This window comes from Candidatus Rokuibacteriota bacterium (genome assembly GCA_016209385.1).
Classification (GTDB): domain Bacteria; phylum Methylomirabilota; class Methylomirabilia; order Rokubacteriales; family CSP1-6; genus JACQWB01.
Genome location: JACQWB010000215.1, coordinates 1 through 48,617, shown reverse-complemented (window position 1 = coordinate 48,617; position 48,617 = coordinate 1). Strand labels below are relative to the sequence as shown.

Genomic DNA, 48,617 nt, shown 5'->3' with positions numbered 1-48,617 from the left:
GAGGCCGAGCAGACGTTGGTGTGGCTGTTGTGCCCGTCGATCCCCCAGGCGTGGAAGACCCGCTGGAGGTAGATCAGCTCGTGGCCCGGCCGGCCCAGGTGGTACATGACCTCTCGCTGTCTCCCCTCGACCAGGGCCTTCCGGATCCGGCCGCCGATGTCGTCGAGGACCTGATCCCAGGTCACCAGCTCCCACTTGCCCTCGCCGCGCTTCCCCACGCGTCTCAGCGGGTAGAGGATCCGCTCCGGATCCTTCACCTGGTTCAGCGTGGCCGGGCCCTTGGCGCAGTTTCGGCCGCGGCTTCCGGGATGCGCGGGGTTCCCCTCGAACTTCTGGATCCTGAGGGTCTGCTTGTCCACATAGGAGAGGAGGCCGCAGGCCGCCTCGCAGTTGAAGCAGATGGTCGGGATGATCCAGTAGTTCCGCTTGACCTTTCGGGGCCAGGCGACGGGATCGTACTCCTCCCAATCGTCCCAGCGCTCAGCGGGCGGGAACGAGGCGAGGCCTCGGGACGGCGGCGGAAGCTCCTTCGCCACGGGATGAAGCGGTTCGTGAAGGACTGCCATCGAAGTTCGCCTCAACTTAACGGAATCGACTGACCCGCCCTGACCCAGAGGAGCTCGTAGAGCCAGTGCCCTGCCAGGGCAAGGAGTGAGGCGACCACAAGGCTCGGCGTGCCGCCAAGGAGCAGGAGCATGGGGAGGCCGATGCCGGCCAGCACGACTCCGCCACAGAAGGGACCGCTCAGCCCGCCCCGCGTCAGGAGATCCGCCGCGCGCGCGACATCCTGGTTCGGGTGGGAGCCGAACAACTCCGCGAACAGGACCAGGGCCTCGGCGGCAAGGGCGGCGGCAAGCACCTTCTTGAGCAGACCGATGACGGCGGCACCCGAGCCCAGGGCCAGGCCCGCCAGAATCAGGCTCGCCGCTCCGGCGAGCACAGCGCCGACGAGGAGATGCCACAGGAGGAGGGGGCTCTGCCAGAAGTCCCGCCCTTCGGCCTGGCCGAAGAGGAAGGCGCTGTAGCCGGCGGCGGCGACGGCGAGCAGGATCGCGGGCCACGCGAGGACCCTGAGGAGCCGCGCATGAACTGCCAGGCCGCCGACCAACCAGAGGCCGGTGACCGCGCCGAAGGCGATCAGGATCCAGGCCCCCCACACCAGCCACGATTGCCAGTTGGGTTTTAACAGGATAAAGTGGAAGCGATCCGGGCGCTTCAGGTCGAAGATCAGCAGCCCCGTGGTGAGGGCGAGGAAGACGAGCGCGAGAAACGGCGCGACAACGCCCGCCAGGAGCCCGCCTTCGCTCCAGCCTGCCGCGACGCCAAGGGCCGGGAGCAGCAGGGCTCCAGCCGCGACCGCCTTTGTCCAGAGGTAGGTTGCGACCTTCCATCCCCAGGGTCGCTCCACGTGGTCGACGTCATACACGGTCCGCGCCAGCGTCTGGAGGTCCTTCAGCGTCGACGTGTCCGGAGGGGCAGGCTTCGGGGCCCCTCGGTCCGTCCCGGTCTGGGCGAAGAGGTAGCTCTCGCCCCGCTCGAGCGCCTGCGGTGTGAGGGCCGCTGCGTCGGCGCCGAGGTAGAAGACCTTGGGGCGCGTCCCCTGCTCGGGCTTTCGGACCTGGACCTGCTCGGTGGCGACGAGCCTGGCGATCCGGCTCGCCGGATCGTCGAGATCACCGGCGACGATCGCCTGCACGGGGCAGACGATGACGCAGGCGGGCTCGAGCCCGACCTCGACGCGATGGGCGCAGTAGTGGCACTTCGCCGCGGTCTGGGTCGCCGGATCGATGTAGAGCGCGTCGTAGGGACAGGCCTGCATGCAGGACTTGCAGCCGATGCAGCGCGTCCCGTCGAAGTCTACGATGCCGTCGGATCGCCGGAAGAGCGCGACGGTCGGGCAGATCGTCACGCAGGGGGCGTTGTCGCAGTGGTTGCACCGGAGGACCGAGAAGTAGCGGCGGGTGTTGGGGAAGGTCCCCCGCTCGATGTACTTCACCCAGGTCCGATAGACGCCGAGCGGGACCTGGTTCTCCTCCTTGCAGGCCACGCTGCAGGCGTGGCAGCCGATGCAGCAAGTGTGATCGATGACGAAGCCGTAGCGCATGAGGCCCCTGGCGCTAGCCGCGACGGTACTCGCGGTCAGCCTGCCAGGCGCGCTTCAGGGTGTCGCCCCTGAGGCCGCAGCGGAGGGCCTCGAGCGCCAGGACGTCTTCGGGCGGAATGTTGCCGAGGTTCACGTTGGGGCCGAACTTGAGGATCAGGTACTTCTGCTGGTTGCCGAGGGGCGCCTCCCACAGGAGCCGGGACGGGTCCTTGACGCCGCGCAGGAACGCCTCGATCTCGGACTCCTTGGGGAGTCCCGAGGCGTCGTAGATGCCGACGCCCTTGCCGGCCTCCCGAGCCTCCATGATCACCATGAAGGCGCCGAGGGAGAGATCGTGCATCACCTGGTCGGCGAGCACCGACATCGGGAGCGCGTCGTTCGGGTCCTTCTTGCCGACCTCGGTCAGGACCCTGAATCCGGCCTTCACGGCCTGCTCGATCACGCTCCTCCGGGTCTTCAGGTCCATCTCGATCGTCCCGTCCGAGATCTCGATCGCGTTGAAACCGAGGGCTTGGGCCCGCTCGAGATAGCGGTCGTAGCTCCGCTGCCAGACCGCCACCTCCTGAAACGTGCCACCGGGCATCACGTCGCAGCCGGCCGACGCGATCCGTTTCACTTTCTCCTTCAGGAGATCGTACGGGACGAAGGCCGAGGTGCCGAAGGTCAGCTTGATGACGTCGATGGCGGCGGCGGCCGAGCCCAGGAGGTCGTCGATCTGGTTCAGGCCGAGCCCCTTGTCGATCACCATGGTCCAGCCCACGGTCCGGGGCTTCTGGGTCCGCTCAGCAACCGGAATCCGGATCACGCCCTCCCACGCCTTCCGCTCAGCCATCGAGAAGTCCCTCCATGCAGTTCCGCGCGCCGCACAGCGTCGTCCGCGCCATCCTGATCTCGGCGGTCGCGACGAGCCGCTCCATGGCCTCGAAGCGCTCGCGCGAGAGCCCGGGAGTGTCCAGCGACGTGAGGGGCAAGCAGTCGTAAAGGAGCACGCTCCCGCCGTGCTTCTCCGTCGCGTTGTCGAAGAGGAGCTTGACGAGCTTTTCACGCTTCTCGATCGGCGACACGATGGCGCGCTCGCGTCCCGACTCGACCTTGGGGCTCACGATCCTGAGCGGCGGGCTCGTGAGCGTGTCGGTGGAGGTCTGGACATGCCCCAGGTCGAGGGCGATCTTGTGGGCCCACGGGTCCTTGACCTCGGGGAAGCGGATGCCGAGCCGTGCGGCGACGCCGGGGAAGTCGTAGAGGAGCGTCCCGATCCTCACGTTGTCGAAGAGCGATCCCTTGAACCACTCGCACCCGCGCTCGGACACCCTGAGGTGAGTCATCTCGGTGGAGAAGATCCTCCAGCCGCGCTCGAGGCCGGCCAGGAGAAAGACCGTCTTGCCGGCGCCCGCGCCGCCGGGGATCAGCCAGAGCTCGCCCGTCTTCTCGTCCGCCATCGCCGAGGCGTGGAAGGACCAGATCCGGTGTTGCTCCTCGAGGATCCGGATCGTGTAGCGGAAGAGAAAGCCCAGGTTGCCGAAGAGCGTGTAGCGGCGGTCCGAGGCCCTGGCTTCCAGCGCACTCCAGTCGCCGACGGCGAGCGCCCGGCTTCGCCCCAGGGTGATCTCGGGTGCGGTGCCCGGCACGTCAACGACGTCGATCTGGGCGTCCAGGTCCTCCGCCCAGGGGATCTCCTCCACCTTGTGGTAGTCGGTCAGGAGCGACTGCATCACGCGGTCCGAGAAGTACTCCGACCGGGTCACCAGCTCCTTGTTGTTCGAGACCAGGCCCATCCGGGCCTCGCAGATCTTGATCCCCCGCCTGAACACGTCCATGGCTACACAGTAACCCGCCGCAGAGAGATGCGCCGGGGATGCCCTCCGGAGCGAATCCGAGGAGCCGTAGCGGGCCGCGAAGCGCAGGACGCCGGAGCGCTCCGAGCGGGCCAACGCAGTTGGGCCGCGAGGACTACCCCCCGCCTCGGGGGGATGGGGGGGCCAGCGGAGGCGTCCGAGCGAGCGCAGCCCATCGAGGCGACGAGGTCTGAGCGGAGGAGGGCGCCCCGGCGCATGTCTACTTGATGCCGAGCTTCGCGTAGATGTCGGCGAGGCGCCGCTGCGCCTCCCCGAGAACCTCGGCGTAGAGGTTTCCGCCGTGGGCGTCCATGGCGACCGTGAGCGGCCCGAGCCCCCGCACCCGGAACTTCCAGAGGCACTCGGGCATCAGGTCCTCCCACCAGACGGCCTCGATGGCCTCGATCTGGGTCGTCTCCAGGGCGGCCGCCCCGCCGGTGATCGCCAGATACGCGCCCCCAAGACGCTCGAAGTGCTTCAGGCTCTCGCCGGAGAGCCCGCCCTTGCCGATGATGGCGCGGATGCCGTAGCGCTCGAGGAGGGGGCCGGTGAAGCGGTCCATCCTCATGCTCGTCGTCGTGCCCACCGAGAGCGGCTCGTACCGCTCCCCGATCTTCTTCACGTTCGGGGCGGTGTGGAGACAGACCGCGCCGCGGAGGTCGACGGGTGGCGCCTGGCCGTGGTCGAAGATGCGGATCAGCGTGGCGTCACGGACGCCGAAGACGATCCCGTCGAGGGTGAGGCAGTCGCCGGTGCGCAGGCTCCGCACCTGGGGCTCGCTGAGCGGCGTGGTCAAGCTGTGCTCGGCCATGCTCACCAGCCATGCTCGACGCGGCCGTCGGGGTAGATGCAAGCCATGGCGCGCTCGCCGCGCCAGCACTGGAGCGTCACCGCGACAGGGTTCTGCGTGATGTGGGTGTGCGCGTACTCGATCTGGACAGCGAGTGCGGTGGTATCTCCACCCAGGCCCATGGGGCCGATGCCGGTCGAGTTGATGGCCTCCAGAAGCTCGGCCTCCAGCGCCGCAATGGCCGGGTCCGGGTGAGCCGAGCCGATCGGCCGCCAGATCGCCTCCTTGGCGAGCTTCATCGCCAGGTCCGACGTCCCCCCGAGCCCGATGCCGACGAGCGTCGGCGGGCACGGCTTCCCTCCGGCCTCCAGGACACACTGGAGCACGAATTTCTTGATCCCCGCGAGCCCATCCGCCGGCGAGAGCATCTTGAGGAAGGACATGTTCTCGGAGCCCGAGCCCTTCGGCATCATCTTCAGCTCCAGGTATCCAGAGTCCTCCAGGAACTCCACCTCGATGGCGGGGATCCGCTCCCCGGTATTGGTCTGAGGGTTCGAACGATCAATCGGGTGGCAAACGGACGAGCGGAGCGGGTGCTCGAGCGTGGCCTGCTTCACGCCCTCAACGATGGCAGCCATGAGCGCCGGGCCGTCGTACTCCAGGCCACGCCCGATCCGAAGCTTGTAGACCGGAGTGCCGGTGTCCTGGCAGACCAGGAGCCCACGGCTCTCCGCGACCTCCAGGTTCTTGAGCATGACGCCGAGGATCTCGCGTGCTCGCGGATGGCTCTCACGCTCAAGCGCGCGCGCCAGGGCCGCCTTGACATCGGGCGGGAGGACCTTCAGCGCCCGGATGTAGAGCCCCTTGGCAGTCTCCACCACCAACTTCGGATCGATGGCTGGCATGCCTTGATTCTACTGGTTTACCTGTCAGAAGACCACGCGCCTGGGCTCGAATGGGGCGGGGCTCTGGGCGCGACAGGCGGGACAGGTCATGCAAGACCCCCCGGGGTTCAGTGCTTCTCGGCCTTCTCCTTCTCCGCCTTGGCCGCGGCGATGACCTTCTCGGCGAGGAAGGCGGGGACCTCCTCGTAGTGGGAGAACTCCATGGAGTAGGCGCCGCGACCGCCGGTCATGGAGCGGAGGGCGGGCTCGAAGTTGAGCATCTCGGCCATCGGGGCCTGCGCCTTGACCGCGGAGGTTTCCCCGGCGGGGTCCATCCCCACGATGCGGCCGCGCCGGCCGTTCAGATCGCCGATCACGTCGCCGGCCTGATCGGTCGGAACGGTGACCTCGACGTTCATGATCGGCTCCAGGATGATCGGGGTGGCTTCCTGGATGCCCTTCTGGAGCGCGAGCGAGCCGGCGATCTGGAAGGCCATGTCGGAGGAGTCCACCTCGTGGTAGGTGCCGTCGTAGAGGGTGACCTGCACGTCCACGACCGGGTAGCCCGAGATCACGCCCCGCTTCATCGCGTCGCGCACGCCCTTCTCGACGGCGGGGATGTAGTTCCGCGGCACCGCCCCGCCGAAGATGTCGTCCACGAACTCGAAGCCCGCACCCCGCTGAAGCGGCTCGAGCTTGAGCCACACGTCGCCGTACTGGCCGCGGCCCCCGGTCTGCTTCTTGTACTTCCCCTGCACCTCCGCGCGCCCCTTGATCGTCTCCTTGTACGGGATCCGGGGCGGGAGCAGGTTCACGTCCACGTTGAACTTGCGCTTCATCCGCTCCACGATCACCTCCACGTGGAGCTGCCCCACGCCCGAGACCAGGAGCTGCTTGGTCTCCGCGTCGTAGTGGGAGCGGACGGTGGGGTCCTCCTCGGCAATGCGCGCCAGCGCGTTCGAGATCTTATCCTCGTCGCCCCGGGTCTTAGGCTGGATCGCGTAGGAGATCGCGGGCTCCGGGAAGGCGATCCGCTGGAGCAGGAACGGGTTGGCTTCCTCGGTGAGCGTGTCGCCGGTCAGGGTCTCCTTCAGCTTGGCGACGACGCCGATCTCTCCCGGGCCGAGCGCCTCCACGCCCTTCTGGGCTTTCCCTTGCATCCAGGCCACCTGGCCGAGCCGCTCCCGGACTTCCTTGGAGGCGTTGAAGAGCTGGGAGTCGGACTTCAGGGTCCCCGAGTAGACGCGGAAGAGCGAGAGCTTGCCGACATGGGGATCGCTCAAGGTCTTGAAGACCAGCGCCGAGACCGGCGTCTTGGGATCGGACCGGCGGGTTCCGGCCTGCTTGGTCTTGAGCTCGTTGCCTTCGACCTCACCCCGGTCCGCCGGCGACGGGACCGATTCGACGATCAGGTCCAGGAGCGGGTGGATGCCGATGTTCTTGGTGGCGGCGGCCGCCAGCACCGGGATGACTTTACCCTCCGCGATCCCCCTGCGAAGCGCCTTGAGCATCTCGGCCTCGGCGAGCGCCCCCTCCTCCAGGTACTTGGCCAGCAGCTCGTCGTCGCTCTCCGCCACGGCCTCGACGAGCTTCTCCCGGTAGTCCTTGACCTGGGCCGCGAGGTCAGCGGGGATCTCGGCGTCCCGGGGCCTCAGGTCCGCGTAGAGGACCGCCTTCTGCTTCACCAGGTCCACGACTCCCTGGAAGCCACCCTCGGCGCCGACCGGGAGCTGGAGCGGCGTGAGGCGGCCCTTGAGGCGTTTCCCGAGGGACTCGAGCGTCCGCCAGAAGTCGGCGCGCTCCCGGTCCAGGCGGTTCACCACCACGAGACGCGGGAGGTTGTACTCGCTGGCGAACTTCCAGACCTTCTCGGTCTGCACCTGGACGCCGGCCACCGCGTCCACCACCACGATGGCGGCTTCCACCACCCGGAGCCCGGCCCGCGCGTCCGAGATGAAGTCGCCGTACCCGGGCATGTCCACCAGGTTCAGCCGGTGACCCTGCCAATCGCAGTACGCGACGGCGGTGTTGAGGGAGATCTTCCGCTTGACCTCGTCGGGGTCGAAGTCGGTGGTCGTCGTGCCGTCGTCCACCCGGCCCAGACGGTTCACGGATCCGGTTGAGAACAGGATCGCCTCGACCAGCGATGTCTTGCCGACCCCGCCGTGGCCGACGAAGCCGACGTTCCGGATCCTGGCGGTCTCAAGCGCCATGGTCACCCCCTCAGCGCGACGGCAGAAATGCTACCACAATGCTTTCCGGCTCGCCAGGATGTGCAGGCATCGCGCGGCACCCCACATCGAGGCCTCCAGGTCCGCCAAGATTATGACGTCATAAACGCCCTTTTGGTCCACCGGAATCTTCAAGGCTTGAGCGATTCCGCACGTGCAGGCTTTGGCTGTCGGCGGAGACTGCCTAGGTTGTCGGCGCGGTTTTCGTGCTTGTAGTGGTTGTCAATCCAGGTCGGGATCTGGCGCGCCATCAGGAAGACCAATACGGCCAATTGAAGCACCAGCACCAGCGGGAGGGTGATCGCCGGGTAATCTAGAAACCACGTTCGCAACCGGTCGGAATGACGAAAGCCAAAGTCGAGGGCCACACTGGTCAAGAAGGCCAGCAAATACCCAGCCGCGAAGAACGTGATGAAGACATAGCGACCCATCGACCGTTCTAGCCACGCGACTGCGCGGTCAACGCGTCGTCTTAGCTGCCCCGCCGGCGTCAAGTTCCGGGCGAACAGCAAGACCTGCTCATTCCGGCGCACCGTTAAACGGTCGATGCGAACCCGCTTGTACCTGTACCCAGCAGCGGCCGCTAGCTCCGCCACATCCTCCCGCAGCCGAGTATCCACACCCCAACCGACAATCTCGCCCACATCAACCGTCGCCTCCTTTCTCACTTCATCGACGACCGCTGCTGCTCCATAGACGGCGTTCAGATTGCGCCGGTTGGGTTCCACCGCATCTCTCAATGCCAGCCAGTACGCCCGCCTCCCCGGGCGCGCAACTTCATACACGCGCGCATAGTGGAACTCATTCAAATCGCGCGGCTCTCGCACCCGCTCGCCTCCTTCCACAATGTGAAACAGGTAATCGGTAACCAGCAACGCATCCATCAACGGCTGATCGTGAACCCGTTCCGGAATGTCCTGCGGTGTGTGAAGTTTGCCGCCAAACACTAGTGGGGAGGCTTTACCCGGCTGCATAGCCACCAGCGCCGAAGCCGGGATCTGCCGCGCCGCCCGATAATGCCCGCCGGTAAGCCGCGCCCACTCCCGACGCAGCCCTTGCGTTGCGCGTGCCCATAGGCCGTTGTTCACCTCCAAGAACGACAGATGGTCGGTGGTTCCCCCCGCGAGATAGTTGTTGTACTTGATTCCGTGCAGGTGTGCGCCTTCCTCCAGCACGTCCGTGAACGCATCGTAGTCGCCAAAGGGAACCAATGCGCGGATAAAGTCGGCTCCCAGCGTGCTGCGGGGAATGAACAGTCGCCCTTCGCCCACGGAGTCGATGGAAACCACCGCGCGAATGCGTTCCAGTTCCTCCGATGAGAGCGCTCGCACATACTCGCGCGAGCCCGCCACCCCGAACCGGTAGCTGGCCAGCGGACACAGGGCCAGCGCGAGTCCCAGTAGCCAAAAACTTTGCTGCTGCAGCGCCTGGACGCCGACGTTCAGTCCCAGCGCCACCAAGAGCTGTGAAAGCAAGCCTATCAACCCACATTCCTCCGAGCCCGCCAGGAAGTAGACGTGGGTGAGTCCTGGACGTTGCGAGTCCCGCAGGTCGGCCAGCAGGTATTGCTTGAGGATTTCTTCCCCGGTGGTGTTGTCATCGGCTCCGGGTCCGCGCCAGGTATCATAATGAGCCACGAGGAGAAAAATATCTGGGCTCTCTCCCGGCACGGTGAAAATGAAGTTCCACCGCGTGGTGCGAACAGCCCAGCGCGAGAGTTTTTCACGCTCGATCACCACACAAGGCGCATCTCGCCGTGTTCGCGCCTGCTGCCAGTCATCCGCGAGCGTTTCCGCCGTGGAGCGGCCCGAGCCTTTCGACCGCGGTTCTCGTCGAACTTCGTAGGTTCGCCCTGAGAACTCGTGTCGCAACCGGACAATGAATTCTTCCACGAGACGCTCATTGGCCCGGTTGTAGCTCTCACCGGGCGAGCGGTTCGAGCACGCGCGCCGTATGTTCTCCTGAATTTCTGCCACACGTAACTCTACTCGCGCCCAACGCGCGTGGATGGCTGCGAGGGCGTTTGGCACTTCGCTGGACCTGCGATTTTCTTCGCTTCTCACCTGACACTCTCCGCACTTTGAGGCCACTGCCCGGGGCCGCCCCGCAGCGAATACGCGGCGGCCGCTCAGATCGTGCCCCTCCCGGCGTCAGGAGCCTGACCCGATGCTAGAGCGCGGATGAAGCCTCGGTCATGGGTGCCGCTGGGTCGGGCTCGCGGAACGAGGCCGTCGGGAGCGGGCGGACGCGGGTATCGGCGGAAAGCGGGGAAGAAACCGGACCGACCTTCGGGGCGGGAGAGCCTGACCCCTCCCCGATCAACCGGGTTCGAGGGCGGCCACCGTGGAGGGCAGCACGTGACCGGCCTGCCGGGCGATTTCCTCCAACTCGCGCGGGAGCCCGAACCGGACATTCTCGTCCACCACGTGGACCTCCCGGACCTCCGCGGCTCCGGTCCGACGAAGCGCTTGCACCGCCTCGTGGACCAGGAACTCGGGGGTGGAGGCCCCCGCGGTGATCCCCACGCGCGCAGCGCCCTCGAGCCACTCGGCCTTGATCTCGCGGATGTCGTTGATCAGGTACGCCCGCGTCCCCACCGCCTCTGACACCTCCCGCAGGCGGTTCGCGTTCGAGCTGTTGGCGGCGCCGATGACCAGCACCACGTCCACCTCGCCCGCCACGGTCTTGATCGACGCCTGCCGGTTCTGGGTCGCGTAGCAGATGTCGTCCTTCGAGGGCCCCACGATCCGCGGGAAGCGCCGGCGCAGCGCCTCGATCACATCGCGGGTGTCGTCCACGGAGAGCGTCGTCTGCGTGATGTAGGCGACCTTCTCGGGGTCGGAGACCTCGAGCTTCTGGACCTCTTCGGGGGACGAAACCACCACGATCCGCTCGGGCGCCTCGCCGGTGGTCCCGATCACCTCGTCGTGGTCCTCGTGCCCGACCAGGATGATCGTGTACCCCTCGCGGGCGTAGCGGACCGCCTCCAGGTGCACCTTGGTCACCAGCGGGCAGGTGGCGTCGATGACCCTGAGGCCGCGACGCCGCGCCTCCTCGCGGACGGCTGGCGAGACGCCGTGAGCGCTGAAGATCACGGTGGCGCCGTCGGGAACCTCGTCCAGTTCGTCGACGAAGATGGCCCCCTTGGCCCGCAGCGCCTCCACCACGTGACGGTTGTGGACGATCTCCCTCCGCACGTAGACCGGAGGCGAGCAGACCTGGAGCGCCAGCTCGACGATGTCGATGGCCCGATCGACCCCCGCGCAGAAGCCACGGGGTCCCGCGAGAACGATCTCCCTGAGCCCGGTGGTCACGGCCATGTCACGGCCGCCAGTATAGCCGACGCTCCCGGCGCGTTCAACACCGGTTTCCCGCGAGCTGGCCGAAGCTCCGTGACCTCAGCGGAAGAAGACCGACACGCCCAGAACGCCGAGGTCGGAGTTGAAGCCCCGGTTGGGGCTTTCGGCGTTACCGTTGGAGACGTGCTGGAGCCGGTAGCCCGCCGTCAGCGCGACCCGCTCGTCGACGAAATACGCGAGCCCGAGGCCGGCCTCGAGGAAGAACGCGTGGTTTGACCTAGCCTCGGCGACGTTGAGGCTCGTGCCCCCGACCCCCGCCAGCAGCTCCAGGTACGGGAAGATCGGCGACACGCCGAGAAAGTGATAGCGAAAGGCCAGCTTGAGGCCCTCGGCCGTGGCCTCCTGGGACGGGTAGTAGTGGAAGAACCCCTCGACCCCGGTCTCGAGCGATCCGCGCCAGAGCCCCTGGCCCAGCGGGTCCAGCGGGAGCAGGGAGAGCCGGACGCCTCCGCTCGCCTGCGGGATCAGCGTGATCCGCTCGTGCCCCTCGATGTTGTTGCTGATCCCGCCGTCGACCTGGGGCGTGAGCACGATGGTCCCCCGCTTGAACTCGTCCGCTGGATCGTAGCCCGGCGCGGCGCCTGCCACTCCGAAGACCAGCGCCGCCGCGACCAGGACGGTCGCAGACCTCATCGGTCCTCCCCCTCGGTATTCGGCCGGATCAACACCTTCAACGCCTCGCCCCGCGCCATCAGCTCGAGGGCCTCGGGCACCTGAGCCAGCGCCATCCGGTGGGTGATGAGAACGTCGGGCACCACCTCCTGGGACTCCAGGCACCGGACTGCGGCCCGGATCAGGCCGGGGGTGTGGTGGAACGCCCCGACCAGCGTCAGCTCGTCATAGTGCGCTCGTCGCGTGTCGAGCCGCACCAGTGTGCCCGGCGCGCAGCCGCCGAAGAATACCACGGTGCCGCCCCTGGCCACGCTCTGAATCGCCTGCTCCCACACCTCGGGCCGCCCCGTCGCGTCCACCGCCACATCGACTCCGCGGCCGCCGGTGAGTGCCCGAAGCTGAGCGACCGGGTCTCCGGCCGTCGCGTCGAGACACTCGGCCAGACCGAGCGCCCGGACGCGCTCGAGACGCAAGCCAGTCTTCCCCACGAGGAGGACCCGCGCCTTCCGGGCGCCCGCGACCATGGCGAGGAGACAGCCGAGCGGGCCGTGGCCGAAGACCGCCACCGTCTGCCCCCGCTCGACGCGCCCGCGCTCGATCCCGTGGAGGGCGCAGGCCAGGGGCTCGGCAAACGCGGCGCGCCCCGCCGGCACGGCCCCGCCGAGCACCACCAGGTTCTTGGCCGTGAGCCGCGGCGGGAGCGCGATGTACTCCCCGTAGGCCCCGTTGACGAAGAGGAGATCCTGGCAGAGGTTCGGGCGCTCCGCGCGACAGAGCGGGCACTCCCCGCACGGCGCCGAGTTGGCCGCCACGACCCGGTCTCCTTCGCGCACGGCGGTCACGCCGCGGCCGACCGCCGTGACGGTGCCGGCGAGCTCGTGGCCGAACACGGTCGGGACGCGCGGGATCATCACGGGATGCCCGCGGCGGAAGGTCTTGACGTCGGTCCCGCAGGTGAGCGCGGCCTCGATCTTGACCAGCGCCTCACCCTCGCCGGGCGTGGGCACGGGCAGCTCCTCGTAGCGGAGCTCGCCGGGGCCGTGGAAGACGACGGCCTTCACGCGGCCTTCCCCAGCCGCGCGCGCGCCCAGCACGAGAGCGCGATGACCAGTTTGCGCGAGACCGGCACCGCAACCCGCTCGCCGAAGACCTGGAACCGGCGCCTCTCGATGGCCTGGAGGAGCGCGAAGTAGATCCGTCCCATGATCTCGGCGGCCACCAGGCGCCGGGCGTCTCGGGCCGGGAGGGCGGCCCACGCGCGCGCGTAGAACTCGCGCGCCCGTCGGGCCTCGAACCCCATCAGCTCCACGAAGGCCGGGGTGTAGCGGCCCCGCCTCAGGTCTTCGGAGCTCACGCCGAACCGACGGAGGTCCTCCCGCGGGAGATAGATCCGCCCCCGCTCGGCGTCGGCGTGAACGTCGCGCAGGATGTTCGTGAGCTGCAGCGCCACGCCAAGGTTGACGGCGTACTCGTGGCACCGGGGGTCGCTGTAGCCGAAGATCTCGATGCAGCAGAGGCCGACCGCCCCCGCCACCCGGTAGCAGTACGGGTAGAGCTCCCCGAACGTCTCGTAGCGGAAATGGTCGAGGTCCATCTCGACGCCGTCCACAATGGCTTCCAGGGCGGTCCGCGGAATCGGAAAGCGCCTAGCCACCTGACCGAGGCGCTGCGCGACGGGATGCTCTGCCTTGCCCTCGAAGCAGCGCGCGAGCTCCTGGCGCCATCGGGCCAGTTCCCGGCGCTGCACCTCCGGGATGCCGCCGAGGTCCACCACGTCGTCGACGATCCGACAGAACGCGTAGACGGCGTAGAGAGCCTCGCGCTGCGGGCGCGGGAGGAACAGGAACGCATAGTAGAAGTTCGAGCGGCTCTTCTTGGTCAGCGAGGAGCAAAGCTCGGCCGTGTTCATGTCCGGCCCCTCCCCGCGGCCGGGGGACGCGGGGCATACCCGTGAGCGACGAACCACTCTACCGCGTCGCCGAGGGCCTGCTCCACGGGAGTCCGGGGAAGCCCCAGCTCCCGCACCGCTTTGTCCGCGCTGAAGTACATGTGCTTCTTCGCCATCTTCACGGCGGTCAACGAGGCGCGCGGCGGCACGCCCGTCACGCGGGCGACGCCTTCCATGACCAGCGCGCCGAACCAGGCCACGGGGTACGGCACGCGGAAGCGAGGCGCGGGAATGCCTGTGATCCGACTCAGCCGCTGGAAGATCTCCGCCAGCGAACAGTTCTCGCGGCCCAGGATGTACTTCTCCCCGACCCGCCCCTTTTCGGCGGCCAGGATGTGCCCCCTGGCCACGTCCCGGACGTGGACGAGGTTCAGCCCCGTGTCGAGCGTCGCGAACATCCGGCCCCCCAGGAAGTCCACGATCATCTGGCCTGTCGGCGTCGGCTTCACGTCCCAGGGGCCGATGGGGGCCGACGGGTTGACGATGACCACCGCGAGCCCCCTGGCGACGAACTCGTCGGCGACCCGTTCGGCGAGGAACTTGGAACGCTTGTAGGGGCCGACCATCTCGTCGAGCGTGACCGGCGTGCTCTCAGTGCCTGGCCGACCGTCTTCCGGGATCCCGAGCACCCCGACCGTCGAGGTATACACCACTCGCTCCACGTCGGCCCGGAGCGCGGCCTCGAGGACGTTGCGCGTCCCCTCGACGTTGGTCCGGTAGAGGGCCTCCGGATCCCGGGCCCAGAGACGATAGTCCGCGGCCACGTGGAACACCACCCGACAGCCCTGGACCGCGCGACGCAGCGAGTCGGGCTCGAGCAGGTCCCCGGGGATCACTTCAACCGGGCAGCCCGCCAACGCCCGCCTGTCGCTCCGGGGACGGGCGAGAACGCGCACCGAGTAGCCCTCGGCAAGAAGCTCGCGGACCAGGTTCGCGCCTACAAAGCCCGTGCCGCCGGTCACGAGAACGTCCATCGCCGGCCCTCCAGCGCTAGTGACCCCCCGCGCCGGGGCGAGAACCGAGCCGGGTACCCATCGAAGACGGGTACAGGAAGCAGGGCGGGTACCCACCGACGGTGGGGGCGGGTACCCACCGACGGTGGGCCGGGAGACGTACTCCGGGTACGTTGAGGATGGGTGACGACTGAGGACGCAGAGATGCGACGGTTATCGCCACGGCGCTACCCGACGAGGGCGGCGATCAGCCTCGCGACCGCCTTCAGCGCCATCCGGGTGCCGCGATGGAGGACCAGCGCGTGGGGAACCGCTCGCGGGTAGGTCAGGGCGACGACCAGCGCACGACCGTGGCGCAGGCTCCCTGCCCGCGTCACGAGACCGACGAGCTCGCCGGGGAGGAGCTGAAGCGCGGTGTCCGAAACGGCGCGAACGACCACCGAGGCCGACCCGTGGCGAGACGCCCAGGCCAGGATGGCGGCAGACTCCATGTCGACGGCCGAGGCGCCAGTCGCGCGCCAGCGCTCGGCCTTCGCCTCCGGCGTCGCGATCACCTCGGAACTGGACAGGAGCAGCCCGGTCCACGCGCCGGCCGCGAGCCTCACCGCCGCGGCGTGGAGGCCGGGTGTAACATTCAGGCGCTCGCCGGCAGGGCCGAGGACGCTCTCGGGGAGCACGAGGTCGCCGACTGCCAGCCCCGGCGCCAGGGCCCCGCAGCTCCCCGCGGCGATGAGCACCGGCGATGCGAGATCACGGGTGAGCGCCGGCCAGCGGTCGGGAAGAAGCGCGGCTCGAAGCCCGACCGGGACCACCCGCAGCCTGACGCGGTTCCGCGAGCCCTCGTAGACAGGAAAAGGGAGGAGGTCCGCAGAACGCGGCAGCTCGAGCTCGCGCGCCAGGCGCCGAGCTTCCAGTTCGACACCGGTGAGGACGAGGGCCCCAGTCACTCAGGCTCCTTGCCGTGGCGGCCGTCGGCCGCGCCCTTCCCCTTGGCCTCGAGCCAGGCCGTCCACGAGTTGTCGGCGGCCATGTCCCTGCCGGTGAACTTGACGTTCCGGATCTCGGAATAGCGGATCGTGAAGGGCCCGTTGCCGGCGAGGTCGAACATCTGGATGAAGGGCTCCGGCACGTCACGGTCGCGATTGAAGATGTAGCCTTCCACCTCGGTCCCGTCCACCCTGACGATCGTGGTGTTGCCGCGGTAATCGAAGGCGAGGTCGATCACCTCGGCGAGAGTCAGGGAGTCGCCCGGCTCCGGCACCCAACCCTGGAGCGACATCGGTTACAGCTTGCCGGTGAGCGTGGCCAGCACCGTGTCCCTGAAGCCCTTCCAGCTCCCGAACGTCTCGTTCACGGCGGTGGGCTCGAAGCCGCAGTGGACCATGCAGTCCTGGCACTTCGCGTTACCGCTCCGGCGGCCGTAGTCCTGCCAGCGCGTGTTCTCCATCAACTCCCGGAAGCTCTCGGCATAGCCGTCCTGGAGGAGGTAGCAGGGGCGTTGCCAGCCGAAGATGTTGAAGGTGGGGTTCCCCCAGGGCGTGCACTCGTAGTCGCGCTTGCCCATGAGGAACTGCAGGAACAGCGGCGACTGGTTGAACTTCCAGCGCTTCTTCGGACCGGAGAGGATCGCGGAGAAAAGGTGCTGGGTCTTGCTGCGCCGGAGGAAGTGCTCCTGGTCCGGCGCCTTGGAGTAGCTGTACCCGGGGGAGATCATCATGCCTTCCACGCCGAGGTTCACCATCTCGTCGAAAAACTCCCTCACCCGCAGCGGGGAGGCCCCATCGAAGAGGGTCGTGTTCGTGGTGACCCGGAACCCGCGCCGCACGGCATCCCAGATGGCCTCCACGGCCTTGTCGTACACACCATCGCGGCACACGGCCGCATCGTGCTCCTCGCGGAGACCGTCCATGTGGATGCTGAAGCTGAGATACCTAGAGGGCTTGAACACACCCTGTTCGAGCTTCTCCTTGAGCAGGAGCCCGTTCGTACAGAGGTAGACGTACTTCTTCCGGGCAACCAGGGCGTCGACCAGCCTCCCGATCTCCGGGTACAGCAGCGGTTCCCCGCCGGGAATGCTCACCACCGGCGCCCCGCATTCATCGACGGCCCTGAGGCACTCTTCGACCGAGAGGTGCTTCCGCAGGATCTGGGGCGGGTACTGGATCTTCCCGCAGCCCGCGCACGCCAGGTTGCAGCGGAAGAGCGGCTCGAGCATCAGCACGAGCGGGTAGCGCGTCCTCCCCCGGACCTTCTGCTTGATCACGTAGGAGGCCACGGCCCACATCTGCAAGAGTGGCACGCTCACGATAATCCTCGGAGGGGGGCTTCGCCCCCCTTCCGAAGCCTCCCCCCTAGGGTTGCGCGGGCGAAGCCCGCGCTCGAAACGCCCGAGACGTTGCCCTCTGCGACAAAGGTCCGCCAGAGCCAGAGCAGCATTCCCCCGGCCGCGTGGAGCAACACCCCTGCGCTCAGCAACAGTAGCTCGCCGATCCACCAGGTGACAGCTAAGTTGAAGACCAGAACGGCATAGTAGAGCGCGATCCCGCCGAGGAGGTCGCGCCGTCGCGGTGGAGCCTCGCTTCCGCAGACCCAGGAATACGCCCCGACGATGACCCACCCCACGACGGCCCATCCAAGGAAGTTCGACAGCGGAACGCCGAAGTACGCCCCCCCCTCGGGGTAGTAGAAGATCGCTCCCAGGAACCAGCGATCCCCGCGGACCGCGAGCGGATCGATGACCACATCGAGCAGCATCATCAGCAGGCCGGAGAGAAACACGACCCCGACGCCCCGGGCCCGGTCGAGGACGAGCCGGGCCAGGGCGAAGGAGGCGTAGGCCAGGAAGCCGAACGACAGGGAGTCCATGAACGGCACGTTGGCCAGGTACAGCTCCTGCCCCCGGCTCGCGCCTGTATAGTGGTAGAGCCCGAACGGGACCCCCGTCCGCGTGGAGGCGAACTCAGCGGCAAAGGCCACCGCCCACGCCCACCCGGTGAAGGCAAGGGTGCGCCGGCCGCCAAGCTCCCGGCCCGCCACGAACAGATGAGCAGCCAGGAACGCAAAGACGTAGGGTCTGAGGAGCACGGTCGCGAGCAGGAGATAGGGAAGATCAGTCATCAGGTGCCCCAGCGAACCCGACAGGACATTACCGAAACCCCGCTGATTTTTCAAGCTAATTGTTCACATTTCCATTTCCGATCCGCTGTGATAGGATCGAGCGTCGTGCTCACCTTGACACTGTCCCGTTCAACCGTTGACGCGGCCATCGAGCGGGCCCGGGCCTTTCTCCTCGGCACCCAGGCGGGCGACGGCCACTGGGTCGGCGAGCTCGAGACCGACACCACCATCACCACCGAGTACCTCCTCCTCCGCCACCTGCTGGACCAGGTGGATCGGGAGCGAGAGGCCAAGGCCGTCGCGTACTTGCGTTCCCGCCAGCTCCCCGACGGCGGTTGGAACCTCTTCGAAGGCGGCCAGGCCAATCTGTCAGCGACCATTAAAGCGTATTTCGCTCTGAAGCTGGCTCGCGTTCCTGTCGACGATCCGGCGATGGTCTCGGCGCGTCGGTTGATCAGGGAGCTGGGCGGTCCGGTCAGGGCCAAGGTCTTCACCAAGATCACGCTGGCGCTGTTCGGCGAATATCCGTGGTCGGGGGTGCCGGCCATGCCGGTGGAGATCATGCTGGTGCCGCAGGAGATCAAGCTGCTGCCGCGGTGGTGGTCCTTCAACCTCTACGAGGTCTCCTACTGGTCCCGGACGGTGATCGTTCCGCTCCTCATCCTGATGGACAAGCGGCCGGTGAAGCGGCTCCCGCCCGACCTGAGGCTCGACGAGCTCTGGCCCGTCCCGAGGGAGCGGGCGCGGCTCCGGTTCCCCCGGGTGCCCCGCCCGTTCTCGCTCAAGACGTGGTTCTGGAAGAACTTCTTCATCACCGCGGACGACGCGCTCAAGGCCTGGGAGCGGTGGAGTCCGCGGCCGCGGCGGGCCCAGGCCATCGAGGCGGCCCGCCAGTGGTTGGAGCCGCGGCTCGCCGTCCCCGGCGGGCTTGGCGGCATTTACCCTGCCATGGCCAACGCGGTCCTCGCCCTGCGCTGCCTTGGGTATCCGAACGACCACCCGCTGATCCAAAACCAGCTCAAGGAAATCGAGGCGCTCGCCGTCGAGACGGCGGAGGCGATTCACTACACGCCTTGCCCCTCACCGGTCTGGGATACCGCGCTCGCCGTCAACGCGCTGATCGAGTCCGGCCTGCCCGCGGATCACCCGGCGCTCCTCCAGGCCGGGGAGTGGCTCCTCGGTAAGCAGGTGCTGGTGCCCGGCGACTGGCGGGTGAAGCGTCCGCACGTCATGCCCGGAGGTTGGCCGTTTCAGTACGGCAACGACTTCTATCCGGATCTTGACGACACGGGGATGGCCATGGTGGCGCTCCAGAAGATCCGGGGCCTCGACCCGGACAAACAGCGCTTTGCCCTCAAGCGAGGGCTCCACTGGGTGCTCGGGATGCAGGGCACCGACGGCGGGTGGGGGTCCTTCGATGCTGACAACAACCGGCTCATCCTCAACCACATCCCCTTCGCCGACCACGGGGCGCTCCTCGACCCCTCCACCGAAGACCTCACCGGGCGCGGGCTCGAAGCCCTGGGCACGCTCGGCTATGGTCCCGACTTCCCCGGGGCGGCGAGAGCGATCCGCTTCCTCCGGCGCACCCAGCACCCGAGCGGCCCGTGGTACGGGCGCTGGGGCGTGAACTACATCTACGGCACCTGGTCGGTGCTCCGGGGACTGCGGGCGATCGGGGAAGACCTCTCGCAGGGGTACGTCCAGAAGGCGCTCGATTGGATCGAGAGCAGGCAGAACCCGGACGGCGGCTGGGGCGAGACCTGCGAGAGCTACGCGGACCGCTCCCTGGCCGGGGTGGGACCGTCGACGCCGAGCCACACAGCCTGGGCGCTGCTGAGCCTGTTTGCCGGCGGTCGCACCGCGGGCGCGCGCGTCGAGCGGGGCATGCGGTACCTGCTCGAGAGCCAGCGGGACGACGGCTCGTGGGAGGATCGCTACTGGAACGGCACTGGCTTCCCCCGAGTCTTGTACCTCAAGTACCACTATTACGCGAAGTACTTCCCCTTGTGGGCATTGGGGGTCTATCGCCAAAGCAACCGATGAGCGCCTACGCCGCCCTCCTGACTTCCGTCCAGTCCGTCGGCCAGGTCTCGCTGGAGGGAGTGCAGTCGCTGGGCCGCTTCGGGCTCTTCCTCGCTCAAGCGATCACGTGGACCTTCATCCCTCCCTTCAAGGGCTACCAGGTGCTGCAACGGATCCACTTCATCGGGTTCCGCTCGCTCTCGGTCATCATCCTCACCGGCGCCTTCACCGGGATGGTGCTGGGACTCCAGGTATTCCTCACGCTCACGCGCTTCGGCTCGGAGGCCTTTCTCGGCCCGGCGGTCGCGCTCTCGCTTATCCGGGAGCTCGGCCCGGTGCTCTCAGCCCTCATGGTGACGGGACGAGCGGGCTCCGCGCTGACGGCCGAGATCGGGATCATGCGGATTTCCGAGCAGATCGACGCCCTCACCGTGATGGCCCTGAACCCGTTCCGCTACCTGGTCGTCCCGGCGCTCGTGGCCGGCCTCATCACCTTTCCGCTCATGACCGCCCTCTTCGACGTGGTCGGCATCTTCGGCGGCTATCTCGTCGGCGTGAAGCTCTTGGGCCTCTCGTCCGGGACCTACTTCGGCGAGATGCAGACCTTCGTGGACCTGGCCGACATCATGACCGGCTTCTGGAAGTCGCTGAGCTTCGGCGTCCTCGTGACCTGGGTCTGCGCCTACAAGGGATACTACGCGGGCCACGGCGCCGAGGGCGTGTCGCGCGCCACGACCGAGGCGGTCGTGCTCTCCTCGGTCCTGATCCTCGTCTGGGACTATTTCATGGGCTCCGTGCTCCCGTGATACGCGCCGAGGACCTCTACAAATCCTTCGACGGCCAGGCGGTCCTCCAGGGCCTCTCGCTGGAAGTGCCGACCGGCGAGGTCATGATCGTCATCGGCCGGAGCGGCGGAGGGAAGACGGTGTTCCTCAAGCACCTCCTGGGGCTGCTCCGACCGGACGCGGGACGCGTCCTGGTGGACGGGACCGATATCACGCGCCTCCGCCCGCGCGCGCTTGACGGGATCCGGCAGCGCTACGGCGTCGTCTTCCAGGGCGGGGCGCTCTTCGACTCCATGACGGTCTTCGACAACGTGGCGTTCCCGCTCCGCGAGAAGCGACGTCTGCCGGCCGCGGAGGTGACGGGACGGGTGGAGGAGAAGCTGGCGCAGGTCGGGCTGGCCGGGATGGGCCACAAATTTCCCGCCGAGATCTCGGGCGGGATGAAAAAGCGCGTCGCCATCGCGCGGGCGCTGGTCACGGAGCCCGAGATCGTCTTCTTCGACGAGCCCACGACTGGGCTCGATCCGGTGCTCGTGAACGCCATCCACCACCTGATCCTCGATCTCCATCGGAAGTTCCGCTTCACGGCGGTGATGGTGAGCCACGAGATCCCCGAGATCTTCCAGATCGCCCAACGCGTGGCCATGCTCCACGCCGGCGTCATCGTCGAGGCCGGACCGCCGGAGGCGATTCAGGCCTCGCAGAACCCGGTGGTCCAGCAGTTCATCCGGGGGGAGGTTGAGGGCCCCATCCGGCCCACCTGAACCCCCGAACCGCCTGTCGGAACCGCCGAAGTCGCGGAGTGGGGAGAGCTGAAGATGCGCCGAGCAGCGCTGGAGTTCGGGGTCGGGGTCTTCGTCATCCTCGGCATCTTGGCTTTGGCGTACCTTTCGATTAAACTGGGGCGAGTCGAGCTGCTGGGAGGACCTGGATACGTGGTCACCGCCGATTTCCCATCCGTCGGCGGCCTCAAACCCGGCTCCGCCGTGGAGATCGCCGGCGTGGAGGTCGGGCGCGTCGAGGCCATCACCCTGGCGGACTACCAGGCGCGGGTCACGATGCGGATCCGCTCCGAGGTCAAACTCCAGGAGGACGCCATCGTCTCCATCAAGACCAAAGGGCTGATCGGCGAGAAGTACGTGCGGATCAACCCGGGCGGCTCGGATCGGCTCATCCCGCCCAACGGCCGCCTCCGCGAGGTGGAGGCGCCGGTGGATTTCGAGGAGCTGCTCTCCAAGTACATCTTCGGGAAAGTGTGAGGTGTCAGACGCTCGCCATACTGGAGGTCCGCCGATGATGCATTCTCGGTATCCGAGCCTCGTGCTCGCCGGGCTCCTCGCCCTGCTGGCGGTGCCGGCGTCGGCGGGAGCTCCGACGGACCAGCTCAGGGGTGCCATCGACAAGGTCGTGAAGATCCTCGAGGACCCGGCGCTCAAAGAAGACAGCAAGGGGAAGGACCGGCGCGCGGCGGTCCGGAAGGTGGCCAACGACATCTTCGACTTCGCCGAGACCGCGAAGCGTTCCCTCGCCCGACACTGGCAGGCTCGGACCGACCGGGAACGGGAGGAGTTCGTCAGGCTTTTCGGGGACCTGCTGGAGCGCGCGTACATCTCCAAGATCGACCTCTACGGCGGGGAGAAGATCGCCTACGTCGGGGAGCTGGTCGATGGCGACGTGGCGACCGTCCGGACCAAGATCGCCACGCCGCAGGGCACCGAGGTGCCGGTCGACTACCGGCTCCTCCGCCGGGGGGACCGCTGGCTCGTCTACGACGTCTCGATTGAGGGTGTCAGCCTGGTCTCCAACTACCGCACCCAGTTCAACAAGATCATCCAGACCTCGTCCTACCAGGAGCTGGTGAAGAAGCTGAAGACCAAGCAGGAGGAGTTCGCCGGCGCGGAAGACTCCAAGGTCAAGGCGCCCGCGACGAAACGCTGACATGACGAAAGCCGCCAGGCTCCGAGCGCTCTTGAGGCAGCCGGGTACCGTGGCCGCGGTGGGGGCCCACGACGCCCTCAGCGCCAAGCTCATCGAGGCCGCCGGGTTCCCGGTGGTCTGGTCCTCGAGCTTCACCGTCGCCGCCGCCCAGCGGGCGATGCCCGACGTCAACCTGCTCACGATGACCGAGAACCTCGAAGTCGCGCGATATATCAACGACGCCGTCGCCATCCCGGTGATCGCCGACTGCGACAACGGTTACGGCAACGCGATCAACGTGATGCGGACGGTGGAGGAGTACGAGAAGGCGGGCATCGGGGGGATCTCGATCGAGGACAACGTCTTCCCCAAGCGCTGCAGCCTGTACCCAGGGGTGCGTCGCGAGCTGGCCACCCTGGAGGAACACGCGGGCAAGATCCGCGCGGCCAAGCGCGCGCAGCGCGACCGCGACTTCGTCGTCATCGCCCGGACCGAAGCGCTGATCGCCGGGTGGGGGATGGCAGAGGCCCTCAAGCGCGCCCACGCCTACGCCGAGGCCGGCGCCGACATGATCCTCGTCCACTCCAAGGCCCCCACGGCCGCGGAGGTGCTGGAGTTCTTGCGGCGGTGGGACCGGGGCATCCCGATCGTGGTGGTCCCCACCCTCTACCCCTCGGTCGGCTTCGACGAGCTCGAGGCCGCGGGCGTGAAGCTCGTGATCTTCGCCAACCAGGTCCTCAGGGGCAGCGTGAAGGGCATGCAGGAGACGCTTGCCGTCCTGGCGCGGACCCGTCACCTGGAAGCCGTGGCCCCGCACACCGTGACGCTGGAAGAGATCTACCAGCTGGTCGGGGTCTCCGAGTTCAAAGCCTACGAGGCCGAGTTCCTGCCCTCGGGCGCGGACCAGGTGCGGGTCATCATCATCGCCGCCGGGTCGGGCAAGTCGCTCCTCCCCCTGACCGAGGACCGGCCCAAGTGCCTGCTCGAGATCAAGGGCCGGAGCATCCTCGACCGGCAGCTCGAGACGCTTCGCGCCTGCGGGATCCACGACGTGGTCCTGGTGCGGGGGTACCGCAAGGAGAAGGTCACGATCCCGGGGATCAGGTATTACGACAACGACCGCTACGAGGAGACCGGCGAGCTCTACTCGCTGTTCGCGGCCGAACCGGAGCTGCAGGGACGCCTCCTCTTCCTCTACTCGGACATCATCTTCGACCAGGCGGTACTCGAGAAGCTGCTCAGGTCCAGGGCCGACGTCGCGATCGCGGTGGACCGCTCCTGGCCGGATCACCGCGACCGGCTGCTGCCGCTGTCCAAGCCCATGGACCTGGTGATCACCCGAAACCCGCCGGCGCCTCGGCACCGCTTTCTCTCCTCGGAAGACGAGGACACCGTGGTGCGGATCGGCCAGTGGCTGCCGCCCGAGGAGGCCACTGGGGAGTTCATCGGGATGGCCCTCTTCTCCGAACGAGGATGCCACCGGCTCCGGGACCTCTGGGCGCGCCTCCGCGCCGCACACCGGGGGACGTTCCACGAAGCCGACTCGCTCGAACGGGCCTCGTTGACGGATCTGCTCCAGCGGCTGGTGGACGATGGCGAGCCCGTCTCGTGTGTGGATGTCTACAAGGGGTGGCTTGAGGTAGACACCTTCGAGGACTTCCAGCGGGCCTGGGCCGAGGTCAAGAGCTAGGGGGCGCCCGCTGACGACCCGGACACCCACCCCAACGGTGGGTGTTACTCTTTTGGGGGGCCCGTGACCGGAAAAGAGTTCGCGACCCAGCTCGAGGGCCTCGGGCACGACTTCTTCGCCGGCGTGCCCTGCTCCCTCATCGAGGGCGTCCTGGACGCCCTCGAGCACCACCCCCGCCTCCCTTACCTCGCCGCCGTCCGGGAGGACGTCGCCGTCGGCCTCGCCGCCGGGGCCTGGCTCGGCGGCAAGCGGCCGGTGGTGCTGCTCCAGAACTCGGGGCTCGGCACCGGCCTCAACGCTCTCGCGTCCCTCGCGCTCCTGTACAAGCTGCCGAGCTTGCTCGTCGTGAGCTGGCGCGGCTACCGGGGCGTCGACGCACCCGAGCACCTCCTCACCGGCGCCATCACGCCGCAGCTGCTGGACCTCCTCGGGATCCGTCACCGCACGCTGTCGGCGACCTCCATCGCGGCGGACCTGGTCTGGGCAACTCGGGAGGCCGGCGAGCGCATGGAGCCGGTAGCCGTCCTCGTTCCGCCCGGGGTGCTCGAGGCCGGGGCGGCGACCGAAGCTCCCGGCGGTCGCGCGGAGGTCAAGGTAGCGCCGCGCGCCAGCCGGCCACACGCAGAGCCTCCGGCCGAGCTGGTGCCCGTCCTCTCCCGCTACGAGGCCCTCCGCGTGGCGCTCGGGTGCCTCTCGGGGGAGCCGGTCATCCACGCCAACGGCTACATCTGCCGCGAGTCGCACGCGGTGGCGGACCGGCAGCAGAACTTCTACATGATCGGCTCGATGGGGCTGGCCGCCGCGATCGGCCTCGGCCTGGCCGTGGCGCGTCCCCGCGTGAAGCCCGTGATTTTCGACGGGGACGGCAACTTGCTCATGAGCCTGGGGATCCTGCCGATGGTGGGCGCGCTCGCGCCGCCGAACTTCGTCCACGTCGTGTTCGACAACGAGGTCTACGGCTCGACCGGCAACCAGGCCTCTCTGTCGCGCGAGGTCCGGCTCGACCGGCTCGCTGCGGCGGCGGGATACCGGACGAGCAGAGCGGCGACGACCGCCACCGAGATCGGGCTGGCGATGCGCGCAGCCTTGGCCGAGCCCGGGCCTCACTTCATCCTGCTCAAAGTGACGGCGCACGAGGAACCCGCGCCGCGCATCCCGTACCCGCCTGAGGCCATCCGCGACCGCTTCCGCGCGTCCCTCGGAGCGAGCTGAGATGCCGCGCCGGATGATCCTGCTCAACCCCGGGCCGGTGAACATCTCCGAGCGCGTCCGGCACGCGCTGCTCCGCCCGGACATCTGCCACCGCGAAGACGAGTTTGCCCGGCTGATGGCCTCGATCCGCTCCCGGCTCTGCGCCGCCTTCGCCCCGAGCGGATTCACCGCTGTGCTCGTCACCGGGTCGGGCACGGCGGCGCTGGAGGCGGCAGTCACCTCCTCGGTCGAGCCGGACCGCGCCCTGCTCGCGGTCGTCAACGGCGTGTACGGAGAGCGGATCGCGCGGATGGCCGCGCTCCACGGCATCCGGGTCGTCGAGATCGCCGGAGCGTGGACGCGGCCACCTGACCTGGCGCGCGTGGAGGCCGCGCTCCGGTCGGACCCCGGGATTCAGGTCGTCGCGATGGTCCACCACGAGACGACCACGGGATTCATCAACCCGCTCCCGGAGGTGGCGCGGCTCAGCATGAAGTTCGACAAGACGGTCCTCGTGGACTCGATCTCGGGCCTCGGCGGCGAGGCGCTGGACCTCCGGGCCACCGGCGTGGACCTGTGCGCCGGGACCGCGAACAAGTGCATCCAGGGCGTCCCGGGTCTCGCCTTCGTCCTCGTGCGTCACGAGGAGATGGCGCGGATCGCCGCGATCCCGCCCCGGGCCGTGTATCTCTCGCTCCCGAGCAACTGGCAGGCCCAGGAGAAAGGCGAACCGCTCTTCACACCGGCGGTTCACGCGGGCTATGCGCTGGACGAAGCGCTCGCCGAACTGCTCGAAGAGACCGTTCCCGCCCGGATCACCCGCTACGGCCGGGCTGCAGCGCTCCTCCGTGACGGGTTTCGCCGGCTGGAGCTCACCTTTCTCCTGGGGGAGGCGGTGCGCAGCAACACGATCACCGCGCTGGAGCTCCCCGCCGGACTCTCCTACGCGCGGCTCCATGACCAGCTCAAGGCCCGCGGCTTCGTGATCTACGCCGGCCAGGGGGCGCTCGCACCCAAGATCTTCCGCGTGGCCAACATGGGAGACGTCTCCCAGGAGGAGTACCGCGAGTTCCTGACCGCGCTGGAAGCCGTCCTGTCCGCACGATGAAGGCCGTTATTCTCGCCGCCGGGGTGGGACAGCGGCTCGCGCCCCTGACCGACGGCCGGCCCAAGTGCCTCCTGCCCGTGGGCGGGCGGTCGCTCCTCGAGCGCATGCTCGACGCGCTCGAGGCGGTGGGGTTCAGGGAAGCGCTGGTGGTCGTCGGTCACTGCAAGGAGCAGATCCGGGAGCGGGTCGCTTCGCGGGCCGGAACCCTCGGCGTGCGCTGCGTCGAGAACCCGGACTACACCAAGGGCTCGATCCTCTCCCTCTGGTCGGCGCTCGAGGCGCTTCGGGGCGACCTCCTGATCTTGGACGCCGACGTGCTCTTTCCCGTGGAGCTCCTGCGACGCCTGATCCACGCGCCCGCGCCGAGCGCCCTCCTCCTGGACCGGGCCTTCACCGAGACGGGCGAGGAGGTGAAGCTGTACGCGCGCGGCCCGCGGGTCGTCGCGATGGGAAAGAAGATCACCCCGCCGCCCCACGACGTCGTGGGCGAAGGAGTCGGGTTCTTCAAGTGCGCGGGGTCCCACCGCGAAACGCTCCAAGCCTGCGTTGAGGAGGTCCGGCGCGCGGCGGGTGACGGGATCGAGTACGAGGACGCCCTGGACCAGCTCCTGCGGCGGGTCGAGGTCGGCTGGGCGGACGTGACCGGGCTCGCATGGACCGAGGTCGACTTCCCGGAGGATCTGCGGCGCGCCGAGCGCGAGGTCCTCCCGAGGATCGAGGCAACGGCCCGATGAGCCTTGCCGCCGTGATCTATCTCCCGGACGCCGCTAGCCGGCAGTGGGTTTCCTGCGCCGTGGCCGGCCGGAGCGTGCTCCTGCGGCTGCTCCTGACGGCCGTTCACGTCGGCGTCGGCGAGATCGGGCTCCCGCGCGGCCTCGCCGACGAATCCCTCGTCTCCCAGATCCGGCGCCACCCCCGCCTGTCCGCAGCCGTGTTCGCGCTGGAGGATCGAGCGCTCGGGTCCGGCGCCGTGCTCCTGCTCCCGGCCCACACCGTCATGGACGCGGGAAGCCTCAGGAAGCTCCGCGACGCCGCCCAGCGCGGAATCACGGCAGCGCTCGAGGAGTCCAAAGGGAGCCCCGCTCCGGTGATGGTGATGTCAGGCACGGACGCCCAGCTGTTCCGGGACCGGCTGGTGGCGGGGGCTCCGATCGCCGAGGAGCTGGAGCTCCGGCTCCGGAGCGACAGGGTGTCGCTGATCGCCGGAGGCGGCTACTTCGTTCCCGTGACGGATAGCGGGAGCCGGCGCGAGGCCGAGGCCGCGCTCTACCGGAGCCTCGGCACAGAGGCGGATAGCCTCATGGATCGCCTGATCAATCGCCGCTGCTCGCGCTGGCTCACCCGACTCCTCGTGAGGTTTCCGGTCACCCCCAACCTCGTCAGCCTGGTGAGCCTTGCACTCGGGCTGGCGGCCGCCTGGCAGTTCTGGTCCGCCACGCCCGCGTCCGCGCTCCTCGGTCTGCTCTGCTACCTGACGGGCGTCGTGGTCGACCACGCGGACGGCGAGATCGCCCGGCTGACTTTCCAGGAGTCGGCCCTCGGCCGCTGGCTCGACCTTTCCGCGGACACGGTCACGCACGCGCTCCTAGTCCTCGGGATCGCCGTGACCGCAAGCCGGATCGGAGGGACGCTCATGCTCGCGGGCGGGGCCCTGGCGGCCTGCGGGATCTTCATGAGCGCCCTCTTCGCCAACCTGATCCTCCCCCGAATGCGTCCGCCCGAGCGTCTGGGGCGCGCACTCGTCCGGTTGGGGAACCGCGACCCCTTTTACCTCGTCCTGATCTCCTTCATCCTCTTGCTCTGGAAGGCTCCGTGGGCCCTGACCTACCTCGTCGGCGTGCTCGCCCTGGGTTCGCAGGCGTACTGGCTCACCTGCCTGGCCCGGTGGAAGCGGCTCGCCCGATGAAGACGGTCCGGCTGGCGCTCCTCGCGCTCGGTGCGGCCTTCGTCGGTTACCTCATCGTCGAGGTCGGGCCCGACATGCTCCTGACCTCTATCCGTACGCTCTCGTGGCGGCTGCTCGTGGTGCTGGTCTTCCCGTTCGGCGTCGTCACGGTCCTCGACACGCTCGGCTGGCGGTTCGCGTTCCACCGCGACCGGGCCTCCTTCCTCACGCTCTACCCGGTGCGCCTGGCGGGCGAAGCGTTCAACGTCGCCACGCCGACCGCGTCCGTGGGAGGCGAGCCGGTGAAGGCCTACCTCCTTCGCCCCCGGGTGCCATTCGAAGAGGGCCTGGCCTCGGTAATCGTCGACAAGACGACGATCACGCTCGCCCAGGGCTGCTTCCTCGTCCTGGGCCTAGGGCTGGCGTGGGTGCTCTTCTCCCTCCCCTCGGCGTTCCTCCACGGGATGACAGGGCTGCTCGTGATCGAGACGCTCGCCCTGGGAGGCTTCGTCATCGTGCAGCGCCGCGGCATCTTCGGTGGCGGGCTCAAGCTCCTGACAGGGCTCGGGCTGGCCTGGGGCGAGCGCCACGCGGACAAGCTGCACGGCCTCGACCGCGCCCTGGCCGCATTCTACCGGGAACGCCGCGGACGGCTCTGCGTCTCGCTCCTGTGCCATTTCCTGGGCTGGATCCTCGGCAGCCTGGAGGCGTACCTGATCCTCTACTTCCTCGGGATCCCGATCTCGCTGACCACGGCCTTCGTCATCGAAGCCTTCGTCGCAGCCGTCAAGTTCGCCGCGTTCCTGATCCCGGCCGGGCTGGGCGCGCTGGAGGGAGGCAACGTGGCCGTGTTCGCGGCCCTCGGTCTCGGTGCCGGTCTTGGCCTCTCCTTTGCCCTGGTCCGCCGCCTCCGGGAACTGACCTGGGTCACGGCAGGGCTCATCGTCCTGGCGTTCCTGCGGAGCTCCCTCACGTCGGAGCTCGCGGCGTGAGGCCGGGGCTTCCTGGCTCGGTATGCTAGAATCCCAGTGCTTGCGGTTCGCTTTTCCCGCCTGATCCCCGAGAAAGGAGGCAGCAGCGTGGAGACCGTTCGTGTAGCCATCGTGGGTGTCGGCAACTGCGCCTCCGCCCTGGTCCAGGGAGTCCACTACTACCGGAACGCGCCCGACGAAGGCTTCATCCCCGGGCTTATGCATCCCCGCCTCGGCCCGTATCACGTAGGGGAGATCGAATTCTCCGCCGCCTTCGATATCGACGCCCGGAAGGTCGGCCGCGACCTGGCAGAAGCCATCTACACCCCGCCGAACAACACGACCAAGTTCTTCGACGTCCCGCCGCTGAATGTGCCGGTCCACCGCGGGATGACGCACGACGGGCTGGGCCAGTACCTCTCGCAGGTGATCCAGAAGGCGCCAGGCTCCACCGCCGATATCGTGGGGATCCTGAAGGACACGGACACCCACGTCGTGGTCAACTTTTTGCCGGTGGGCAGCGAGATGGCCACGAAGTGGTACGTCGAGCAGGTGCTGGACGCCGGCTGTGGCTTCGTGAACTGCATCCCGGTCTTCATCGCGCGGGAGGCGTACTGGAGGCGCCGGTTCGAGGAGCGGGGGCTGCCGGTGGTGGGTGACGACGCCAAGTCCCAGCTCGGCGCCACCATCGTCCACCGCATCCTGACGCGCCTCTTCATGTCCCGGGGCGTCGCTCTCGAGCGCACGAGCCAGCTCAACGTGGGGGGGAACACGGACTTCCTGAACATGCTCGAGCGCCAGCGCCTGACGTCCAAGAAGACCTCGAAGACCGACGCCGTAACCTCCCAGCTCGCCCACCCTCTCCCGCCCGAGGTGGTCCACATCGGCCCGAGCGACTACGTCCCCTGGCTCGCCGACCGGAAGTGGGCGTACATCCGCCTGGAGGGCCGGGGCTTCGGCGACCTGCCCGTCAACCTGGAGCTCAAGCTGGAGGTCTGGGACTCTCCCAACTCCGCCGGCGTCGTCATCGACGCGATCCGCTGCTGCAAGCTGGCCCTGGACCGGGGGCTGAAGGGCGCGCTGCTCGCGCCGTCCGCGTACCTGATGAAGTCACCGCCGGAGCAGTGGCCCGACGAGGTCGCGCGCGCCCAGCTCGAGCGCTTCATCGCGGGCGAGGAGTAAGGGGTGATCGCGATCTCCCGGACGGGCCGGTTGCTCCGCCGCGTGGTCCGAGTGGCCTGCGAGCGCCCCGCCCTGACGGTGGTGCTCTCGCTGGCGCTCGCCGGTGGCGGAATCGCCTACGCCCTCTCAGCGATCACCTTCAAGACCTCCACCCTCCACCTCCTCCCGCCGGGACAGCGCTACGCGACCCTCTACCGGCAGTACGCCGACGACTTCGGCGAGCTCGATGACATCGTCGTGGTCGTCCAGGGCAGCACCGTGGACGAGTCGAAGGCGTACGCCGCCCGCCTCGTCCGGGAGCTCCGCACGAGCCCGATCCGCTTCCAGCGCGTGGCCTACCGGATCGACCCCAAGCGCTTCGAGGGGCGCGCGCTCCTCTACCTCTCGACCGAAGAGCTGACCGAGATCCGCGACAAGATCTTCGACTACCAGGAGTTCATGGAGGCCTTCGCCGCCACGCCGACGCTGGGACAGCTCATCGAGGGGATCAACCAGCAGATCGCCGCCGCCTTCCTCGCCCACTTCTTCGACATCGGGGTCGGCGACGGCCGCGCGTCCACCGACCTCCGGTTCCTCCGCCAGCTCCTGACGCAGATCGAGGAGCGGACCGAGCACCGCCACCCGTACCGCTCGCCGTGGGGTACGCTCTTCTCCTTCGGCCGGGCCGAGGAGGCGGACTCTGGGTACTTCCTCTCCGACGACAAGAGCCTGCTGTTCATCCTGGTCGAGCCGGCGAGCCAGAAGGGCAGCTTCACCGGCGACCGCACCGCGATCGAGATCATCCGCCAGCGCATCGCGGATCTCCGCGCCGAGTTTTCTGAGGTCCACGTCGGCGTCACGGGCCCTCCGACCATCTCCAACGACGAGATGACCGCCGCGTTCCGGGACAGCGAGGTGGCGACGCTCCTGGCGTTCGCCCTGACCCTGGGGCTCCTGCTCGTGGCGTTCCGCCGCGTGGGCAAGCCGCTCCTGATGCTCGCGGTGCTGGCAGTCAGCCTGGCCTGGTCCATGGGGATCGTCACGCTGACGGTCGGGCATCTGACCATCTTCTCGGTGATGTTCATCTCGATCGTAGTGGGGATCGGGATCGACTACGGCATCTACTTCCTCTTCCGCTACGAGGAGGAGATCTTCCTCGGCCGGAATCTCAGGGAAGCGCTGGAGCTGACCGCCGCGCGGAGCGGGCCCGGGATCCTCCTCGGCGCGGTCACCGCGGCCGGGACGTTCTACGTCCTCATGCTCACCGACTTCCGCGGCATCCGGGAGTTCGGCTTCATCTCGGGCACCGCGCTGCTCATGGCGTTCCTCGCCATGCTGACCTTCTTCCCCGCGCTCCTGGTGCTCGTCGACCGCCGGCACGCGACGCGGCCGCGCGGCCGGATCCCGCGCGCGATCGAGCTCGAGCGGATCCGCGTGCCGCTCCTCGAGTGGCTCGCCCGACATCCCAAAACGGTCCTCACGGCGGCAGGCCTCCTCACCGCCTTCTCGCTCTGGGCCGTGCGCACGGTGGGCTTCGACTACAACCTCCTGAACCTTCAGGCCGAGGGGACCGAGTCCGTGGTGTGGGAGCGGAAGATCCTCGCCACCGCCGGCCGCTCGGGCTTCACGGCCCTCGCCAGCGCCACCTCGCTCGACGAGCTCAGGCGGAAGCACGAGGCCTTCGAGCGGCTGCCGTCGGTCTCGGAGGTGGACAGCGTGCTCATGCTGATCCCGGACCGGCAGCTCGAGAAAGCGAAGATCATCCAGGACTTCGCCCCGCTGGTCGCGCCGGTCCGCGTCGGCCGCCCCCGCTCACTGGACTTGGACCACCTGGTCGCGGCCCTCGAAACCCTCAAGCGGCGCTTCGACGTCGCCGTCGCCGAGGCGGGCCCCGGAGGACCCGATCGCGAGGTAGCCGCGGTCCGCGCACAGGTCGGCACGCTCGTCGAGAAGCTGAACGCCGCCGATCGGGACATGGTCGAGCCGGCGCTGAACCACTTCCAGGCCCAGCTCTACTGGGACTTCATCGAGAAGTTCCACACCCTCCAGCGGAACCTGAGGCCGCGACCGGTCACGCTCAGGGACGTGCCGGCGGAGCTGCGTCGAAAGTTCATCGGCGCGAGCGGTCGTTTCCTGCTCCAGATCCACCCGAAGGTGGACATCTGGGATCGGCAGGGCGCCACGCGCTTCGTCGAGGAGCTCCGCTCCGTCGACCCCGACGTGACCGGGCCCCCGATCATCACCTACGAGGCGATCCGGCTCATGGAGAAGGCCTACCGCCAAGGAACCGCTTACGCCTTCGTCCTGGTCGCGGTCCTCGCCGCCCTCATGATCCGGCGCCTCAGGGAAACGTGCCTGGCGCTGGTCCCGCTGCTCCTCGGCACACTCTGGACTGTGGGCCTCATGTACGTCTTCGACCTCAAGTTCAACCTGGCCAACGTCTGGGGGCTCCCGCTGATCATCGGGGCGGCGGCGGAGTACGGCCTGAACGTCGTGGTGCGCTTCATGGAGGGCCGCGCCCACGGCGGCCCGCTGCTGGCGCGGAGCACGGTGATGGCCGTGGTCTTCAACGGGCTCACCACCATCGCCGGCTTCGGGAGCCTCCTGGTCGCCCAGCACCAGGGGATCTGGAGCCTCGGCCTCCTGCTCACGATCGGCGCCTGCGCGAGCCTGGCCTCCTCGCTGCTCGTGCTCCCGGTGCTGATCCGCCTCGTCACCCCGACCGCGACCCTGGAGGGCCGGCAGGTCTCGGTGCCCGCCGCCTGAGCGTCGCGCCGGCCGACCGGCTCAGCCGGGCCGTGTGACGTCCGAACGCCGCCTCCACTCCTCGTTCAGCCGGTACACGAAGAGCAGCAGCTCGGCCACCACGCGATAGAGCTCCGGCGGGATCTGCGTCTCCAGGTCGAGCGCGGCCAGTGCCTCGACGAGAAACGGATCCTCCCGGATCGGGACGCCATACCGTCGGGCTGTCTCGACGATCCGGTCGGCCACGACACCCTGGCCCTTGGCCACGAGGCGAGGGGCTGCGTCGCGGGGAGGACGATAGCGGAGCGCGGCCGCCGTCCGCCGCGTGACGCGGGCAGGTCGCGGCGCCGGGGACGTCATAGGAGCGCGTCGAGCAACGGCCAGGCGAGGAGCCGCGACGGCCGGAGCGGGCCGACCGCCTCCGCGCCGGGAAGCGCCAGCGCCTGGACCGCACCGACCCGGAGCCCCCGGCTCGTAAGACCGGAACGGAGCTCGGCCAGGCGCGCGCCGGCGAATTCGGCAACGTGTGGATCGGAGCAGGCCAGGTAACACGAGACCTCGTCGCCCTTCAGGCGGACCACCACGCGCAGGGCTCCCAGAGCATCCGGCTGAAGCTGGAGCGTGAGGTGCGTCACCCTCTCGTGCGCCTCGCCACGTCCCGCGCTCTCTTCGTCCTCCACCAGAATCGCCGCCGGCTCCCATCCCCTGGGGCCACGCACCGCGACCTCGAGGAGGAGCTGGCCGTGAGCCATGGCCAGCACGTTCAACGCCTGTCGCGCCTCGACCCGAGCCAACGCCTGACCCGCAAGCTCCTTGAGGTTGTCCGGGAGCACGTCCGCCCCCGGGTCCCCGAGGATCCTGGCGAGCGCCGTTCTGAGATCCGCCTCGACTCCTGAGCCACCTGGAGCCGCTCGGCCATCGCCGAGCTCGAGCAGGCTGCGTTCTACCGGCTGTGCCAAGGAGCGGATCGCGCTCCGGAGCGCTTCCGATGTGAGCCGGCCGAGATCGACGCTGGCCTCGGCCAGCGCTCGCTGGAGTCCTCTCAGGATCCGGCCGGCTTCGGGCTGAAGCCTCACAGCCTCACCCGCCCCGGTCGCGACCCCGGGCTTCTGCTGAGCGCCGGGCCCGCGGTGCGATGATGGAGCCCGGACGCTTCCAGCGTCCGCTCCGCTGGTCGAGACGTCTCCAGCTTCCGGGCCTGCATCACGCGGGACCGAGCCGAGAGAGACCGTGCCCGGAGGCTCACCCGGCCCGGGCGGCGGGGCCTCGGGCCGGACCGAGACCTCCGGAAGCCGGGCCTCGGGCTCTGGCCCGGGCACGCGGAGGCCGCTCAGCTCGCCTTCGGGTGCCGAGACAGCCCCACCGGCGGAGGCGACAGGCTTATCCTTCGGAACGGCGGCGGGCGAAATTGCCACGGCGGTCGGAAGCGGACGACCCGGTAGGAGAGGAATGTGCCGCGAGGACTGTAACGCTCCGGACGAGGTCGGCCCTCGATGCGGGGCGGACCTCTCGGGTTGGGCGGGCTCCGCGACGGTCGCGGGTCCCTGAGGTTCGACAGACGGCCCGCCCGCGCCCGCGGCGGCCCGAGCCTGCCGAGGGTCGGGCGGTCCAACGGGAGGGAGAAGCGCCGGTGGGTGGAGCGAGTTCCTGGGCGGCGCCGGAGGCGGAGCCAGGCGTGCCGCGTCGGGATACGCAGTTGAGGGCTTGGACCCTGTGGCGCGCGTGACGCCCGGCCGGGGCTCGGCTCCTGATCGGGCCTCGTCATCCTTCCCGGGCGTCTCGGGCGTCGCGGCTTCGTCCAACTCGGAACCAGCCGAGGGGATGGGATCGAGAGTCTCGGCGATCGCGTCGAGACGCGCGATGAGCGGCACGAGGTCGCCCGGTGACGAGAGCGCCGCTGAGGCCAGAGCCATGAGCCGGTCCCCCGCCGGCTGCTCCGGGACGACCCGAAGGGTCGGCTCAGGGGCACGAGCGACGAACCGGAGGTTGACGCTGCTACCCGCCGGGAGGTCGACCGCGCTCCTCGCCCGAACCGTCTCACCTCGAAGCTCGAGGAGAAGGGTGCCATCGTCCCCGGCCTCGACCACCCGGCCCGCGATCTCCTCACCCAGAACCAGATCGGCCAGCACCCGGCCCGCACGCGGGCTGCCCTTCAGCGAAAGCTCAAACGCAGCCGCGAGCGGGTCGCGGCCGACAGCAAGGCGGACCTCGGACGGCTCCATGGCGCTCGGACCCTTTCCCTATCGTAATCGGCAGGCGAACGGCGGCTTCGGAGTGGAGGATCAGCGGGTGGCGGAGGGCGTGTCCATCCCCGCGAACTTGTACCCCTGGCCGTGGACGGTCAGGATGTAGCGCGGGCGCTCGGGGTCCTGCTCGAACTTCTGCCGGAGCCGGAGGATGTGGGTGTCCACGGTGCGCGTCGTGGGAAAGTGCTCGTAGCCCCAGACCTCGTCCAGGAGGCGCTCGCGGGTCAGGACCTCGCCGCGGTGCTCGACCAGGTAGCGGAGCAGGTCGAACTCCTTGCGGGTCAGCCGGACCTCCGTGCCCGCCTTGAAGACCTGCCGCGCCCGGAGGTGGAGGCGGACGTCGCCGAAGGCCACCTCCTCGAACTTCTGCCGGGGGCCCGGCCGGCGGAGCACGGCCCGTACCCGCGCCAGCAGCTCGCGGAGCGCGAACGGCTTCGTCACGTAGTCGTCGGCGCCCAGCTCGAGCCCGAGGACCCGGTCCAGCTCCTCGCCGCGCGCCGTCAGCATGATCACCGGGACGTCGATCCGCTTCTGACGGAGGGCCCGGAGCACGTCCCAGCCGCTCATCTCCGGCATCATGACGTCGAGCACGATCAGGTCCGGCACCTCGCTCAGCGCCAGCGCGAGCCCGTCCCGGCCGTTGGTCGCCGCGAGCGTCCCGTACCCCTCGAAGCGGAGGTTGTCCTCGAGCCCCCGCACCATCTCGGGCTCGTCGTCCACGATCAGGATCCGGGGCACCGGATGCCTCAGCGCGTCTGGGGCTCCAGGGGAATCCAGAGCGTGAAGCAGCTCCCTTCCCCGAGCCGGCTCTCCACCGTCACCCGCCCGCCGTGGGCCTCCGCGATGTGGCGCACGAGCGCCAGCCCGACGCCGCTGCCGCGCCGTCCCTGCGTCTCGCTCCGCCCTACACGGTAGAACTTCTCGAAGATCCTCCCCTGCTCCTCCGCGGGAATCCCGACTCCCTCGTCAGCCACCGACAGCGCAAGGTGGCCGACCCGCGCGACGGCTTCCACCCGGAGCGCCTTCCGGCTCGCCGAATACTTGATCGCGTTGTCCACGAGGTTCGCGAGCGCCTGGCCGACCGCGTCGGCGTCCATGGGGACTTCGGGGAGACCGGGTGCCACGCTCACCTCCACCTTGAACCCCTGCTGGGTGAGCGGGTAGCTGAACGCCTTCAGGGTCTCGCCGATGAGCGGCTCCACCGCCGTGGGCGTCATGACGTATGCCCGACGGCCTCCCTCGATCCGCGAGAAGTCCAGGACGTTGTCGATCAGCCGGGAGAGGCGCTCGCTCTCCCGCGTGATCACGCGGTAATACTCCTGGCGCTTGGCCTCGTCACCCACCCGCCCCAGCTCGAGCGTCTCGCCGAACATCCGGATGAGCGAGAGCGGCGTCTTGAGGTCGTGCGACACGTTCGCGACGAAGTCGGCTCTGAGCCGTGCCATGTCGGTCTCGCGGCGCACCACGCGATAGGTTGCGACGAGCCCGACCACGATCACGAGCAGCAGGAGGCCGAAGGCGACGGTGAAGATCACGACCTGGCGGCGGACCGCGTCGCGCGGGGACATCCCGTGGGGCCGGTAGAGCGCGACCCGCCAGAACGGGAGCGCCTCGCCGAAGCTCACAGTCACGACCCGCTCGGCCCGATCGAGCGGCTGGCGACTGTAGACCGGCCGACCCTCGCGGTCTACGACGGCGAGGATGCTCGGCCCCTCGAGCGTGCCGAGGGTCCGGGCCAGGATCTCCCGCCGGAGCGCCTCGGGGTCCCAGGAGAGCGCGGCGAGCACCGGGGACTTGCCCGGGACCCTCAGGACCGCGGCCAGGACCACGTGATCGCCCACGAGCAGGCGACGCCTGCCGCCCCGCTCCCAGAATCCGTACGGGATCTCGGCCAGGAGCCCCGAGACGATGCCCGGGTCTGCCCCGGTGCCGGGCAGCGGGAAGAGGAGGTGGGCCTCGCGGTCGAGGAGATGGAGCTGCCGGATCAACGGCGCGGAAGCCAGGAGCTGCGCGAGGGAGGCAGGGGCAAAGTCAGGGCGTTCCAGGCTCGACTGGATCCGCCCCAGGAGCTCGTCCTCGGCGCGGACGAGGACCATCTCCACCTTCTCCGCCGCCATGGCCGCCATGTCCCGGGCCTGCTCCCTGAACAGCAGCTCGGCGGAGGTTTCCCACTGGCGGAGCGAGAGGTAGCCGAGGACGGCCAGGATGGCGGCGGGAAGGACGATCGCCAGGAGGGCGAAGGCGGAGAACCGGGCCAGCGGCGAGCCCGGGCGGATCGTCATCCCCCCTCTGCCAGGAGGCGCCGGATCACGGACTCGGTCTCGGCGTAGGCACCCTCACCGATGTGTTGGTAGCGGACGATCCCCTTCCGGTCCACCAGGACCGCCGTCGGCCACGCCCAGACGCCGAACCGCTTCCAGATGGCGTAGTCGTTGTCCTGCACGACCGGGTAGAGAATCCCGAACCGTTTCGTCGTCGCCACGACCTTCTCGTAGGGCTTCTCCCAGAAGAATTCAGGGGTGTGCACCCCCACGATCGTCAGTCCCGCCTCCGCGTACTTCTCGTGCCAGACCCGCAACTGCGGGATCACGTTCTGGCAATTGATTCAGCCGTACGTCCAGAACTCCACGAAGATGACGCGGCCGCGGAGCTTCTCGCGCGACAGCGGCTCGCTGTTGATCCAGGACGCCCCGGTGATCTCGGGCGCGGGGAGCCCGACCCGGGCGCCGCGCTGGGCGCCCGCACCCGGAGGCAACGCCAGCCCGATCAGGAGCGCGAGCGTCGCCGCGGCCAGCCGCCCCGGCGTCACGGCGGCGTCCTCCCGGGGGCGCCGCGCAGGCGCCCGATGGGGCGCATCTCGGCCGCGGCGTCCGCCGCCCGGCCGCGCCGCCCCGCGAGGCGCCGGCCCCAGTCCACCACACGGGCCCCGAGCAGGACCACCAGCACGCAGGCGTACCAGTACGGGTCGTCCACGCCTTTCTTGGCGAGCCACAGGTAGTGGAGCACTGCCAGCACGCCGACGACGTAGACCAGCCGGTGAAGCCGCCGCCAGGTCTGCCCGCCGAGGCGCTTCACCATGCGCGTCGTCGAGGTCGCGGCGAGCGGCACGAGCAGGGTCAGCGCGAGCACGCCGACCGTGATGTACGGGCGCTTCATGACATCGGCGAACATCTGAGGCCAGTCGAAGAAATGGTCCAGGACGATCCAGACAGCGAAGTGCAGGCACGCGTAGAAGAACGCGAAGAGCCCGAGGAGGCGCCGGAGGCTGAGCTGCCAGGAGATCCCGAACAGGAGGCGGAGCGGGGTCAGCGCCAGGGCCGTGAGGAGGATCCGGAGCGTCCAGTCGCCGAGCGTGCGCGTCACGTGATCGATCGGGTTGGCGCCGAGGCCGTCGGCGTGGAACTCATAGAGGAGGCGCGCGAGCGGGAACAGGCACGCCGCCCACACCGCCGCCTTCAGGACGATCCGAGCGCGCCGGGACATGCGGCTAGTAGTACTTCCGGAGGTCCATTCCGGCGTACAGCGACGCCACCCGGTCCGCGTAGCCGTTGAACATCAGGGTCTTCCGCCGGCGAAACTCGCCGATCCGCCGCTCGGTCGCCTGGCTCCAGCGGGGGTGATCCTCGGACGGGTTCACGTTGGAGTAGAAGCCGTACTCGTGGGACGCGGCTTTCTCCCAGGTCGCCCGGGGCTGCTCGCTGACGAACCGGATCCGGACGATCGACTTCGCGCTCTTGAACCCGTACTTCCACGGTACGACCACGCGCACCGGGGCCCCATTCTGGTTCGGCAGCACCCGCCCGTACAGGCCGAACGTCAGCAGCGTCAGAGGGTGAAGGGCCTCGTCGAGCCGCAGCCCCTCCACGTACGGCCAGTCGAGCGAGGAGAAGCTGAAGAGACCCTTCCGCTGTCCCGGGAACTGCTCCGGGTCCAGGAGCGACGTGAACTCGACGAAGCGCGCCTGGCTCGTCGGGTCGACCCGCTTGATGAGCACCGCCAGCGGGTACCCGATCCACGGGATCACCATGGACCACCCCTCGACGCAGCGCAGCCGGTACACGCGCTCCTCCAGCGGGGCAAGCCGCATCAGCTCGTCCACGTCGTACCGCCGCGGACGCGCGACGAGCCCGTCCACCTGGACGGTCCAGGGACGCGGCCTGAGCATGTGCGCCAGCCGGGCCGGGTCGTCCTTGTTGGGCCCGAACTCGTAGAAGTTGTTGTACGTGGTCACGCTCTCGAACTTGGTCGGCGGATCATCCACCGAGAGCTCAGCGCTGCGCTTGGCCTCGAGCGGCTGCGCCGGCGGCGGGGGCGCCGCCGCGGCCGCGCCCGGCGGCGCAAGCGCCAGCGCCGCCACGCCGATCATGAACGACCGCCGGTTCAGGTAGACCGCGGCGTCCGTGATCTCCGACGATCTGATGTCCGGGGCACGCCGGATCAGCATACGTCCCTCCTGAAGATCTATTCGGGCCTCGCCTCGTGGCGGGCCTGCCTCCCGGCATGGCCGACGCCCCTCGGCTCGAAGAACTACCCGGGCCTCGCCTCGGCTCGAAGATCTACTCGGGTCTCACCTCGTCGCTGGCGCAGGCGATGAAGCTGCCTGCGCCGAAGCGCCTCGGCTCGAACGTCCACCCGACACGCGGAATCGCCCAGCATGGAGTGCAAGGCCGACCTGAGCACGGCCAGCCGGGCGGGCTCCTCGACACCGACGCGTTCGACGTGGGTGGCGAGCGCCTCGACCGTTTCGCGAAGCCGCCGGGCCATCGTGTCCGCAGAGCCCAGGCGACTGCCGAAAAACCCTGGGTCCACCCGATTAGTGTACTCGAGCCTGCCCCTCGCCGTCATGCGGGTGACGGAGAAAAGCCCTGGGGCGCGAGCCTGAAGGCCTTGGCGAACTTGCTGGCGAAGGTCTGGTACCCGACGATGAACGCCAGCTCGACGATCTCGCCATCGGAGAAATGCTCCGAGAGCCGGCTCACGCACGCATCGGACACGTCCGCATCGTCACGACTGATCAGCTCCGCGAACTCCAGCGCCGCCTTCTCGCGCTCCGTGAACGCTCCGCTCTCCCGGTACGAGCCCAGGGCGGCCAGCTTCTCGGCGGGGATCCCGGCCTTCACGCCGACGGCGTGCCGGATGTCCATTCAGTACGGGCTCCCGTAGAGCGTCGCCACCTGGACGTTGAGGAGGGCCCGAAGCTGCGCGTCGATCGTCCCGAACCACTCGATGGCGCCGTAGAGGCCGCCGAGCCCCAGCATCAGCGGGACGCGATGCGCCATGAGTCGCTCGGGGGTCGGCACCTTGCCGAACATCCGCTCGCCGATCTTGTAGAATGTCCGGACCGCCGGCCCGGGCCGTTCGGTCTCCTTGAGGTATTCCATCGCCGTCACCTCCGCGGCGGAGTACGGTGAAGCCTGCGCCGCGCCACCGTTCACGGCGCGAGGCGCCGCACCTCCGCCAGCAACTCCTCGTTGGTCAGGACGCGCACGGGGTCGTCGAAGATCCGCTTGAAGCGGACGACACCCTGACGGTCGATGATGAAGTACGACCGCTTGGCGAGGTTCCAGGTCTCGTCGAGAACGCCGTAGCGCCGGATGACCTGTCGCTTCTCGTCGCTCAGGAGCGGGAACGGGAGCCCGAGGTGGACCTGGAACTGCCGGTGCTTGGCGGGAGCATCCACGCTCACGCCGAGGATCTCGGCGCCGGCCTCCCTGAACTTCGCGTAGCCGTCCCGACGGGACGCCAGATCGGCCTCTCAGGCCCTGAGGAAGTCGCCGAGGTAGAAGTGGAGCACCACGACCCGCTTTCCGGCGTACTGGCTCAGGCGTACCGGCTTGTCCGGGGTACCCGGCAGAGCGAAATCGGGAGCCTTCTCGCCCACCTCGACGGCCGACACCGGGAGGGCGAGCCCGCCCAACAGGAGCGCGGCGAGAACGAGCGCCGGGAGGCGCCGTCTCACTGTTTCTTCTCCATCGTGTCTTTGTCCGCCTCCATCATCCCGTCCCCTCGCCTCATCATGCCACCGCCCTTCATCATGCCCTTGTGTCCACCCAGCATAGTCCCCGCACACCGGGTGAACAAGGGAAGGGCGCCCTCCCCGGCCGCGCGACGCAGACAGCCCACCGGTCGGGAAACGGCAACCCGGCGTGGCGCCGCGCGGACTCGTATGCGCCCTACGGGGCCTGCCGTGAAACCTCCTCCAGCATCTTTGTGACGTCCGCGAGCATCTTCATGGTCTTGTCCATGCCCATGGCGTCCATCATCATCTTCTTCGACTTCATCTTCGTTTCAATGTCGGATACGATCTTCTTGATCTTGCTGAGCTGGTCCATCAGCTGCTTCTCCGTGACCTCCGCGTAAGCCGGCGAGCCCACGGGAACGGGCGTCCCGGCGAAGAGCACGGCCAAGCCCAGAACACCCACCATCAGGATGCTCGACACAGTTCGCTTCATGGGTCCCCTCCTTGGGTTTCGTTTTCGACTACCCGAGCCGCCAGAACGCCGGATTTCTCCGCTTGCGCCCACCTCCTCACCCCTCAGGTTTCTGCCCCCCACCGTAACCGCCGCGCGCCAGGCAATTGTCACAGGACTGTCAAATGTTGGTAAAACATGCCCGGCGAGGCACCAGGGCAAGATGCGAGCGACGGCAGGTACCGAAACGGGGTGAGAGCCTCGCGAACCGGCGAGCCCCGGGCTCAGACGGCGGCGACGACGGCGATCTCGACCAGATATTTGGGCGAGGCCAGCCTCGCTTCCACGGTGGCCCGCGCCGGCGTGTTGGCGGGATCCACCCAGGCGTCCCAGGCCGCGTTCATCTCGTCGTAGGTCCCCATGTTGGCCAGCCACACCGTGGCGGAGAGGAGCTTCGACTTGTCGCTGCCGACGGCTTCGAGGAGCGCGTCGATCTTCTTGAGGATCTGCTCGGTCTGGCCGCGCGTGTCGGCGGACGGATCGCCCGCCACCTGGCCGGCGAGGTACACCGTGTTCCCGTGGACGACGGCCTGGCTCAGGCGCCGTCCGACGCCGTGACGTTTGATGGTCATGCCCCGCTCCCTCCTCTGATCACTTGAGCGGAACCGCGACGTAGACGCGCGGCTGGGTCCCCACGACGCGCGTCGTGTGGCCACGGCCGGTCAGATCTTCTGCCAGCATCACATCACCCGGACCGAAGCGCCGCACGGTCCCGTCGCCGATCTCGATCTCCACCTGGCCGGACAGCGTGATCACGTACTGGCGCCGTGGGGCCGGGTGCCAGTCCTGGACGTGGCCGGCGGGAGCGCGGCGAAAGACGATCCCGGTGGCGTTCTGAAGCGCGGTCGCCTCCGCGTCACCGGCGCGCTCGAACGGCACCTCCACCTCCCCGAAGTGCGACTCTCCGTCCGATCCCGTGTACAGTCGAACGATCTTCATCTCTCCGGCTCCTTCCTCTCGGGAGAACGGCCACAACTGGCGCGAAGCCTGGTTCCTCCGGGAAGCCCGTTGAGCAGGGACTAACGCTGATTCCCGGATGATGTGAGCCTGGCGACTTCGACGAGGTTCGAGTGCAGGGCCGGGCCGCCGCCCAGGTCGGTGACCCGGTCCGAGGTCAGCACGTTCACGCCGCGGCCGCCCGGCGAGAACTTGTGCCACCAGATCCCCTCCACCACCGCCACGCCCGGCCGCGTGTCCTGGGTGACGACCGTCACGAATCGCGCCTGACCCCGGTCGTTGAAGACCCTGACCAGCTCCCCGTCGGCGATCCCCCGCGCCGCAGCATCCTCGGGATGGAGGAACACCGTCGGCCCCTTCTGGCGCCGCCTGAGCAGCTCCGACTGGCTGAAGCTCGAGTTCAGGAAGAACTTGTTCGGCGGCACGAGGAGCTGGAGCGGAAAGCGCCCGGCGAGCGCCGCGTTCTCGGGCCCCTCGACGAGCGGGCTATACGTGGGGAGCGGCGGCAAGCCCTGGGCGGCGAGCCGAGCGGAGTAGAACTCCACCTTCCCCGACGGCGTCGGCGCCCCGTCGGCGAAGGGCAGATACGGACGCCTGACGCCGAGTCTGACCGAGCGCTCCTCCCTCAACCGCTCGTACGTGATCCCCCGAAGCGCGGGGTGGTCCGCGTCGAGAACCTCGCCGATCAGCTCGGCTTCAGTCTTCTCGAAGTGCGGGTCCTTGAGCCCGAGGGCGCGCGCGAGGAGCCCGAACACCTCCCAGTTGGACCTGGCCTCGCCCTCAGGCGCGATGACCGGCTCGGCCAGCTGGAGGTAGAGATGCCCGTAGGACTTGTAGAGGTCGGTGTGCTCCATGGACGTGGTGGCTGGGAGCACGAGGTCGGCGTAGTCCGTCGTGTCGGTCAGCATCTGCTCGTGGACGACCGTGAAGAGATCCTCCCGACGGAAGCCCTCGAGGACCAGCTCCTGGTTCGGACACACCGCCGCCGGGTTAGAGTTGTAGACGTAGAGCGCCTTCACCGGCGGCATGAGATCCGGGTCGGTGAGGACGCGGCCGAGGTGGATCATGTTGATCACGCGGGGCGCGGACCCGGGCATGAGGTCGGGGCGCTCGAGTGCCGCCTGGTTGAGCGGGAAGGAGCCCGAGGAGGAGAGGAGCGCGCCGCCCGCGGGGTGGGCATAGGCGCCGGTGAGGGCGGGAAGGCACGCGAGGGTCCGGCAGGTCATCCCGCCGGTGTCGTGCCGGGAGAGCCCGATCCCGACGCGGATGAAGCTCGCGCGGGTCCCCCCGTAGCGGCGGGCGAAGTCCACGATCTCCGCGGACGTGAGGCCCGTGATGCGAGCCACCGTGTCCGGGTCGTACTGCCTCACGTGCTGGGCCAGCCGGTCGAAGCCGAGCGTCGCTCGCGCGATGTAGTCGCGATCGATCAGGCCCTCGGCGATCAGCACGTGCATCACCCCGAGCGCGAGGGCGGTGTCGGTGCCCGGCCGCGGCATCAGATGGAGGTCGGCCTCCTTCGCGGTTCGCGTCCGGTAGGGATCGATCACCACCAGGAACGCCCGGCGCTGCCGCGCGCGCTTGACGAAGGTCATGAGGTTGACGTGGGTGTAGGCGGCGTTGATCCCCCAGAGCACGATCAGGTCCGAGTGGACCATCTGCTCCGAGTCGTTCCCGCCCACCATCCCGAGCGTCGCCCGCCACCCGGCGTAGGCAGTGGCAATGCAGATGGTCCGGTCGAGCCGGCTCGCCCCGAGCGCGTGAAAGAACGCGTGCCCGGCGTAGTACTGGACCAGCCCGAGCGTGCCGCCGTAGGAGAACGGGAGGATCGCCTCGGCGCCCCAGCGCGTGATGATCTCGCGGAAGCGCCGGGTGATCTCTTCGACCGCGTCGTCCCAGGAGATTCGCTCGAACCGGCCCTCGCCCTTCGTACCGACGCGGCGCATCGGGCTTAGGACGCGGAGGGACGAGTAGACGCGCTCGGCGTAGTCGTGGACCTTGCCGCAGATCACGCCCTGGGTGAAGGGGTGGTCAGGGTTCCCCGCGACCTCGGTGATGCGTCCGTCCTCGAGGGTGACGAGCAGGCTGCACGCGGACGGGCAGTCGTGGGGGCAGACTGACGACCGGCGCTCCAGCATGGTGATGCCAGACTAGCACAGCCGCGGTGCGCGCGTCATCGGGCCGCGTCGAAGTTGCACGGCGCCTGGCGCCGTCCGGGGTATGATAGGGCCCATGAGCCCGGCAGCCTTGAAGCCGTTCCGCGAGCGCCCGGAGGCGCGGCGGCTGGCGCTGATCTTCGCGGTGGTCTACTTCGCCCAGGGGATGTGGTACCTCCCGAACCTGTCGATCACGTTCCTCCTGAAGGACACGCTCGGGCTGAGCGCGGCCCAGACCGCCGCGTTTTTTTCCATCACGGTCATTCCCTGGCTCGTCAAGCCGGTCTACGGTCTGGTCTCCGACTTCCTACCGCTCTTCGGCCGTCGGCGGAAGAGCTACTTCCTCCTGACGTCCGGGCTCGCCGCCGCGATGGGGTTCACCCTCGGCATGATGCCGTCACACACGTACTGGGGCGTGGCCGTCTTCTTCACGCTGATGGGGTTCGGCCTCGCCTTCACGGACGTGCTGACCGACGCGATGATGGTAGAGAACGGCCAGCGGCTCGGGCTCACCGGCACGTTCCAGGCGGTGCAATGGGCCGCCATCTCGGTGGCTTCGATGCTGGTGGGGATCGGGGGCGGCTGGCTCGCCCAGCACAAGCCGCTCCAGGTGACCTTCATGATCGCCATGGTCTTTCCCGCGATCTCCTTCTGCATGGCCGTCTGGGCCATCCGCGAGCCGCGCGTGGAAGCCGGCGGGCAACGGTTCCGGGAAACGTGGCTGGCCATCCGCGGGACGCTTGGCTCGCGCCCGCTCTGGATCGTGGCCGGCTTCATCTTCTTCTACAACTTCAGCCCCTCCTTCGGTCCCGCGCTGACCTACTACTCGACCGACGTGCTCCGCTTCTCCAAGCTCTTCCTCGGCACCCTCGACTCCCTCCTGTACGCCTCCGGCGCGGTGGGCGCGGCCCTCTACTTCGCCCTCTGCCGGTCCATCCCGTTCAACCGGCTGATCCACTTCGCCATCGGCGGCGGCGTGACCGCCACGCTCGCCTACCTGGGCTACGTGGGCCCCGTCTCGGCGGTCGCGATCGCCCTGATCTTCGGCGCCGTCGGCATGATCATCCAGCTCACCATCCTGGACCTGGCCGCCAAGGCCTGTCCCAAGCAGGCGGAAGGGACCTTCTTCGCGCTCCTGATGTCGGTCTTCAACGGCGCCGTCCAGGTCGGCCAGATCAGCGGCGGGTGGCTCTACGACCAGTTGGGCTTCACGAACCTGATCCTGATCAGCGCGGCCTTCACGGCGCTCTGCTGGCTCCTGGTGCCACTGCTCAATGCGCGGCAGTACGACGCCGCGCGGCAGGCGCCGGAGGCCGTTCCGGCGAGCGGCTGAGAGTCCGCGCAGCTTACATCCCCTCCCCCGGCTCAGGCTCGGCTCTGACCCGCTCGTAGCTGCGGCGGAGCCAACCGAGCGCCCGGCCGAGCCCCGCGCTCGACTCCAGCCGATACTCCACCCAGCCGCGGCGGGCAAAGCGGCGATGCGGCGTGATGCCCGGAGTCCGGAGCGCGCGGGCCTGGTCCTCGGGGGAGAGCCGGATCCAGAGGTCGGTCTCCTTGGCTCGGAGCGGGAAGCAGCCGAAGAGTTGGCTCCCTACGAAGTAGCCCCAGCGCCCGAACATGGGCGTGATCCTGACGCCTGGCCAGGTACCCACGGCCTCGTTCAGGCGCTGGGCGATGCCGCTCCCGCCCGACGCGATCGTCCGACGGAGCCGCCGGCCCTTCCCTGTTCCCCGCAGCCGCATGCGAGCGCTCAAACTTCGACGACGATCCGCGTGTCGGTCGCCTCCACGCCCCGCACCCTGTGGATTCGCCTGAGGACAAGTTGACCCAGGGCTCTGGGGGTCGGCGCCTCGACAAAGACGATCACGTCCGGACGCCCCCAGCAGGCGTGCGCCGACTTGACGCCGCCGAGCCGGGCGATCGCCTTCGCCACCGGTTCCACCTTTCCCGGCGTCGCATACACAAACACGTACGCTTGCGTCGCCATGGCTCACCTCCTGATCTCACGCATCTCGGACACGTAACCTGGCCCGCGCGTTGTCAGCGCCAGGTCGGCTTCTCCTCCTCCGGCCGGTTCTGGAACTGCTCGGCATTCTCCCGCCACGTGAAGCGGTAGCGGATCTTGCGAACGCTGTCGCTGTTCGGCGTGGCCACCCGCAACGTCGCCTTCTGGCCGGGCTCGATCCTTGCGGGCCGGAGCACCGTATGCTCCAAGCTCACGAGCTGGTCGAAGAAGGTATAGAACTCCACCGAGACCTCAGCCCCATCCACCCGGCGAGGAGAGATGTTTTCGACGAGCGCGTCGACGACGAGGAAGACTCCGACCCGGTAGGCGCGATCCTGGACGACCCGCAGGGCGGTCGTCCCAGCTCGCCCGGCACCGGCCAGAGTATGAACACCAGCAAGAGAAGGCTCGCCCAGCGTTCCCACCGATCCCTCATGACTCCTCCCTCCCTTCCCCCCGCCCCAAGTCTACAACCCGAACGGGCATCTGGGCAGTCCCCGGCCAGGTAGCGCGTCAACGACTTGACCCGAACGGCTGTTGGCGGGACAATCCCTCCCAGAGCAGGTCGCTGTAGGGGTAGGGTGGTAGAAGTCAACCGTCCCCGGTTTCCCGACTCCAGGTAGACCACACGGGGTTAGCCGGTTCACACCCCGTTTCTGAGCCCAGGCAGGACCCTCTGCTGTCTCTCCCCCTTGCTGCTCCGAAATGCTGCTGGCCTCGGCGGAGGGGTCGGAATGTGGGACAAAACATTCCCGTGGGTGCGGGGCGTTCTCGGACAAACTCCCGAGAAACGCCCTCGTGTGGAAATCAAGCGGGGAGTCCGAGAGGAACTCCTCATCCTTATCGACGGACAGCTTGCGAGCCTGACCCGTCAAGAAACTCTGCCGGCACTCAAAGCCGCGGGCCCGCCCGTCGTTCGGGCATTGTGTGACGTCCTCGAGACCGGCAGCACGGAGGCCCGCGTGGAGGCCGCGTGGCTCTTGGGGCAGATGGGATCGAAGGGCGCGATCCAGGCTCTCGCGCGAGTGATCGAAGGGGCCTGCTGGCGTGGGGAGCCCCCCGTCGTGCTTCGGCGCACGACCGAGGCGCTCATGCGCCTCGGCGCCCCGGGCATTCAGGCCTTTGCCGGGGCAATTCGGGCCCTGGCACCCGACGACCTGACCCGGCTCCTGCTGATCCGCCACGCCGTGGAACGACTCCTCACCGCCTCACCACCGCCTTCTCTCTCCCGTCAGATCATCACGGCCTGGCGCTGGGCCCTGACCGTCTACCTCCGACGCCTCGAGCGCCTCGACCGGCTCAGCAAGGCCGACAAACTGAGCATCGAGCGGGTCGTCCTCGAGGCCTACGGGGTCTCCCTCAAGGCAGAGCGAGAAGCCATTCCGAGACTAATCGAGGCCCTGAATCGCTATCCTGCCCACGCCGCCGACCGCGCCCATCTCGCCAGTTAGGGATCGTTAGGAAATAACTGATTG

52 protein-coding genes are annotated in these 48,617 nt (G+C 68.5%); 15 read left to right on the top strand and 37 right to left on the bottom strand.

Features of this window, described 5'->3' with window-relative positions; translation table 11 throughout:
• From HY726_16085 to HY726_16005, 17 genes are all read right to left on the bottom strand, one after another.
• Positions 1-566: molybdopterin-dependent oxidoreductase (locus tag HY726_16085; GenBank protein ID MBI4610518.1), on the bottom strand; the 566-nt coding region annotated here is incomplete at its 3' end.
• 11 nt (positions 567-577) lie between these two features.
• Positions 578-2,104, bottom strand: a complete 1,527-nt coding sequence (nrfD, locus tag HY726_16080) for a polysulfide reductase NrfD (GenBank protein ID MBI4610517.1) — start codon at positions 2,102-2,104, stop codon at positions 578-580.
• A gap of 13 nt (positions 2,105-2,117) precedes the next feature.
• Positions 2,118-2,936 (bottom strand): phosphosulfolactate synthase, encoded by an 819-nt coding sequence (locus HY726_16075; protein MBI4610516.1) that lies wholly within the window; start codon positions 2,934-2,936, stop codon positions 2,118-2,120.
• Entirely contained in the window at positions 2,929-3,921 is a 993-nt protein-coding gene (locus tag HY726_16070; GenBank protein ID MBI4610515.1) for a hypothetical protein, read from the bottom strand. The genes HY726_16075 and HY726_16070 overlap by 8 nt, the downstream gene beginning before the upstream one ends.
• A gap of 238 nt (positions 3,922-4,159) precedes the next feature.
• On the bottom strand, positions 4,160-4,750 hold the full coding sequence (locus HY726_16065) for a fumarate hydratase C-terminal domain-containing protein (GenBank protein ID MBI4610514.1): 591 nt from the start codon (positions 4,748-4,750) through the stop codon (positions 4,160-4,162).
• A 2-nt stretch (positions 4,751-4,752) separates the two neighbouring features.
• A complete protein-coding gene (locus HY726_16060; protein ID MBI4610513.1) occupies positions 4,753-5,634 on the bottom strand; it encodes a fumarate hydratase in 882 nt (293 codons plus the stop codon).
• 107 nt (positions 5,635-5,741) lie between these two features.
• Positions 5,742-7,826 carry an elongation factor G gene (gene fusA / locus HY726_16055; GenBank protein ID MBI4610512.1) on the bottom strand — a complete coding sequence of 695 codons (2,085 nt, stop codon included), beginning with the start codon at positions 7,824-7,826 and terminating at the stop codon, positions 5,742-5,744.
• Positions 7,827-7,975: 149 nt separating this feature from the next.
• The gene (locus HY726_16050) at positions 7,976-9,820 is read right to left on the bottom strand and encodes a M28 family peptidase (GenBank protein MBI4610511.1); all 1,845 of its coding nucleotides are present in this window, start codon (positions 9,818-9,820) and stop codon (positions 7,976-7,978) included.
• Between the two features lie 342 nt (positions 9,821-10,162).
• Complete coding sequence (gene ispH / locus HY726_16045; protein ID MBI4610510.1) at positions 10,163-11,164, bottom strand: 4-hydroxy-3-methylbut-2-enyl diphosphate reductase; 1,002 nt, start codon at positions 11,162-11,164, stop codon at positions 10,163-10,165.
• A gap of 78 nt (positions 11,165-11,242) precedes the next feature.
• Positions 11,243-11,836: an acyloxyacyl hydrolase gene (locus HY726_16040; GenBank protein MBI4610509.1), complete on the bottom strand. Its 594-nt coding sequence runs from the start codon at positions 11,834-11,836 to the stop codon at positions 11,243-11,245.
• On the bottom strand, positions 11,833-12,876 hold the full coding sequence (locus tag HY726_16035; protein MBI4610508.1) for an alcohol dehydrogenase catalytic domain-containing protein: 1,044 nt from the start codon (positions 12,874-12,876) through the stop codon (positions 11,833-11,835). The genes HY726_16040 and HY726_16035 overlap by 4 nt, the downstream gene beginning before the upstream one ends.
• Entirely contained in the window at positions 12,873-13,724 is an 852-nt protein-coding gene (gene hpnD / locus HY726_16030) for a presqualene diphosphate synthase HpnD (GenBank protein MBI4610507.1), read from the bottom strand. Before hpnD ends, HY726_16035 begins: the two co-directional genes overlap by 4 nt.
• Positions 13,721-14,737 (bottom strand): NAD-dependent epimerase/dehydratase family protein, encoded by a 1,017-nt coding sequence (locus HY726_16025; protein MBI4610506.1) that lies wholly within the window; start codon positions 14,735-14,737, stop codon positions 13,721-13,723. Before HY726_16025 ends, hpnD begins: the two co-directional genes overlap by 4 nt.
• Positions 14,738-14,943: 206 nt before the next feature.
• Positions 14,944-15,663, bottom strand: coding sequence for a hypothetical protein (locus HY726_16020; protein ID MBI4610505.1), 720 nt, complete (start codon positions 15,661-15,663; stop codon positions 14,944-14,946).
• Positions 15,660-15,995: a hypothetical protein gene (locus HY726_16015; GenBank protein ID MBI4610504.1), complete on the bottom strand. Its 336-nt coding sequence runs from the start codon at positions 15,993-15,995 to the stop codon at positions 15,660-15,662. Before HY726_16015 ends, HY726_16020 begins: the two co-directional genes overlap by 4 nt.
• Positions 15,996-15,998: 3 nt before the next feature.
• Positions 15,999-17,021 carry an adenosyl-hopene transferase HpnH gene (hpnH, locus tag HY726_16010; GenBank protein MBI4610503.1) on the bottom strand — a complete coding sequence of 341 codons (1,023 nt, stop codon included), beginning with the start codon at positions 17,019-17,021 and terminating at the stop codon, positions 15,999-16,001.
• Positions 17,018-17,833, bottom strand: a complete 816-nt coding sequence (locus tag HY726_16005; protein MBI4610502.1) for a carotenoid biosynthesis protein — start codon at positions 17,831-17,833, stop codon at positions 17,018-17,020. The genes hpnH and HY726_16005 overlap by 4 nt, the downstream gene beginning before the upstream one ends.
• Before the next feature lie 105 nt (positions 17,834-17,938).
• Between HY726_16005 and shc the strand changes: the two genes are divergently transcribed.
• From shc to HY726_15940, 13 genes are all read left to right on the top strand, one after another.
• Positions 17,939-19,879 carry a squalene--hopene cyclase gene (gene shc / locus HY726_16000; protein MBI4610501.1) on the top strand — a complete coding sequence of 647 codons (1,941 nt, stop codon included), beginning with the start codon at positions 17,939-17,941 and terminating at the stop codon, positions 19,877-19,879.
• Complete coding sequence (locus HY726_15995) at positions 19,876-20,664, top strand: ABC transporter permease (protein ID MBI4610500.1); 789 nt, start codon at positions 19,876-19,878, stop codon at positions 20,662-20,664. The genes shc and HY726_15995 overlap by 4 nt, the downstream gene beginning before the upstream one ends.
• On the top strand, positions 20,661-21,407 hold the full coding sequence (locus HY726_15990) for an ABC transporter ATP-binding protein (GenBank protein MBI4610499.1): 747 nt from the start codon (positions 20,661-20,663) through the stop codon (positions 21,405-21,407). The genes HY726_15995 and HY726_15990 overlap by 4 nt, the downstream gene beginning before the upstream one ends.
• A 54-nt stretch (positions 21,408-21,461) precedes the next feature.
• Positions 21,462-21,902: an outer membrane lipid asymmetry maintenance protein MlaD gene (gene mlaD / locus HY726_15985; GenBank protein MBI4610498.1), complete on the top strand. Its 441-nt coding sequence runs from the start codon at positions 21,462-21,464 to the stop codon at positions 21,900-21,902.
• A gap of 34 nt (positions 21,903-21,936) precedes the next feature.
• Positions 21,937-22,581, top strand: a complete 645-nt coding sequence (locus HY726_15980; protein ID MBI4610497.1) for an ABC transporter substrate-binding protein — start codon at positions 21,937-21,939, stop codon at positions 22,579-22,581.
• Between the two features lies 1 nt (position 22,582).
• Complete coding sequence (locus HY726_15975) at positions 22,583-24,250, top strand: isocitrate lyase/phosphoenolpyruvate mutase family protein (protein ID MBI4610496.1); 1,668 nt, start codon at positions 22,583-22,585, stop codon at positions 24,248-24,250.
• Between the two features lie 63 nt (positions 24,251-24,313).
• The gene (locus HY726_15970; protein ID MBI4610495.1) at positions 24,314-25,462 is read left to right on the top strand and encodes a hypothetical protein; all 1,149 of its coding nucleotides are present in this window, start codon (positions 24,314-24,316) and stop codon (positions 25,460-25,462) included.
• A 1-nt stretch (position 25,463) separates the two neighbouring features.
• Positions 25,464-26,549, top strand: a complete 1,086-nt coding sequence (locus HY726_15965) for an aminotransferase class V-fold PLP-dependent enzyme (protein ID MBI4610494.1) — start codon at positions 25,464-25,466, stop codon at positions 26,547-26,549.
• Entirely contained in the window at positions 26,546-27,283 is a 738-nt protein-coding gene (locus HY726_15960) for a phosphocholine cytidylyltransferase family protein (protein MBI4610493.1), read from the top strand. The genes HY726_15965 and HY726_15960 overlap by 4 nt, the downstream gene beginning before the upstream one ends.
• Positions 27,280-28,455, top strand: a complete 1,176-nt coding sequence (locus HY726_15955; protein ID MBI4610492.1) for a CDP-alcohol phosphatidyltransferase family protein — start codon at positions 27,280-27,282, stop codon at positions 28,453-28,455. The genes HY726_15960 and HY726_15955 overlap by 4 nt, the downstream gene beginning before the upstream one ends.
• Positions 28,452-29,426 (top strand): flippase-like domain-containing protein, encoded by a 975-nt coding sequence (locus HY726_15950; protein MBI4610491.1) that lies wholly within the window; start codon positions 28,452-28,454, stop codon positions 29,424-29,426. Before HY726_15955 ends, HY726_15950 begins: the two co-directional genes overlap by 4 nt.
• Before the next feature lie 87 nt (positions 29,427-29,513).
• Complete coding sequence (locus HY726_15945; GenBank protein ID MBI4610490.1) at positions 29,514-30,587, top strand: inositol-3-phosphate synthase; 1,074 nt, start codon at positions 29,514-29,516, stop codon at positions 30,585-30,587.
• Between the two features lie 3 nt (positions 30,588-30,590).
• Entirely contained in the window at positions 30,591-33,332 is a 2,742-nt protein-coding gene (locus tag HY726_15940) for an MMPL family transporter (GenBank protein MBI4610489.1), read from the top strand.
• 21 nt (positions 33,333-33,353) lie between these two features.
• On the opposite strand, the gene HY726_15935 is transcribed toward HY726_15940, so the two are convergent.
• From HY726_15935 to HY726_15855, 17 genes are all read right to left on the bottom strand, one after another.
• Positions 33,354-33,671, bottom strand: coding sequence for an EscU/YscU/HrcU family type III secretion system export apparatus switch protein (locus HY726_15935; GenBank protein ID MBI4610488.1), 318 nt, complete (start codon positions 33,669-33,671; stop codon positions 33,354-33,356).
• Positions 33,668-34,387: a flagellar hook-length control protein FliK gene (locus HY726_15930; protein MBI4610487.1), complete on the bottom strand. Its 720-nt coding sequence runs from the start codon at positions 34,385-34,387 to the stop codon at positions 33,668-33,670. Before HY726_15930 ends, HY726_15935 begins: the two co-directional genes overlap by 4 nt.
• 1,206 nt (positions 34,388-35,593) lie before the next feature.
• Positions 35,594-36,295 (bottom strand): response regulator transcription factor, encoded by a 702-nt coding sequence (locus HY726_15925; protein ID MBI4610486.1) that lies wholly within the window; start codon positions 36,293-36,295, stop codon positions 35,594-35,596.
• Positions 36,296-36,303: 8 nt separating this feature from the next.
• On the bottom strand, positions 36,304-37,839 hold the full coding sequence (locus HY726_15920) for a hypothetical protein (protein ID MBI4610485.1): 1,536 nt from the start codon (positions 37,837-37,839) through the stop codon (positions 36,304-36,306).
• On the bottom strand, positions 37,836-38,147 hold the full coding sequence (locus tag HY726_15915; GenBank protein MBI4610484.1) for a redoxin domain-containing protein: 312 nt from the start codon (positions 38,145-38,147) through the stop codon (positions 37,836-37,838). The genes HY726_15920 and HY726_15915 overlap by 4 nt, the downstream gene beginning before the upstream one ends.
• A 15-nt stretch (positions 38,148-38,162) precedes the next feature.
• The gene (locus tag HY726_15910; protein MBI4610483.1) at positions 38,163-38,366 is read right to left on the bottom strand and encodes a hypothetical protein; all 204 of its coding nucleotides are present in this window, start codon (positions 38,364-38,366) and stop codon (positions 38,163-38,165) included.
• Entirely contained in the window at positions 38,363-39,040 is a 678-nt protein-coding gene (locus HY726_15905; GenBank protein ID MBI4610482.1) for a sulfoxide reductase heme-binding subunit YedZ, read from the bottom strand. The genes HY726_15910 and HY726_15905 overlap by 4 nt, the downstream gene beginning before the upstream one ends.
• A gap of 4 nt (positions 39,041-39,044) precedes the next feature.
• A complete protein-coding gene (msrP, locus tag HY726_15900; protein ID MBI4610481.1) occupies positions 39,045-40,001 on the bottom strand; it encodes a protein-methionine-sulfoxide reductase catalytic subunit MsrP in 957 nt (318 codons plus the stop codon).
• A gap of 83 nt (positions 40,002-40,084) precedes the next feature.
• Positions 40,085-40,321, bottom strand: coding sequence for a hypothetical protein (locus HY726_15895; protein MBI4610480.1), 237 nt, complete (start codon positions 40,319-40,321; stop codon positions 40,085-40,087).
• Positions 40,322-40,398: 77 nt separating this feature from the next.
• Positions 40,399-40,701, bottom strand: a complete 303-nt coding sequence (locus HY726_15890) for a hypothetical protein (GenBank protein ID MBI4610479.1) — start codon at positions 40,699-40,701, stop codon at positions 40,399-40,401.
• The gene (locus HY726_15885; GenBank protein MBI4610478.1) at positions 40,702-40,938 is read right to left on the bottom strand and encodes a hypothetical protein; all 237 of its coding nucleotides are present in this window, start codon (positions 40,936-40,938) and stop codon (positions 40,702-40,704) included.
• A 50-nt stretch (positions 40,939-40,988) separates the two neighbouring features.
• Positions 40,989-41,243, bottom strand: a complete 255-nt coding sequence (locus HY726_15880) for a peroxiredoxin family protein (GenBank protein ID MBI4610477.1) — start codon at positions 41,241-41,243, stop codon at positions 40,989-40,991.
• A 69-nt stretch (positions 41,244-41,312) separates the two neighbouring features.
• A complete protein-coding gene (locus HY726_15875) occupies positions 41,313-41,516 on the bottom strand; it encodes a redoxin domain-containing protein (protein MBI4610476.1) in 204 nt (67 codons plus the stop codon).
• Between the two features lie 214 nt (positions 41,517-41,730).
• Complete coding sequence (locus HY726_15870; protein MBI4610475.1) at positions 41,731-42,009, bottom strand: hypothetical protein; 279 nt, start codon at positions 42,007-42,009, stop codon at positions 41,731-41,733.
• Between the two features lie 242 nt (positions 42,010-42,251).
• The gene (locus HY726_15865; protein MBI4610474.1) at positions 42,252-42,599 is read right to left on the bottom strand and encodes a RidA family protein; all 348 of its coding nucleotides are present in this window, start codon (positions 42,597-42,599) and stop codon (positions 42,252-42,254) included.
• 19 nt (positions 42,600-42,618) lie between these two features.
• Positions 42,619-42,966, bottom strand: coding sequence for a hypothetical protein (locus HY726_15860; protein MBI4610473.1), 348 nt, complete (start codon positions 42,964-42,966; stop codon positions 42,619-42,621).
• Between the two features lie 80 nt (positions 42,967-43,046).
• Positions 43,047-45,119, bottom strand: coding sequence for a molybdopterin oxidoreductase family protein (locus tag HY726_15855; GenBank protein ID MBI4610472.1), 2,073 nt, complete (start codon positions 45,117-45,119; stop codon positions 43,047-43,049).
• A gap of 94 nt (positions 45,120-45,213) precedes the next feature.
• Between HY726_15855 and HY726_15850 the strand changes: the two genes are divergently transcribed.
• The gene (locus HY726_15850) at positions 45,214-46,470 is read left to right on the top strand and encodes an MFS transporter (protein ID MBI4610471.1); all 1,257 of its coding nucleotides are present in this window, start codon (positions 45,214-45,216) and stop codon (positions 46,468-46,470) included.
• A 13-nt stretch (positions 46,471-46,483) separates the two neighbouring features.
• On the opposite strand, the gene HY726_15845 is transcribed toward HY726_15850, so the two are convergent.
• Genes HY726_15845 through HY726_15835 form a run of 3 tightly spaced genes read right to left on the bottom strand, consistent with a single transcriptional unit; the run spans position 46,484 to position 47,567 of the window.
• Positions 46,484-46,879, bottom strand: a complete 396-nt coding sequence (locus HY726_15845) for an MmcQ/YjbR family DNA-binding protein (protein MBI4610470.1) — start codon at positions 46,877-46,879, stop codon at positions 46,484-46,486.
• Positions 46,880-46,887: 8 nt separating this feature from the next.
• On the bottom strand, positions 46,888-47,124 hold the full coding sequence (locus HY726_15840; GenBank protein MBI4610469.1) for an Lrp/AsnC ligand binding domain-containing protein: 237 nt from the start codon (positions 47,122-47,124) through the stop codon (positions 46,888-46,890).
• A 53-nt stretch (positions 47,125-47,177) separates the two neighbouring features.
• Entirely contained in the window at positions 47,178-47,567 is a 390-nt protein-coding gene (locus HY726_15835; protein ID MBI4610468.1) for a hypothetical protein, read from the bottom strand.
• Positions 47,568-47,876: 309 nt separating this feature from the next.
• Between HY726_15835 and HY726_15830 the strand changes: the two genes are divergently transcribed.
• Complete coding sequence (locus HY726_15830; GenBank protein MBI4610467.1) at positions 47,877-48,593, top strand: hypothetical protein; 717 nt, start codon at positions 47,877-47,879, stop codon at positions 48,591-48,593.
• The last annotated feature ends 24 nt before the right edge of the window (positions 48,594-48,617 follow it).

Coding starts and splice junctions, on each gene's coding strand:
- HY726_16015 (MBI4610504.1), bottom strand. CDS start 15,995: ATGTCGCTCCAGGGTTGGGTGCCGGAGCCGGGCGACTCCCTGACTCTC.
- fusA (MBI4610512.1), bottom strand. CDS start 7,826: ATGGCGCTTGAGACCGCCAGGATCCGGAACGTCGGCTTCGTCGGCCAC.
- HY726_15885 (MBI4610478.1), bottom strand. CDS start 40,938: ATGGAATACCTCAAGGAGACCGAACGGCCCGGGCCGGCGGTCCGGACA.
- HY726_15850 (MBI4610471.1), top strand. CDS start 45,214: ATGAGCCCGGCAGCCTTGAAGCCGTTCCGCGAGCGCCCGGAGGCGCGG.
- HY726_15870 (MBI4610475.1), bottom strand. CDS start 42,009: ATGAAGCGAACTGTGTCGAGCATCCTGATGGTGGGTGTTCTGGGCTTG.
- HY726_16040 (MBI4610509.1), bottom strand. CDS start 11,836: ATGAGGTCTGCGACCGTCCTGGTCGCGGCGGCGCTGGTCTTCGGAGTG.
- HY726_16060 (MBI4610513.1), bottom strand. CDS start 5,634: ATGCCAGCCATCGATCCGAAGTTGGTGGTGGAGACTGCCAAGGGGCTC.
- HY726_15975 (MBI4610496.1), top strand. CDS start 22,583: ATGACGAAAGCCGCCAGGCTCCGAGCGCTCTTGAGGCAGCCGGGTACC.
- HY726_15895 (MBI4610480.1), bottom strand. CDS start 40,321: ATGGCCCGGCGGCTTCGCGAAACGGTCGAGGCGCTCGCCACCCACGTC.
- HY726_15860 (MBI4610473.1), bottom strand. CDS start 42,966: ATGAAGATCGTTCGACTGTACACGGGATCGGACGGAGAGTCGCACTTC.
- HY726_15855 (MBI4610472.1), bottom strand. CDS start 45,119: ATGCTGGAGCGCCGGTCGTCAGTCTGCCCCCACGACTGCCCGTCCGCG.
- HY726_15840 (MBI4610469.1), bottom strand. CDS start 47,124: ATGGCGACGCAAGCGTACGTGTTTGTGTATGCGACGCCGGGAAAGGTG.
- msrP (MBI4610481.1), bottom strand. CDS start 40,001: ATGCTGATCCGGCGTGCCCCGGACATCAGATCGTCGGAGATCACGGAC.
- HY726_15845 (MBI4610470.1), bottom strand. CDS start 46,879: ATGCGGCTGCGGGGAACAGGGAAGGGCCGGCGGCTCCGTCGGACGATC.
- HY726_15960 (MBI4610493.1), top strand. CDS start 26,546: ATGAAGGCCGTTATTCTCGCCGCCGGGGTGGGACAGCGGCTCGCGCCC.
- HY726_15865 (MBI4610474.1), bottom strand. CDS start 42,599: ATGACCATCAAACGTCACGGCGTCGGACGGCGCCTGAGCCAGGCCGTC.
- HY726_15995 (MBI4610500.1), top strand. CDS start 19,876: ATGAGCGCCTACGCCGCCCTCCTGACTTCCGTCCAGTCCGTCGGCCAG.
- mlaD (MBI4610498.1), top strand. CDS start 21,462: ATGCGCCGAGCAGCGCTGGAGTTCGGGGTCGGGGTCTTCGTCATCCTC.
- HY726_15955 (MBI4610492.1), top strand. CDS start 27,280: ATGAGCCTTGCCGCCGTGATCTATCTCCCGGACGCCGCTAGCCGGCAG.
- HY726_15830 (MBI4610467.1), top strand. CDS start 47,877: ATGTGGGACAAAACATTCCCGTGGGTGCGGGGCGTTCTCGGACAAACT.
- HY726_16075 (MBI4610516.1), bottom strand. CDS start 2,936: ATGGCTGAGCGGAAGGCGTGGGAGGGCGTGATCCGGATTCCGGTTGCT.
- HY726_15935 (MBI4610488.1), bottom strand. CDS start 33,671: ATGACGTCCCCGGCGCCGCGACCTGCCCGCGTCACGCGGCGGACGGCG.
- HY726_15950 (MBI4610491.1), top strand. CDS start 28,452: ATGAAGACGGTCCGGCTGGCGCTCCTCGCGCTCGGTGCGGCCTTCGTC.
- ispH (MBI4610510.1), bottom strand. CDS start 11,164: ATGGCCGTGACCACCGGGCTCAGGGAGATCGTTCTCGCGGGACCCCGT.
- HY726_15920 (MBI4610485.1), bottom strand. CDS start 37,839: ATGACGATCCGCCCGGGCTCGCCGCTGGCCCGGTTCTCCGCCTTCGCC.
- HY726_15905 (MBI4610482.1), bottom strand. CDS start 39,040: ATGTCCCGGCGCGCTCGGATCGTCCTGAAGGCGGCGGTGTGGGCGGCG.
- hpnD (MBI4610507.1), bottom strand. CDS start 13,724: ATGAACACGGCCGAGCTTTGCTCCTCGCTGACCAAGAAGAGCCGCTCG.
- HY726_16005 (MBI4610502.1), bottom strand. CDS start 17,833: ATGACTGATCTTCCCTATCTCCTGCTCGCGACCGTGCTCCTCAGACCC.
- nrfD (MBI4610517.1), bottom strand. CDS start 2,104: ATGCGCTACGGCTTCGTCATCGATCACACTTGCTGCATCGGCTGCCAC.
- HY726_16065 (MBI4610514.1), bottom strand. CDS start 4,750: ATGGCCGAGCACAGCTTGACCACGCCGCTCAGCGAGCCCCAGGTGCGG.
- HY726_16025 (MBI4610506.1), bottom strand. CDS start 14,737: ATGGACGTTCTCGTGACCGGCGGCACGGGCTTTGTAGGCGCGAACCTG.
- HY726_15965 (MBI4610494.1), top strand. CDS start 25,464: ATGCCGCGCCGGATGATCCTGCTCAACCCCGGGCCGGTGAACATCTCC.
- HY726_15890 (MBI4610479.1), bottom strand. CDS start 40,701: ATGGACATCCGGCACGCCGTCGGCGTGAAGGCCGGGATCCCCGCCGAG.
- HY726_16070 (MBI4610515.1), bottom strand. CDS start 3,921: ATGGACGTGTTCAGGCGGGGGATCAAGATCTGCGAGGCCCGGATGGGC.
- HY726_15980 (MBI4610497.1), top strand. CDS start 21,937: ATGATGCATTCTCGGTATCCGAGCCTCGTGCTCGCCGGGCTCCTCGCC.